We start from the raw sequence: 47,710 nt of genomic DNA, 5'->3' as shown, positions 1-47,710 counted from the left end.
TGTTCGAGCCAGCCGAATGCAGAAACTTCTTCAAGGCTGCCGGATATGAGGCCAATTAATAGCGACACGCTTTAGGCTGATACTGCTCCGGCCGACAGCCGACAGATTCGGCTGCAGCATGTCTGCAACGTTCGCAGGCCTGCTGGGTGCGAACGCGCACCGCCATGCGCCGGCAGCCTTAGCCACAGACAAACTTTGTAAGGGGAGAGAAATGGTCGGAGTGGAGAGATTCGAACTCCCGACCCTCTGGTCCCAAACCAGATGCGCTACCAGGCTGCGCTACACTCCGAGGCCCTGCGGCGTATAAGGTTCCGGGCCCTGCCGCGCAACCCCTAAAACGTCAAACCGGACTCGGCGGTTTGCGCTCCCGCGCAATTCTGGCAGCGATCGCCTTGGCCTGGATGCGGGCGTTGGCGAAGCAGCCGCGGATGCTCGGCCGCATGCCGGTGAACCACAGGCCCGGCAGTTTCGGGTCGCTGTCGGCGCCGTTGAACAGCGGCACGTCCTTTTCGTCGAGTACGCCGAGCTTGCCCAACATGGCCTCGAGCCCGGTGCGGTAGCCGGTCGCCGCGATAACGATATCGGGCCGGATCGTCACGCCATTGTCGAAAATGACCGTGTCGCGGGTGAATTCCCGCACCGTCGGCACGACGATGATCCTGCCGTCCTTGATGGCGTCGACGGCGCCGTCATCCGCGGCGATGGCGGTATAATCCGACGCCAGCCGGCTTGCCCCGCCCGAGGGCGTCGGCGGCAGGCCGAAGGCGGCGAGGTCACCGAACACCAACCGCTGCGTTGCTGCCATCACCGCATCGGCAAGCTTGAACGGCAGCCGCGCCAGAATCGGCGAAAAGCGGTGGACGGCGATCTGGCCGATGCGCTTGGGCAACAGCGCCGGACCATGGCGCGCTGACAGCCAGATCTGCCCCGTATTCACCCGCGCCAGATGGTTGAGCGAGTCGAAGCCGGAATTGCCGGCGCCGACGACCAATATCTTTCGGCCGGCATAGTCATTGGCCTCGCCGAACTCTGCCGAATGGATGATGCGCCCGGCAAAGGCCTTCATGCCTTTCCAGGCCGGAATGAAGGGCTGCCGGTCGCGCCCTGTGGCGATGATGACATAGCGCGCCAGTCGCGGACCGGCGCCGGTCCGCACAAGCCAGTGGTCACCGTTGAAGACAATCTCGTCGACTGAGACGCCAAATTCGACCGGCAGCCGGTGTACGGCGCGGAATTCGTTGAGATGGCGGATGACGGCGCTTCGGTGCGGAAAGGCAGGGGTGCCGGCGGGAAAGGAGACGCCCGGAAGGGCCGAGAGATCGCGATGCGTGTTGAGATGAAGCTGTGGGTGGCGTCGGTGCCATGGCTCGGCCAGCCGGGCTTCCTTTTCCAACACCATCACTTGTATGCCGGCCTTGAGCAGCGCATGGGCTGCGGTCAGCCCGGCCCCGCCAGCGCCGATGACGATCGCGCCGTTGAAAATCGCTGGCTGGCCGGTCTCGGCGTGCAAAATCCCTGCGTCCATGCCTCTATATGTTGCTATCATGACCATGACTTTTGATGCCACGCCAGTGTATCGGGCCTATGCCGCTTCCGAAGCGGCGCGGTTGCAAGCCGCTTCGGCCTTGCCGTCGGCAGTGTTGCACAGTATTGACTGAAATAAGGCGGCGCTTCCGCCAACGCAGCCACGAGGTGCCCATGTCCGCGCGTATTTTCAGCCCAGCCAAAACCGCGATGCAGTCCGGCAAGGCCAAGACCGGCCATTGGGTGCTGGAATTCGATCCCGCCCAGCGTAAGAAGATCGACCCGCTGATGGGCTACACCACATCGGGCGACATGCTGAGCCAGATCCGGCTCACCTTCGACACCAGGGAAGAGGCGGTGGCTTATGCCGAAAAGCAGGGACTGGCCTTCCGCGTCGAGGAGCCGAAGGAGACCAAGCGCCGGCAGATTTCCTATGCGGAAAATTTCCGCTATGACCGCAGGATACCCTGGACGCATTGACCGGCATCGCCGGGCAGCGTCCGGCACATAGATATCAGCCGGCCAGGATATCAGATGGCTTGTCCGGCCAGCGGTCCCGTAGCTCAGCTGGATAGAGCACCGGCCTTCTAAGCCGATGGTCACAGGTTCGAATCCTGTCGGGATCGCCAATAATTCAACGGTTTAGTTCAGGCGCCGCTCCAAAGTTCCAACATCTCACCCTGTTTCCGCGGGGTGCGAAGTGGACGTCAGCGCCGTCCCTGCGTGCTGCCTGAAAGCAGGTCGCCGGCAGATATCGTTATGGTCTTGTAGAAAGAACGCAGCACTGATAGTCTTTGGTCTGACATTGGCTAGGACTTTGGTCTGATATTCTGATTGGTGTCTTGGCTTATTGAACTTGGCGCTGGTTTTCGCCGCATAGGTCGCCTCGATTGAGTGGGCGAGATGCGACGAAATCATCGCAACGGTATATCCAAAGGTCGCGTTTGGCACGGCGCCGGATGAGCGCGAAAGTGAAAGATCTGGAATCGATGATTTCGAGAACACTTGCCGCCAATGCAGAAACTGTCGCCGCCTTTCTCAACTTGATGGGAAATGAGAAGCGGCTTTTGATCATGAACCACCTGGTCGGCGGCGAACTTTCGGTCGGTGTTCTTGCCGAGAAAGTTCTGCTCAGCCAGTCGGCCCTGTCGCAGCATCTTGCCAAGCTCCGCGCCTTCGGCGTTGTCGACACCCGTCGCCACGGCCAGATGGTCTACTATTTCTGCTCGTCCGGCGCGGCGCGCGAACTGCTTTCCATGCTGGATGGCTTCCTGGCGACCGAAAGACCGCTCACGGGGCCGGGGCCGCGTTACGTCGCCGAAAGGCTGCGCCGGGCGCGAGCAGCCTGAGGGCAGGCATCGGTCTGGATTGGTTGACCCTTAGGCCAGGCTTAATTGTCGCTAACGCGCGAAGTCGATGGCGGCGCCATCCCGGCGCTGATCGCTAGTATTTTCGAAGATATTGCGCCCTCCAGCGTTGGGTCGTCCATGCTGGCCCGAGCGCACGTCGTTGGGCGTCAACATGGGCGCAGCGCCGGTCTGTGCCAAACTTGCGCGATTTCTAATATAAGAGCACAGTTCGAAGCGTTGGGAGGAGAACGGCTCACAAACAAAAAATCGGGAGGAAACCATGAACAGCATGAGCCTCACCACGCTTGAACGTGGCAAGACGACCGTCGACGCTGCGGTCCTTGAAGCGCTTTCGGCACACTTGCGCGGCACACTGCTTCAGGCGGGCGACGCCGCCTACGACGAAGCGCGCACCGTCTGGAATGCCACGGTCGACCGGCGCCCCGGTGTCATTGTGTGTTGCGTCGGCGCCTCCGACGTGATCAGTGCCGTGAATTTCGCCCGGGAAAACAGGCTTCTCGTCTCCGTGCGTGGCGGCGGCCACAACATTGCTGGCAGTGCCGTCTGCGATGGCGGCCTGATGATCGATCTATCGGCGATGAAGTCGGTGCGGGTCGATGTCGCGGCGCGGCGGGCATGGGTCGGGCCCGGTGCCACGCTCGTCGATATCGACCGGGAAACACAGGCCTTTGGCCTGGTGGTGCCGACGGGTATCAACTCGACCACCGGCATATCAGGCTTGACGCTGGGCGGCGGCTTCGGCTGGATTACCCGCAAATTCGGCCTGACCATCGACAATCTTGTTTCAGCCGATGTGGTCACCGCCGATGGCAAGTTGCTGCGCGTCAGCCAGAAGGACAATCCGGACCTGTTCTGGGCGGTGCGTGGCGGCGGCGGCAATTTCGGCGTCGTCACGGCGTTCGAGTTCCAACTCCACCAGATGGGTCCGCAGGTTCTGTCGGGGCTCGTCGTCCATCCCTTCGCCGATGCCGAAAAGGTGCTGCGGGACTATCGCAAGGCGCTCGAAACCGCGCCCGACGAACTGACCTGCTGGGTGGTCATGCGGCAGGCACCGCCGCTACCGTTCCTGCCGACCGAATGGCATGGCAAGGAGGTGCTGATTTTGGCCATGTGCTATTGCGGCGACATCCAGGCGGGCGAAAAGGCGACGCAGAAGCTTCGCGCCATCGGCACACCGATTGCCGATGTCGTCGGCCCCAGCCCGTTCACCGGGTGGCAGCAGGCCTTCGACCCGCTGCTGGCGGCCGGCGCCCGCAACTATTGGAAAAGCCATGACCTGACCGGGCTTTCGGACGGCGCGATTGGTGCCGCCACTGCGGCGATTGCCAGGCTTCCAGGCCCAGAATGTGAAATTTTCTTCGCTCATGTCGGCGGCGTGGCGGGCCGTGTGGCGGCAGATGAAACGGCGTTTCCGCAGCGCAACTCGCATTTCGTCATGAATGTCCACGCCCGCTGGCGCGAACCGGCAATGGACAAGGCCTGCATCGATTGGGCTCGTGGTATCTACGAGGCGACCAAGCCCTATGCCGCCGGCACGGCTTACGTGAACTTCATGCCGGAGGACGAGTCCGACCGGGTCGAAGCGGCCTATGGCGGCAACTATCGCCGGCTTCTGGAAATCAAGCAGCGCTACGACCCGCTGAACCTGTTCCGCATGAACCAGAATCTGCGGCCGAAAGAAAGCCAGCGCGCTGCTTGAGGCGGCAGCGCGTGATCCGGAACCGGAGATCCGTGCGTGCGAATATCGGAATCGATTTTGCTGCATCGACCTTCGGTGCGGAGCGGGTTGAGGCCTGGTTGTCGCCTATGGCGCCGGCCTGGCCGGCCTGCCTCAAGGCCCGGGTCTCAATACCCCTGAAGCGCAAAGTCGACCTCAGTGTCATCGACGCCGCACGCTGCCTAAAGCGCTGCGATAAATTGTCGACCTGTTCAGCCACAGGCCAACGGTACCGCAGCAGACTAGAGCACCGGCCTTCCGAGCCGATGGTCACAGGTTCGAGTCCTGTCGGGATCACCTATTTTCCTGCTGCCCTTTTGTCAGGAGCTTCAGCTGACCGCTGGAACGCGGCTCGCGCTTAGCTGTTTATGGGAGATGACACCGAAAAATCCGACCATCGCCCGTATCTGGCGCGGCAGGACTTTGCCGGACAAGGCAGACGCCTACGAGCGCTACAACTACGAGGTGGGTATCAAGCCGCTGATCGAGAAAGCGCTCGGCGTGCAGACCTTTCGCGAGGACACGCCGACCCATTCGGAATTCGTCACCATCTCCTATTGGGGAAGCGTCGAGGCGATGGCGGCCTTTACCGGCGGCGATCCGAATTCCATCCACCATCTCGACCGCGACAAGGAGTTCCTGATCGAATTGCCGAAGGGCGTCCAGGTGCTCCGCATCCGCTCCAGTCACGGCATGGTCGGCGGCGACTGATGTTTTCGGGCTTTGGGGCCAGAACCGTTCAAGTGGAGGAGACAGCGATCTTCGTCAGGGTCGCTGGCTTGGGGCCGCCTTTGCTGCTTCTGCACGGCTTTCCCGAAACGCATGTGATGTGGCGCGACATTGCCGTGGCTTTGGCGCGGCACTTCAGCGTGGTCGTCGCCGATCTCAGGGGCTATAGCCAAAGCGGTTGTCCGGGTTCCGATGCTGATCACACTTCCTACTCCAAGCGCGCGATGGCGCACGACATGGTGCAGGTCATGAACGCGTTCGGCTTCGACCGCTTCATGGTTGCCGGCCATGACCGCGGCGGCCGCGTTGCTTACCGGATGGCGCTCGACCATCCCGGGGCCGTGTCGAAACTCGCGGTCCTCGACATCATCCCGACGGCCGTCGCGTGGGATCGCGCCGATGCCAGGCTGGCGCTCGGTTTCTGGCCATGGAGCCTGCTTGCCCAGCCCGAGCCGCTGCCGGAGCGTCTGCTGGCCGCAGCCCCGGATGCTGTCGTCGACAATGCGATCGCCGGCTGGGGCTCGGCTCCCGATGCTTTCTCCGCCGAAGTGAGAGAGGCTTACATCGAGGCGTTGCGCGATCCCGCCCATGTGCACGCCATTTGCGAGGAATACCGCGCCGCCGCCGGCATAGACCGCGAGCACGACGCGCAGGACCAGGCTGACGGCCGTCGCATCAAATGCCCGCTGCTTGCGTTGTGGAGCGGCGAGGGCGGTTTGGAAAACTGGTATGCGGACGAGGGCGGCCCGCTGGCGATCTGGCGGCAATGGGCCGACAGCGTCGAGGGCGGCCCGGTCAAGGGCGGGCATTTCTTCCCGGAGGAGCATCCTGGCGAGACGGCGGCCGCGCTCTCGAAATTCTTTGCGGCGTGAACTCTGGCTGACAATCAGGCGCCCGATTGAACCGTCAGCTCCCGCGCGCCTTCACCACCACGCTCCTCGCCGCCAGCATCAGCACAGTGATGATGATCAGGATCACCGAGAGGGCTGCGATCGCCGGGTCGATGTTGTCGCGCAAGCCCATCCACATCAGCCTGGGCAGCGTGATGGCGTTGACCGAGGTGATGAACAAAGTGACGCCGATTTCTTCCCAGGACAGCACGAAGGAGAGCAGGGCAGCGGTGACGATGCCGAACTTGATGTTGGGCATGATGATGCGCGTCGCGCGCTCCCACACGCTGGCGCCGAGGCCGCGTGCGGCGAGGTCGATGCGGCGGTCGAGCTGGCTGAGCGAGACCAGAATCAGCACCGTGGCGAAGGGCACTGTCATCACCGAATGCGCCATGGCGACGCCGAGCCATGTGTCGTAACCGAAGAAGGAGCTCATGCCCGAGATCGAGGTGAGCAGGAAGTAGAGCGTGATCGCCGACACCACCGGCGGCACCACCATCGGTAACAGGACAAAGCCAACGAGCGCTGCGGTAAAGCGCGGCTGGAACATCCAGACGCCAAGGCTGAAGCAGAGCGCCAGCACGGTGGAAATGACGCTGCTGACGATGCCGATGCGGATCGACAGCAGGATGGCGTCGAGCCAGCGCGGATCCTCGATCAGCGAGCGGTAGTGGCGCAGCGACAGTTCGCCTGTCGGCATCGCCAGCATGCGGCTCGGCGTCAGCGACACCGGAATGACCGCCAGCAGCGGCAGCAGCAGGAACAGCGCCACCAGCACGGCGAGGATCAGCGAGACGGGGCCGGGGCGATAGGTCGGCATCAGATCAGCTGCTTCGGTCTGACATAGCGGAACAACACCGCCATCAGCGCGCCGACAAACAGCACCAGCACCACGCTGATCGCCGCGCCCAGCCCCCAATCGGGGCTCTGGAAGATCCTGAGATAGATCAACTCGGCGATCATCACGCTGCGGCCGCCGCCGAGGACCGCCGGCGTGACGAAGAAGCCGAGCGAGAAGACGAAGACGATCATCGCCGAGCCGATGATGCCTGAGCGCGTCATCGGCACGAACACGGTCCAGAAGGTGCGCATGCGGCTGGAGCCGAGCCCGCGCGCCGCCAGCAGCACGCGCTCGTCGAGGCTGCGCATGGCCGACGCCAACGGAAACACCGCGAAGGGAATGAGGAAATGCGTCATGCCGACGATGACGCCGAACTCGTTGCGTACCAGCGCCAGCGGCTCGGAGATGAAGCCGATCGATTGCAGCCAGGTGTTGATCAGGCCGCGGTTGGAGAGCAGCGCTACCCAGCCGAAGGCGCGCGTCAGCACCGAGATCCAGAACGGGACGAGAATGCAGAATTCAGCGACTATGCGCTGCGCCGGGCTGCCGCGCACCCACACCATGGTGATTGCATAGGCCGCCGCGACAGACACGACGGTGACGATCAGCGCAATGCGCAGTGTGCGGATGAACACCGACTGCACCAGCGCGTCGGTGGCGAGCGCGCCATACTGGCCGAGGCCAGGCGTCGGCAGCGTGACGCTCCATTTGACGACGCCGAGGAACGGCCAGGCGTACGCCAGCAAAAGGAACAGGAGCAGCGGCGCCATCAACAGCGCCGCGCCCATCCTGTCGGAGAGGGTGCCTCTCATCTCGGCCCGATCGTCCCGGCCTGATCAGGCCGAGATGATCTTGGTATATTCGTCGAGCGCTGCCCCGTAATTCTTGGCGTACCAATCCATGTCGAGCGCGATCTGCTTCTTCATGTTTTCGGGGTCGACCGGGTTGATGCGCTTCTTGTCGGCCGGGATCAACGCGTCGGTGGCCGGATTGGCCGGACCTTGTCCCAGCTTGTCGAACATCACCAGCTGCTTTTGCGGATCTTGGGTGCTGGCGATGAACTTCATCGCCGCGTCCTTGCCGCCAGGATTGCCCTTGAGCACGGCGAGTGCGCCGGGCGAGATCAGGCCCTGGTCCCAGATGAACTTGATCTTGCCGCCCGAGTCCTGCTCGATCAGCGAGGCGCGGGTCGACCAGACGATGGCCATCGAAGCCTCGCCGTTGAGCAGCACGCTCTGGCTCTCGGCGCCGCCGCCCCAATAGGCCACGACGTTTTCCTTGAAGGCGGCGATCTTGTCATGCGCGCGCTTCAAATCGAGCGGATAGAGCGAGACCGGCGCGATGCCGTCGGCGAGCAGAGCGGCTTCCCAGCTCGACACGCCCCATTTGTAGAGCGAGCGCTTGCCCGGGAATTTCTTCACGTCGAAGAAATCGGCCATGCCGGTCGGCGCGTCCTTGCCGTATTTCTCCGAGTCATAGGCGATGACATAGGAGAAGAAATAGGTCGAGGCGGCGTATTCCCAGCCGAAGCCCTCACGCATCTTCTTCTTGTCGACGATGGTGTAGTCGATCGGCTCGAGTGCGCCCTGAGCGCCGAGCGTGATGGCCGAGAACGGGTCGACGTCGACCAGATCCCAGGTCGGCGCACCGCTCTTGAACTGTGCGGCAATCGCGCCTTCGGTCGGGCCCGAGCCGTCCATCTTGACGGTGATGCCGGTGTCCTTGGTGAAGGCCTGGCCGTAGGCGGCGTCATAAGCGGTGAGCGCATCGCCACCCCAGTTGACCAGCACCAGTTCCTTGGCCTGCGCGAAGGCGCCGGTCGAGCGCAACAGCATCGGCGTGCCGGCCAACACAAGAGCGGCAAGCTGCGTGAATTGCCGGCGCGAAATCTCGCCGCGCGCTGCCCTGGCGGACAGGCCGTCGATCGCTTGTTTTTTGGTTTCGTTTGTCATGTCAGTTCCCCTTTTTTCGTTGGCAGTCCGGTGGTTATGGCGCGCTCCAGATTCTTTGCTGGAAGACTTCGCCGGTTTGGTCGTCATCCTCCGTCCGGAAGGAGGAAACCTTTTTCCGCCGGCCAAGTCAGCCAGACGGAATTGCCTTTGCTCAGCGCCGCGGCCGCGACCTCGTTCGGCACCGACACGGTCACCTTGGCGCCCTGGCGCGTTGTCAGGTCGAGCTTGGTCGCCGCACCGAGATAGGTCGAGCCGACGGCGGTGGCGGCAATGCCGTTCTCGCCGGCGGCTGCTTCGCGCGCGATCGACATGTGCTCGGGGCGGATCGCCAGAATGGCGTTGCCGTTCACCGCGTCGGCATTGCCGCGCAGCGTGATCGCGCGGTCCTCGCAGAGTGCGGTCGCGCCATCGTCGGCGCGCTTCACGCCCTTCAGCGGCAGCATGTTGATCTCGCCCAAAAACTCGGCGACAAAGCGGTTGGCGGGACGGTCATAGACCTCGTCCGGCGCGCCGACCTGCAACAATTTGCCGTGGTTGAAGATGGCGACGCGCGACGACAACGCCAGTGCTTCGCTCTGATCGTGGGTGACGAAGACGAAAGTGGTGCCGGTCTCCTGGTGCAGCCGCTTCATCTCGGCCTGCATCTGGCCGCGCAGGCTCTTGTCCAGCGCCGAGAACGGCTCGTCGAGGAGCAACACACCCGGTTCGAACACCAAAGCGCGCGCCAGCGCCACACGCTGCTGCTGGCCGCCGGAAAGCTGCGCCGGCAGTTTCGTCTCATGGCCCTTCAGCCCGACGCGCTCGATCATTTCGGCGACGCGGCGCTTGATCTCGGCTGCGGATTTCTTGCGCACCTTGAGCGGGAAGGCAATGTTGGCCTCGACCGACATGTGCGGAAACAGCGCATAGCCCTGGAACACCATGCCGGCGGCCCGTTGCTCCGCCGGCCGTTCGGTGATGTCGACGCCGTCGCTGAAAAGCTTGCCCTCGGTCGGCTGCACGAAGCCGGCCAGGATCATCAGGAAGGTGGTCTTGCCCGAGCCGGAGGGGCCGAGCAGAGTCAGGAACTCACCGGGGCCGATGTTGAGCGACAGATTGTCCAGTGCACGGAACGAGCCGAAGCTCTTGCCGATCCCGATTGCCTTGATCTCTGCGGCCCGGCCGGGTTGCTGCATCCTGCCTCTTCCTTAGTCGTGGCTTGAGCGTAGGGCAGGGCGGCGGCTCACCGCAACCGAATAGTTTTCGCCTGATCGGCAAATTTGATTCACGGATGGCGCCAAATCTCCCCCTTGAGGGGGAGATGGCTGCGAAGCAGCCAGAGGGGGGTCGGTTCGACTGGGCTCTACATCCTGCCGCAGATGGAGGTTGGCGCTTCATGCGCGGCGACCCCCTCTGTCGCCTTCGGCGACATCTCCCCCTCAAGGGGGGAGATCAGCTAATCTCCGACAGCTTCGACCTCAACCACCCACTGAACGCCTCCAGCACCGGGTGGCTCGCCTTGGCGTGCTCTGACACCAGAAAATACGAGCGCGGCGAGGGGATCGCGATGTCGAACGGCTTCACCAGCCGGCCTTCGCTGAGCGCCCGGCGGCTGGTCAGCTCGTCGCCCATGGCGATGCCCTGGCCGGCGATCGCCGCGGAAAAAACGAGGTTCATATCCGAAAAGAAAATACCGCCTTCGGTGTCGGGGTTTTCCACCTTGGACAGCGCCAGCCAACGCGCCCAATCCTCGGTGTCGCCGAGATGCAGGAGGTTGGCACGCAGCACGTCGGCCGGTTTGGAAAAGCCGCCGACCTTGTTGAGCAAGGTCGGGCTGCAGAGTGGCGTGAACGAGATTTCGCAGAGCAGCTCCACCGCCCGGTTCGGCCAGTTGCCGACGCCGAAGGCGATGAAGGCGTCGGCGTCGGGATTGCTGACATCGTCCAGCCGCCTTGGTGTCAGGATCGATAGCGCCACATCCGGATACATCTGCCGGAACTCGCCGATATGGGTGCATAAAAACAGCGAGGCGAAGCCCGGCGTGCAGGAGACGGCGAACGAGCCGCCGACGCCGGTGCCGGCCTGGCGTGTCACCGCGTCGCCAAGCACGGTCAGCGCCTTGCGCACGTCAGCGGCATAGCGCTGGCCGCGCGGGGTCAGCGCGACACCCTTGCCGATGCGCTCGAGCAGGTCGAAGCCGAGGTCGCGTTCGAGCAGCCGCAACTGATGGCTGACCGCGCTGCGGGTGAGATGCAGTTCGTCGGCGGCGCGCCAGACGCTGCCGTGGCGGGCAAAGCTGTCAAGGGCGCGCAGCGCCTGTGTGGAGGGTATTCGCAAGAAGCCTCAGGTGAACCGAATTTGCACGAACCGGGAAAACATATCACTTTTTGGAAAGCCACTTCACTGCTTTCTTGGGCCGCATGGAGAAACCGGTGACGACCTCGGCGCAAGCCACTGCGCTTGCCTGTCTCGATGGCATCCAGCCATCGCTGTCGGCGTGGACGCGCACCATTTTCGATTTCGGCGAGACGGCCTGGCGAGAATACCAGTCGGCCGCCTGGTATGTCGCGCGTCTGAGGCATGAGGGCTTTTCGGTCGAGGAAGGCTCGGCCGGCATGCCGACCGCCTTTTGCGCTCATTGGACGAATGGCCCGGGGCCGACCATCGGCATGTACGCTGAATACGACGCCGTGCCCGGCAATTGCCAGGACGCGGCGACGGTGAAGCGGCCGCGCCCGGGCCTCGGCAGCGAGGCCGGCGGCCATACCGATCCGCATTCCGGGCTTGGCATTGCCAGCCTCGGCGGGCTTCTCGCCACCAAGGCGGCAATGCAGCGCCACGGCATCGAAGGCACGCTGCGCTTTACCGGTGAGCCGGCCGAAAAGGTGAGGGGCTCGAAGCCGATCCATGCGGCCAAAGGTTATTATGATGGCCTTGCCGGGATGATCTCGTTCCACCCTTTCTACATGCTGCCGCTCTGCAACACGGCGCGCTGGGACACGCATTGCGGCGCTGCCTATGCGATGATCTACCGCTTCGTCTGCGACGAACCCGAAAACTGGGTCCGCGCGGGTGATGGCGCGCCGATCCCGCAGGCGCATTCGGCGGTGCGGGCGCCCGGCGCCAACGACGCGCTGATGACCATGTACATGGCCTCCAAGGCGCTGCGCGATTCCATGCTGCCGCATCAGGGCGGCTGGTCGATCAGCGAGGCGATCCTCACCGCAGGACAAGCTACGGCCGACAATCTGCCGGCGGGGCTCTCAGAGATCCAGTACATGATCCGCGTGCCGACCATTGCCATGGCCGAACAGGTTACCGCCGTGCTCGACCGCAACGCGCAAGCCGCCGCTGCGATCAGCGGCTGCCGCTACGAGCGCCATTGGGTGTCGAAGTCGCGGCCGGGGCTCGCCAATCACGCGATGGCTGAGATCGCCTATGGAGCGCTGTCCACGGTCGGTGCGCCACACTGGGATGAGGCGGCGAAGGCGATTGCCCGCGAGGTGCAGGTCAATGCTGGCGGCACCGCGACCGAAAACCCGTTCATCGACGAGATGGAGCGGCTGATCACGCCGCAAGACGCCGAGGCCATCCTGCGCCGCGATTTGCCGCCCTCGCAGATCAACTCGACCTCCGACGATTACACTGACATGTCGTGGCACGCCCCGACGGCCCGCTTCTATGTCGCCCGCCCGGCGTTGCGCTCGGCGGATGGCCATGCTTATCCGTCCTGGGCGATGAATGCGCTGGGCGGCATTGCCGCCACCATCGATCCGATGGTCATTTGTGCCGCCAAGACGGTTGCGCTTGCCGCCCTTCGCCTGCTCGAAGACAAGACCGCGCGCGATGCGGCGATGGATGAATTTACCACCCGCACCGGCGGCGGCATCGGCGGCCCGAACTGGATCGCGCCGCTTTGCGACTATGACCCGCCGATCAATTTCCGCTGGCCGGAATATGTCACCACCGCGCGCGGGCGCGACTGGTGGATTCCGTCTGCCGGCACCGCATGACCATCAACACGAGGAGAACCCCATGACCGTCCATGACCGCATCGTCGCCGAACCGTTCTCGCTGCAGCGCCGTAACCCGGCCGGGGGCACCAAGCCGCTCACCGCCTGGGGCTTCGCCAACGAAACAGATATCTTGACCGATGTGCTGCTCGGCTCGCCCAATTTCCTGCGCCATCTCTCGACCAGCTCGCTGTCGCGCAAACATCTGCGCGAGGCGCCGTGCAACGTCCAGATCGCGCAGGCGCAGCACAAGGACCTTGTCGCCGCCTACGAGCATTTCGGCGTCAACATCCACTGGCACGAACCGACGCCGGAACTGCCGATGCAGGTCTATTCCCGTGATTCCAGCGTCATGACGCCCTATGGTGCTTTCATCACCGCCATGGCCAATTGGTGGCGTCGCGGCGAGAACTATGCTGCCATCCGCACCTACGAAAAACTCGGCATCCCGATCTACGACATGGTCACCGCCGGTACCTTCGAGGGCGGTGACTTCAACGTCATCGAGGAGGGCGTGGTGCTGATCGGCTGCGGCGGCGCCCGCACGCAGGAAGAGGGCGCCCGCCAGGTGCAGGCCTGGTTCGACAAGGAGGGCTGGGAGACACGGCTAGCCTTCATCGACGAGTACTACGTCCATATCGACCTGATGGTGGTGCCGATCGCCGAAAAGCTCACCGCCGTCTGTCTCGCCTGCACAGAGCCGGGCATCGTCGACTGGCTGAAGGGCAAGGGCCACGAGATCATCGACGTGCCGTTCCAGGACACGATGGCGCTCGGCTGCAACTTCATGTCGCTCGGCAAGGACAGGGTCATCGCGCCGACCTCGAGCCAGTCGCTGATCGGCCAGCTCAAGGCGCGAGGATTCGAGGTCGCGGCGATAGACATGAGCGAGATCTCCAAGACCGGCGGCGGCATCCACTGCATGGCGCAGGCGCTCAAGCGTGAGCCGGCGTGAAGGGCACGCGTTGCTGCCGAGGCCTGCGATGTCCTGCTGTCGCATTTGACAAGACGGGCCCGGCAAGGGAAACATATGCCGTCATCCGAGGAGAGAATCTGTGAAAAAAGCCTATGAAAAGCCGAGCCTGGCCAAAGCAGGCAAGCTCGGATCGGTCGCTGCAATCTCGTCGAAGCCCGCCGTCTGAGCGCCCGCGGCCGCCGCAGGCCGACATTCGGTTGTCGTGGCTAGCGACAATCGGATCGAACTGCATGATTGATGCCAGCCCGCCGGCTTTGAACGGCGGGCTTTTTGCTATGCGCCAGTGCGCTGTCGCGTAAAGCCACTCGCCGCGCGTCAGCCGGGCTAGTCCGATCTGCCTGAGCCTGAATTGAACTTGCGCCGGGCGTTTTCCAGATGCGCACGCATCGCCTGGCCGGCTGCTTCCGGCTCGTGGCGCTCGATCGCCTCGAACACCGCCTGGTGGCCGGCGAAACTCCTGCGGTTTTCGATCTCCGTATTAGCCATGTGGATGCGCTGATTGATCAGCCATTCGACCAGCGCTTCATGCGCGGCGAGGAAGATCGGATTGCCGGGGATGACGGTCAGGGCACGGTGAAACGCGACGTCGGTGACAGCGAAGGCGCGCGCCCGGGCGATGGCACGCTCGTTTTCGGCCAGAGCGGCGGCCAGCGCGTCGATCTGTTCGCGTGTCGCCATCTCGGCGGCGTGGCGCGCGATCGAGACCTCGAGAAACAGCCGCAATTGCTCGAAATGGCCGATGCCGTCGGGCTGGTCCATCAACAGATGCGCCGTGCCGGTCAGTTGCTCCAGCATGTTCTTCGGCGTCGGCCGGGTCACCTTCGGCCGCTCGCCGCTGTTGATGCGCACCAGTCCCATCTTCTCCAGCGCAAACAGCGCCTCGCGCACCGAGGGACGGCCGACATCGAACATCGACATCAGGTCGCGCTCGGACGGCAGCGAGGCGCCGACCGGATAGACCTCGTCGCGGATCATCGCCTCCAGGCGAAGGCGAACTTCATCCGACAGTTTTTTTCGTACTGGCATATTGTGCATGGTCTACCTTTTAAGCTATTAGACCAGTCGCCGCAAGCGAGGATCTTGCGCAACCGAAGGGATGGAGGTCGCCGTTTGCCGATGGGCGTCGGTCGCGCGACAGGCGAGGACCTGGCGCGAAATCGACCTGAAGCAGGGGCATGGCCTCGATTTCGGCAGGCGAAAGCAACGGGAGGAAAATTCCATGAGAAGACTGTTGATGAGCTTTCTGTCGGCGCTGGCGCTGACCTTTGCGGCCGGCGCCGCGAAGGCCGCGGATGGCGGTACGTTGCGCTCGGCGATGCGCACCGGTTGCATCGAGATGGGCACGCTGCACACCACCTGCGGCCACCGGCTCGATGAGACTGTGCTGCAAGGCCTTGTTCACATCAAATGGACGGGCGACGGCGTGCAACCGATGCTGGCCGAGAGCTGGAAGACGCCCGACGGCGGCAAGACCTACATCTTCAGCTTGCGCCACGGCGTCAAATGGCATGACGGCACGCCGTTCACCGCCAAGGACGTGGTATTCAGCCTCAACCTCTACGCCAACCCCAAGGTCGGCTCGCCCTGGGCGCAGAAGCTTGGCGCGGTCGCCGGATACAAGGCTTTCCAGGATGGCTCGGCCTCCTCGCTTGCCGGAGTGAAAGCACTCGATGAGATGACTGTCCAGATCGAGCTCGACAGCGCCAAGCCGCTCTGGGTCGAACTGCAGCTTATCGCCATCAGCATCTTTCCCGAACACATTCTGGGCAAGGTCGCACCCGGCGACGTCAAGGGCAACGCCTTCTGGGTCAACCGCGTCGGCACCGGCCCGTTCATCTGGAAGAAATACGAGAGCGACCAGTATGTCGAGGTCGACCGCAATCCCGACTATTTCCTCGGCGCGCCCAAGCTCGATCGCATCATCTACCAGATCTACAAGGACGTGCCGCCGATCATCGCAGCACTCGAGACGCAGGAGGTCGACGCCATGTCCTATGAGGGCGGCGGCGTGCCGGTCTCCGAACTCGCCCGTCTGCAGAAGCTCGACTATCTAACCGTACTGCCGAAATTCTCCGCCGGCCTGCCGACCTACCTGCAGTTCAACCTGGAGAACAAGCGCTTCGCCGATGTGCGCGTGCGCCAGGCGATTCTCTATGCCATCGACCGCAAGGCCATCATCGAGACGGTCAAGCAAGGCGCCGGCGAGCTCTTGAACACGCTGTTCCCGCAGGATTGGGCGCGCGCAAAGGACCTCGAGCCCTACGACTACAATCCCGACAAGGCCAAGCAGCTGCTGACCGATGCCGGTTGGGATGCCAGCCAGCCGGTCGACTTCATCTACTACTATTCCGACCAGATGAACGTCGACACCGTCACCGCAATCCAGAGTTATCTGGCCGCCGTCGGCGTCAACATCCAGCCGCGCCTGCTCGACCCGGCGGCGATCAACCAGGTCTATGCCGACGGCAGCTTCCAGATGGGCTTCTTCGCGCAAGGCATGGGGCTCGATCCCTCGCTCGGCTCGCCGCTGATCGTCTGTGGCGCCAAGCCTCTCGCCATGGGCTATTGCAACCTCAAGGTCGACGAACTCTTCAACAAGGGGTTGGAATCCAACGACCGCGCGGTACGGGCCGTGAGCTATCAGGAGGCCTCGCGCATCCTCAATCAGGAGCTGCCAAAAGCCTGGCTGTGGAACGAGGTGCGGCCGCTCGCCTTCAACAACCGCATCGTCGGCCTTGCTCAGCACTTCAAGCAGCAGCCGCTCGTGATCTTCAACCACCCTGTCTACAACGAAGTCGAGAAGTGGGAAGTGGCGAAATAGCCACCGCGTAAACCCTTGCAGATCGTGGGACTCCGCCGGAACCTCACGATCCGATGTCTCAGAACCGCCTTCAACAACCATAGGAGAGGCCGGTGCTAAGCTATCTCCTGCGAAAACTGCTGTTCAGCATTCCAGTGCTGTTCGGCGTCACCGTGATTGTCTTCGCCATCGCGCATGCCATGCCGGGTGACGCCGTGCTGGCGATGATCACGGCGGAGGCACCGTCGAGCGAAGAGCTGATCGCCATGCGGCGCGGCGAGCTCGGCCTCGACCAGCCGCTCTACGTCCAGTACCTCAACTGGATCGGCCAGATCCTGCACGGCAATCTCGGCCGCTCCTTCGTCAATGGCCGCGGCGTCGGCGACATCATCGGCGAGCGGCTGCCGATGACGCTGGAACTGATGGGCGTGGCGTTGCTCGTCGCCTTTGTCATCGGCACCACGCTCGGCGTGATCTCGGCACTGCGGCAATACAAACTCACCGACTATTCGCTGACGCTCTCCGGTTTTGTCGGCGTCTCCATCCCGGATTTCTTCATGGGATTGCTGCTCGTCTATGTCTTTGCGCTCGAGCTGCGCTGGCTGCCGTCGTCCGGCATCTCGACCGCTGGCGACAGTTTTTCGCTCATCGACAATCTCAGGCATCTGATCCTGCCGGCGGCAGCACTCGCTCTGTTCCGCGCCGCCATCTTCATGCGCTATGCCCGCGCCGGCATGCTCGAAGTGCTGAACCAGAGCTATATGCGAACCGCCAAGGCCAAGGGCCTGCGTCCCAGCACCATCACGCTGCGCCATGGCCTGCGCAATGCGCTGATCCCGCTGGTCACCGTCTTCGGCCTCGCTCTGCCAACCTTGTTCGGCGGCTCGGTGGTGATCGAGACCATTTTCCAGTGGCCGGGCATCGGCCTGATGTTCATCGATTCCGTGGTCAACCGGGATAGCCCCGTCATCATGGGCTACGTGCTGATCACCGCCATCATCGTCATGCTGGCCAACCTCGCCACCGACCTGGCCTACAGCGTGCTCGACCCCAGGGTGAGCTATGACTGACGCCACCGCCGCCGACATCTCGGTCACTGCCGCCGGCGCCTCGCGCGGCCTGTGGGGTGAGGCGGCGCGCCGCTTCCTGCAGCACCGGCTGGCGACGCTCGGCCTGATCATGCTCGCCATCATCGTGCTCGCCTGCGTGCTGGCGCCGCTGATCGCGCATTACGGGCCAAACGACATCGACCTCAGGGGCCGCAACCAGCCGCCCGGCGGCATGCATTGGCTGGGAACGGACGGCACCGGCCGCGACATCTTTGCCCGCATCCTCTATGGCGGCCGCATCTCGCTGACGGTCGGCTTCGTCGCCGTGGCGATCTCGGCGGCGATCGGCATCTTCATCGGCTGCGTCGCCGGCTATTTCGGCGGCAAGGTCGACCTCTTGCTGATGGGCCTGATCGACATGGTGCTGACCTTTCCGCGCCTGGTCATCATCATCGCTTTCGTCGCCGTCGTTGGCCCCAGCATCTTCAACACCATGGTGGTCATCGGGCTGCTCAGCTGGCCGTCCATCGCGCGGCTGACGCGCGGCGAGATTCTTGCCTTGCGCAACCAGGAATTCATCCTCGCCGCGCGCTCGCTCGGCACATCGCCATCGGTCATCATTCTCGAACACATATTGCCCAATGTGCTGAGCCCGATCCTGGTGGCGATCACGCTCGACGTGGCGACCGTCATCCTGCTCGAGGCGTCTCTGTCTTTCCTCGGCCTCGGTGCGCAGGCGCCGGCGGCGAGCTGGGGCAACATGCTGCGCGATGCGCGCACGCTGTCGATCCTGGAGAGCCAGCCGTGGATGTGGATCCCGCCCGGCGCCATGATCGCCATGGCCGTCCTCAGCATCAACTTCGTCGGCGACGGCCTGCGCGACGTGCTCGACCCGCAGCACATCATGGGCGGGGGCGGCAAATGATGGGCGCCGACGAACTTGCCGTTGAAAGGGCCACCAAGGGGATCGGACAGCAGTCGGTGCTTTCCGTGCAAGGGTTGAGCGTCGAGTTCGGTCCGCAAGGCAGCGCCGTCTACGCCGTCAACGACGTCTCCTTCGAACTTGCCGAAGGCGAGTCGCTGGCCATTGTCGGTGAGAGCGGTTCGGGAAAATCCGTCACCGTGCAGACGCTGATGGGCCTGATCCGCAAGCCGCCGGGACGTGTCACCGCGGGATGCGCGCTGTTTCGTGGCCGCGATCTGCTGGCCATGCCCGACAGTGAGTTACGCCAGATCCGCGGCCGCGACATCGCCATGATCTTCCAGGACCCGATGTCGTCGCTGAACCCGGTGCTGACCATCGGCCTGCAGCTCACCGAGGCGTTGCGCGAGCATCAGGGATTGAGCGAGGCCGAGGCCGAACGCCAGGCGCTCGACATGCTGGATCTCGTCGGCATCGCCAACGGGCCGCAGCGCATGCGCGCCTTTCCGCACCAGTTCTCCGGCGGCCAGCTGCAGCGCATCGGCATCGCCATGGCGCTGGTCTGCAAGCCGTCGATCCTGATCGCCGACGAGCCGACGACTGCGCTCGACGTCACTATCCAGGCGCAGATCGTTGAACTGGTCGCCCGCCTGCAAAAACAGCTCGGCATGGCGATCATCTGGATCAGCCATGATCTCAGCCTCGTCGCCGGCTTCGTCGATCGTGTTGCCGTGATGTATGCCGGCTCGATCGTCGAATGCGCGCCGGTCGACGCGTTGTTTTCGGCAACGACGCACCCCTACACGATCGGCCTGTTGAACTCGATCCCGTCGCTGACGGCTGACAACGCCAGGCTGGTGCCGATCAAGGGCGCGCCGCCTAACGTCACGCTGCCGCCGACCTTCTGCGCCTTCGCGCCGCGCTGCGACTATGCCGAGCCGCGCTGCCGCGATCGAAAGCCGCCGCTGGAAACGGTCGAAGCCGGCCACACCACTGCCTGCTGGCGCTGGCGCGAGGTCGATCATTTGCCACGCTCGCCCGCCGCCGCATCAGCTTTGAGGCCGGTTGGTGCGGCCGGGCAGGAGGCGCTGCTCACCGTCACCGATCTCAAAGTGCATTTTCCGATCCGGCGCGGCGTGCTCAGGCGGCAGGTCGGCGCGGTGCATGCCGTCGACGGCGTCAGCTTCGAAGTGCTGCGCGGCGAAACACTGGCGCTGGTCGGCGAGAGCGGTTGCGGCAAGTCGACGACCGGCCGCGCCGTTCTTGGCCTCGAGCGGCCAAGCGCCGGCCGCATCGTCTTCGAGGGCAGGGACTATGCCGGCGCAACCGGCGACGAGCTGAAACAGCGCCGCCGCGACATGCAGATGGTGTTCCAGAACCCGTTCGGTTCGCTCAACCCGCGCATGACCGTTGGCCGCATCATCGGTGAAGGCCTGCGTGCCCAGAAGATCGGCACCCGCGCCTCGCGCGATATCAGGGTCAGCGAGTTGCTGTCGCTGGTCGGCTTGAGGGAAGCGCTGCGCAACCGCTATCCCTTCGAACTCTCCGGCGGCCAGCGCCAGCGCGTGGGCATTGCCCGCGCGATTGCCACCAATCCGAAATTCATCATCGCCGACGAGCCGATCTCGGCGCTCGATGTCTCCATCCAGGCGCAGATCGTCAACCTGCTCGACGACCTCAAGGCGCGCCTCGGCCTGACCTATCTGTTCGTCGGCCACGATCTGTCGATGATCCGCTATCTCAGCGACCGCGTCGCGGTGATGTATCTCGGCCGCATCGTCGAGATCGGCACGACTGCGGCGGTGTTCGGCAGCCCGCTGCACCCCTACACGCGCGCGCTGCTGTCGGCGATCCCGGTGCCCGATCCGAAGGCCGGCGGCACGCGCCGGCGCATCGTGCTTGGCGGAGGCGTGCCCGATCCGTCGAAGCCACCGTCCGGCTGTCATTTCCATCCGCGCTGTCCGAAAGCGACCGACATTTGCAGCAAGGTGGATCCGCAACCGCGCGACTTCGGATCGCCCGCGTCAGGCCGGCACCTCGTTGCCTGCCACCACGCCGGAGAGGCCTGACTGATGCAGCGAAACCCAAGCCGGCTGTCGAAAAAGATCACGCCGAAACAACGCCATAGCGCCGAAGCCGGAATCAGTGGTTCAGGCGCCGATTTCCCAGCGACAATCCTGACAGCACCGAGGACTTAGCAATGACCAGAGAATTGGCCGGCATGTACGCCGCCTTGATGACCGGCCTCAGCGACACCGGCGAGTTCGACCCCGAGCGCCAGCGCAGCATCAACGACTATGTGCTGCGCCAGGGACTGGCCGGCCTCTATGTCGGCGGTTCAAGCGGCGAGTCCGGACTGCTGACGGTGGATGAATTGTTGGCCCAGCAGGAGGTGGTGTTCGCCGGTGCCGCGGGGGCGGACATAAATCTGATCGCCCATGTCGGCATGCCGAATTTGCGCGATTCCATCCGCCTGGCGCGGCACGCGAAAAAGCTCGGCTATCATGCGCTGTCGGCGCTGCCGCCGCATTCCTATCCCTTCTCCGACGAGGAGGTGTACGGCTACTACCAGGCGCTGGCAGCGGCGACGGACCTGCCGCTGATCGTCTACGAGATCCCGTTGCGCACCGGCCGTCCCTTGCCGCTGGCGCTGCTGGTCAGGCTGCTCGATCTCGGCAATGTCGTCGGCATCAAATACACCTCCACCGACCTGTTCAAATATTCGCAACTGCGCAAGCGGCAGCCGCAAAAGCTGTTCTTCTACGGCTTCGATGAGATCTACGCCGCCGCCGGCATGCTCGGCACCGAAGGCGGCATCGGCACCACCTACAATCTGCTCGGACGGCTCTACGTGGCGATCGACCAGGCCGTGCGTGTGGATGACCTGGCGCGGGCGAAAGCGCTGCAGATGGTGTCGCAGGACTTCGTCGAAGTGCTGCTCGAAACCGGGGTGCTGCCGGGTATGAAGGCGGCCTTCCGTGTCATCGGCGTCGACTGCGGCCCGACCCGCGCGCCGATGGCGCCAGCCGTCCCGGACGCCGAGGATCGTATGCGCGCCGTTCTCGCCCGCCCGGCGATCAAGGCGTGGCTGGCGTGATCGGCAGCTTCACTCGGTCCTTTGCCGGAACTTCGAATGACAGTTTGAGCAATCCTGCAGGATGAGGTGCAGGATATGTTCCGCCGGCAGTTTGGCCGGGTCGGCTTCCGCCGGGATCGCGCGCTTGCCGAGCAGGCTGCCGCCGCCCATTGCCAGACCGGCCCCCATGCGCATGTCGTCGGAAATGCGGTCAGGCGCGTTCTCGGCCTTGGCGGCCAGCGCGTCGGCCAGCGTCCCGATGTGATTTGCCAGCGCCTCGAATTCCGCCGGCGACTGATCGATCTCAAGTCTGGCCTGCGAAGGTGGCCCCAGCGAGGCGCTCGGAAATTCGGCAATCAGGGCAGGGCCGGTGCGCGCGCGAAGGGATTGCGCCGCTGCCTTGAAGGTCGCGGCGTCATAGGCTTGTCTGCCGTCGAACATGCCGGCGATGGTTTTCGCGGCCACCGCCATCTTCTTCATCGATGCCTGCCGTGCCGTCACGATCGGTCCGTCGCCGGCAGAGGCGGCCACCGCAAAGGCACAGACCAGTAATAGCAGCGCCGCTTTCCCAGTCCATCTCACGGCGCCATGTCCTCGTCGCTCCATCCATCCGTCATCAGCCATCCGCAGCAGGGGTTCGACTTGAGGTCGGATTCTTCGGTCGTGATATCGATGCTCATCGGTAAATATCCGTCGTCGGAGGTCATTGTCTCTAAGGCGGATAGACCTTCCAGCCACTGGAAGGTCAACTGATTGAAGCGGCCGATCAGCGGGCAATCAGCCCAGGCTTGCAGCAAGCTGACGCTGCGTTTCCTTGACTTGGCAGCCAAAAACGGGCAGCAAGGCGGGTGAGGGAGAGCATTTCTACCGTGGCGCAGACCATGGAGGGCTCTTTTTTCGTATCGACCGCCGCACAATGTGCGACCGGTGGAGGGATTGGTTAACCAACTTTGTCCATCTTTTGATTCAATCGGCAACAGACGCGAAAGGTGCAGGGGGCACCAGCGAACTGTGGATGTCACGGATGCGAGGGTCGCAAGCCTGCATGCCGATTGAGAGTGGTTGTATGGCGTTTTTGCGTTTGAAAGACCGGGGCGACAATCCTGAACGGGGTTTGACTTCGAAGAGATCCGGCCAGCGCTGGGTGGTGGTGCCGGTTATCGGCGCGGCCCTTGCGCTGTGGTCGGTGGCGACCATGGCCGGCCTCTATTCGCTGGGAACCTCGCTCACCGCCGCTTCCAACACCTTGCCGCAAAGCCTGCTTCTGCCAAACGCCACGCTGGCCGATTCGCGTCGCAGCCTTGCCAATTCGTGGGCGCCGCGGCTTTCGGCACAAAAATTACAGGCAACGCTGCTCAGCCAATGCGACGCCGGCTGCAGGCGCGCCGCCGCGAGCTTCGGGCATGACGGCAAGATGGCTCGGTTGAAGCCGGCCGCGCATGTCTCGAATGGCGATGTCGCGCAAAACATCGGTACGGCGCAAAACACCAGCATCGCACGTGTCACCCCGCGCGATGCGCGCTTCGACGGCGTGGTGGCCAAGGCAAAGCTGTCGTCGCAAAAGCTGGCTGCCGCCTTCGCCAAGGCCTCGAATGCGCCCTTTATGCTTGCCAGCCTTCCGGCCGCTGCCCGTTTCGCCGAAGTCCGCATGCCCGACCAACATGGCCCGGCCTCGGAGCGCTTTGGGCCGGAAGTGGCTGAGATCGAACGCTCTTCCCGCTTGGCGCTGGCGCTGGCCAACACATTGCCGGATCAGGGCGCTGACATGCTGGCGCCGCCGCTGGCCGTGGCCGCAATCGTCGGAGCGCAACATCCTGAGCGGGCCGAGGTTCAGGTCGCTTCGCTGCCGCCGCAGGACGATCTGCCGGGCAGCATTGCACTGCCGGGTCGGCGTCCGCGCGCCGAAACCCCTCAGCCTGCCGAGGCGCCCAGCAAGCCCAAGGCGCAACCAGCCAAGCCACAGACCGCCAGGTCGGCCGAGACCGTGGCACCCCAGTCGCCGGGCATTGTGTCGCCGCGCTCGCCGCGCAATTCCCAGGACGTCGCCGCATTGCCGGGCGTGCCAGGCAGCGAGACCATCCGCACCAAGCCGGGCAAGCGGGTGAAGGCGCAGTCCGGCGAGATGCTGGCCTATGCCAAACCGGATGTCCCGGCTGGCGGTGTCGGCCGGGCCTTCAAGGATCTGTTCGCCACGCCCGGAATGGGTGGCGGCGTTGCCATCTACGACATCTCGGCCAAGACCGTCTACATGCCGGACGGCTCCCGGCTCGAGGCGCATTCGGGAATTGGCTCGATGGCCGACCAGCCGCGCTACGCCAACCGCAAGAATGTCGGCCCGACACCGCCCGGCACCTATGACTTGAAGCTGCGCGAATCGCGCTTCTACGGTGTCGAGGCGATACGTCTCACCCCAACCAGCGGCAACAACAAATATGACCGCGACGGCCTGCTCGCCCACTCCTACCTGCTGCGCGGCGGCCGTGCGGAATCCCATGGCTGCGTGGCCTTCAAGGACTATGCGCGCTTCCTCGCCGCCTACAAGAAGGGCAAGATCAAGCGCCTCGTCGTGGTGCCGCGCATGTCGAAAACGCTGAAGCAAGTCGCCTCGGATGGCAGCCGCGCCTGAATCGTTTTAGCAGGATGAGCCTCTATCATCCTGTTTAAAATGGTATTTTCCGCACGGCTACTCCGAGATCGATGATCTCGACGTTCCCCGCAATTGTCAGCAGCCGGCATTGAAAGCGTTTTCAATTCCGGCTGGGGATACTATGAGTGGACCGCGGCGGCTCCAGCTTCAAACAATCACGAGGACATCATGACAATACGCGCTGTCGTTTGGGGCGAGAATATCCACGAGCGGACCAGTGAAGTGGTCGCCGCCCTCTATCCCGAGGGTATGCACACGACCATCGCCAAGGCGCTGAACACCGACAAGGCGATCTCCGCCTCGACCGCCACACTGGAACAGCCCGAACATGGCCTGCCGGCCGATCGTCTGGCCGAAACCGACGTGCTGGTCTGGTGGGGCCACAAGGACCATGGCGCGGTTGCCGACGACGTCGTCGAGCGCGTCGCTCGCCGCGTCTGGGAAGGCATGGGGCTGATTGTTCTCCACTCCGGCCATTTCTCGAAAATCTTCAAGCGGCTGATGGGCACCCCGTGCACGCTGAAATGGCGCGAGGCGGGCGAGCGCGAGCGGCTCTGGGTGACCAACCCCAGCCATCCGATCGCCGAAGGCGTCGGCGAATATTTCGAGCTCGAGAACGAAGAAATGTATGGCGAACAGTTTGCCGTGCCGGAGCCGCTGGAGACGGTCTTCATCTCCTGGTTCCAGGGCGGCGAGGTGTTCCGCTCAGGGCTGACCTACCGGCGCGGTGGCGGCAACGTCTTCTACTTCCGCCCGGGCCATGAGACCTATCCGACCTATCACGACGCCACTGTGCAGAAGGTGCTGCGCAACGCGGTGAAGTGGGCGCACAACCCGCAAGGCACCAAATCGGCGATTCTGGATGCACCGAATGTGCCGGTCGACAAGGCGCTGGAGCCGATCGTCGAGCGCGGCGGCAAGCTGCACGCCTCGGGCGAAGCGGGTTTCCGCTAAAAACAAAATCCAAGAAAAAGGCGTGGGCGGCTTCCGTACCGAGTCGCCTAGACCGCATTCGTCCCATATGATTGAATCGAACCAATTTCGCTCGGAGTGCAAATGATGCGGCTTTTGATATTGGGTACCGGCTGGATGGCGCAGGAGCATGCCCGCCGCTTTAGCGCCATCGACGGCGTCGAGATCGTTGGCGCTGTCGATGTCGATGAAAAGCGCGTCGGCGAATTCGCCGACGGCTTCAAGATCCCGAAGCGCTTTACGTCACTGGAGGCCGCGCTCGATTGGGGCGGCTTCGATGCCGTGGCCAATGTAACACCCGACCGTATTCACCACCCGACGACCATGGCGCTGATTGCGGCCGGCAAGCCGGTGCTCTGCGAAAAACCGCTGGCGGAAAATTTCGGCAAGGCGAGCGAGATGGCTGACGCGGCGCAAGCCGCTGGCATCGTCAACATGGTCAACCTCACCTATCGCAACGTCGCTCCCTTGCAAAAGGCGCGGCAGATGGTGCTGGCCGGCGACATCGGCACCGTCCGCCACGTCGAGGCCTCCTATCTGCAGAGCTGGCTCGTGTCGAAATTCTGGGGCGACTGGCGCACCGATCCTAAATGGCTGTGGCGGCTGTCGCGCGGCCATGGTTCCAATGGTGTGCTCGGCGATGTCGGCATCCATATCCTCGATTTCGCCAGCTATGGCGCGGCGCTCGACATCGACCATGTCTTCTGCCGGCTGCGCGCCTTCGGCAAGGCGCCGGGCAACCGCATCGGCGAATACGACCTCGACGCCAATGACAGTTTTGCCATGACGCTGGATTTTTCCAACGGCGCCTTTGGCGTGGTGCATGCCAGCCGCTGGGCGACCGGCCACATGAACGAACTGCGCTTGCGCATCTATGGCGATAAGGGCGGCATCGAGGTCGTGCACAATCTCGAGGGCTCGGAGTTGAAAGCGTGCATCGGCGACGACATCGAAACCGCCAAATGGCAGGTGATCGACGCCGGCACGGTGCCGACCAACTACCAGCGCTTCGTCGATGCGGTCGCAAGCGGCGTGCAGGCCGAACCGTCTTTCCACCACGCTGCCGAACTGCAAAAGGTGCTGGATCTGGCTGTCGTGTCGGACGAGAAGCGTACGGAGTTGAGGGCTAGCGCCGACACGCAGTAACCTTGTCTCGAAGGGGAGGAGCCCGTTATGGTCACGCGCCGCGCGCAATGTCTCTGCGGCCAACTGTCAGCCGTCTGTACGGGCGAGCCGGTGCGTATCTCGGTCTGCCATTGCCTGGACTGCAAGCGCCGCACCGGCAGCGCCTTCAGCTACAACGTCCGGTTCGCGGAAGGCGACGTGTCGATCGCTGGACGGGCGAAGCAGTTCACCCGCATCGGCGACGAGGGCGGCCGCGTCATTTATAACTTCTGCCCAGAATGCGGCACCAGTGTCCACTACCGCATCGACACGCAGCCCGGTGTCATCGCCATTCCCGTCGGCGCCTTCGCCGACCTGGCCTTGCCGCCGCCGTTCGAGTCCTTCTACCACGACACCCGGCGCTGCGAGTGGGTCGAGATCAAAGCCAAGCCGCTGGCGACGTTCGACTGAAAGCCGCTTTCGACATGAAGCGGAACCGTCCGCACGCTCCGCGCATTTCGGAGCATGGACAAGACGAGTTCCAACACCGATCAGGGCGGGTCAGGCTGGACGATCAAGCGCGGAGACGGTCCTGTCATCGGTACAGCCATCCACAGCGGCACCGAAGTCGGCAGCGCTTGTCGGTCGCTCATGTGTCTTCCTGATCCAGACCGGCTTCGAGAAGAGGACCCGTTCACCGAGCGCTTCATCGCCGATTTTCCGACCCGGATCATCGTGCATCGGTCGCGCTTCCAGGTCGATCTGAACCGCGCGCGCGACGCTGCCGTCTACCTGTCGCCGGACCAGTCCTGGGGAGTGAAAGTCTGGCGGGAGCCGCCGGCCGAGGACGTCATAGGGGAGTCTTTGTCCTTTCATGATGCCTTCTACAGCGAGCTGAAGCGCGTCCTCGCCGATATCGAGAAGCGCTACGGCCGGTTCGTTCTCGTCGACGTTCACAGCTACAATCACCGCCGCGATGGACCGCAGGCCCAGCCGACGTCTCGCGACCTCGCGCCCGACATCAACATCGGGACGTCTTCCATGGACCGCGATCGCTGGGCGCCTATCGTCGACGCGTTCGTCGAGGCGCTTCGCGGTCACCATCTCAACGGCGAACCGATCGATGTGCGCGAAAACGTGTCCTTCCAGGGCAAGGGCGAACAGACGCGTTTCGTCCACACCAATTTCCCAGAGACCGGCTGTGCCATCGCGGTGGAGTTCAAGAAGATTTTCATGGACGAATGGAGCGGCGAACCCGACTGGGCAGCAATCGAGCAGCTGCGCGCCATGCTGGCGTCGACTGTGCCCGTCCTGGTTAAGGCGCTGCGAGCCATGCGATGAAGCCGAAGCTTGTCGAGCCGATCTCCCCATTGGCGCAGATCGAAGCGGATCTGGACGCGCTTTTCCGCGACGGCAAGCCGATCCGCCGCGAGTTCGGCAACGGCAACCGTTTGCACATCGATCGGCCGCTGCCCTTTCTGTGTGTCCATGTCGGGTCGCATCAGGATGCGGCCTTCCATGCCGTCTCCGCCAACGCCTCCTATCTGATCGCCGCCGACATCGATCTTGCCGGCGAAGTCGCGCGGCTGGTGGCGGGCCGGCTACACGATCACTGCGGCGCCTTCCTCCTTCTGGACATCGGGGAGTTGGCCGAAGACCGGTTCCTGACCGACGATGTTCCGTTCCTGCCGCCTTTCGAGATTGCGCTGGCTAGCGGCAACACGGCGGCGGAGAAGGCGGCACGCAAGCGCTTCGCTGATGCTGCATCCGCGCGCGAAGCCAAATACCGCACGCCCCGCGTCGACGAACTCAGTCCCACCACACGTGCCGAAGCGCGGCTCTGGGACGATTCCGGTGATGTGGCGTGCCTGACGGTGCGCTTCGCCCCAATCTACAGGGTACCGGGCACCAAGCGCGTCTACCCCGAACTCCACGACCTCGTCGTCGCCAACATGGTCGATTCCGCGCTTCAGGCCGTCAGCGCCTTCCTGAAGGCATCGAGCCTGGAACAACCGGCGACCCATCGTTCCCTCGGCCGCCGCGCCTATATCGACGCTGTCGCGCGCGCCGACCATGCGATCGACAATGTCGCTTCGACCTTCGATTTTCTGCTGGCCGTCACGCCGATCAATGCTGAACCCGCCTGGCGGGAATTCCAGGCAGGCGATTTCGAGCGTGTGCCCGCACTGCTTTACCGGCCGCTCGAGCTCGAGGTCGCCGACCAGAAGCGGAAGCTCTATTCGATCTCGCTCGATCATCTGGAAGATACGCTTCTGACTAGGCTGCTTTCCGAAAAGCAGCAGGAGCTCGATCTCCAGCTGTCGATGCTCGCGGCACGCGAGACGCCGCGCTTCGTCGAACTCGGACGAGCCCTTTATGGCAGTGTCGAACCGAGCCTGGCGGCGAGGGCGCGCGCCATTCTCGAAAGGTTCCCGCGCGTTGCCTCGGCCGCCCGGCAGAAGGGCCTCGATGCCGACGCCGTTGCCGCCGCCGCGCGCGAACTGATCGCCGGATACCGCGCCGCCTATCCCGATTTCGACGCTTCCGTGGAGATCCGTGGCGACCTGCCGGCCGGCCTGCTGGTGTCGCGAAACCGATTGCTGGTGTCGCGCGATACCAATGTTCCACCGGAACGTCTGACGGCGCTGCTGAGCCACGAGATAGGTGTTCATCTGCTGACCTATTTCAATGGTGCCGCGCAGGGGCTCGCCATCTTCTGTAGCGGGCTCGCCGGCTATGAAGGCATGCAGGAGGGACTGGCCGTACTGGCGGAGTATCTGGTCGGCGGCATGACCGCAGCGCGTTTGCGGCTGATCGCGGCCCGAGTCATCGCCTGTCAGGCGATGCTCGACGGCGCAACGTTCGAGGAAGCCTTCGGCAGTCTTCGCAAGGATCTCGACGATCGCGAGGCCTTCAACGTCGTTCTGCGCGTCTATCGAGGCGGTGGCCTTGCCAAGGACGCCATCTATCTGCGTGGCCTGTTGCAGATCCTTGATCACTTGAGGAATGGCGGCAGCCTCACGCCGTTCTGGATCGGCAAGATCGCCGCCACGCATTTCGGCGCGATCCAGGAACTCAACGCACGCGGCCTGCTGCGGGCGCCGCGCCTTGAACCTGCGTTCCTCTCTTCCGACGCGGCGCGTCCGCGCCTCAGGAAAGCGATGGCGGGAATTGATCCGATCGATATGGTTGAAACCTGAGGGGGTTCTACAATGCGCATTGCGTTCTTCGTCAATTCCATTGGAACCGAGACGCCCGGCTATACGACGACGGCGTTGGCGCTGGCTGCCGTCCAGCGCGGCCATTCCGTCGTCTATGTCGAGCCGGGTGACTTCATCCTGCGTCCCGACGAGAGTCTGGCTGTCAGCGTCGCGGTTCTGCCCGATGCTGCCTACAAGACATCTGGCAAGCTTCATGCAGCCCTGCAGGACGCCGCGAGGCAGAAGAAGACTGTCTCCACGAGCGACATCGACATTTTGTTTCTGCGCAACGACCCGTCGCTGGATGGCACCGGCCGGCCATGGGCGGCCAATGCGGGCATCATGTTCGGTCGGCTCGCAGCCGAACGCGGCACGATCGTCGTCAACGATCCGGACGGCCTGGCGCAGGCACAGAGCAAGCTCTATTTGCAGTCCTTTCCCGAAGCGGTCAGGCCGGCGAGCCTGATATCGCGCAGCATCGCCGAGATCCGCGCCTTCATCGACAAACACCCGAAGGGCTGCATCGTCAAACCGCTGCAAGGCTCGGGCGGCAAGAACGTCTTCCATATTGCCAAGCCCACCGATTCCAACCTCAACCAGATTTTCGAGGCGGCCAGCGGTGACGGCTATCTCATCGCGCAGGTCTACCTTCCGGAAGCCAAGGCCGGTGACGTGCGTCTGTTCCTGATGAACGGACTGCCGCTGGTGCGCGACGGCAAGTACGCAGCCTTTCGCCGCGTTCCGGCCAAGGGCGACGTCCGCTCCAACATCCATGCCGCCGGAACCGCTCGCAAGGTCAAGGTAACGGCCACCATGCTGGGCATTGCCGAAATGGTGCGCCCCAAATTGATCGGCGACGGCATGTTCCTGGTCGGGCTCGACATCGTCGGCAACAAACTTCTGGAGATCAACGTCTTCACACCGGGCGGGCTGACCCGGCTGGCCGACATGTACGCGACGGACTTTGCCGCAAGCGTCATCGCTGCCTTGGAAGAGAAGCGGACGCTGCGGCAAGCCTATGGCAAGGCCATGACAAATTCGCGGCTCGCGACGCTGTGAGGAATGGAGGCATGGCGCGTCTGCCCCGAAGCAGACATCCGCAGGGGAAGTCGTGCGTAACTGCTTTGCGCCTTATGAAAGTCATGCCCACGGCCCCGTCCATTCACCAAAAGCGGACTTTGCTTTTGCAGAGGGCGCGGGCAGCTTTGCGCGATACGGGTTGCTACTGGCAGAACGCTCAATTTCTCCCCGTAGCGGCGATTTCGAGATCGGTTGATGGCTGGGCTGCTTTGTGACGGCGGTTCGACGGGTCGTATCGTCCGAACGAGACCGAGTGCGTCCAACGCTAGCCTGGCCGACCGAACCACCGCACGATTTCATAGGCAGGCATCGGGCGGCGAAAACCCTTCAGCGTCAGATCGCCAACAAGAACGGATTCGACCAGCGACTCGACAGCGCCGACGACCCGTTGGCTAACGAGAATCTGGCGGGACTGGGCGGCCTCGCACAATCGGGCGGCATGGTTCGACACGGTGCCAATGACGGCATAATCCGAGCGCCGATCAAAACCGATGCGCCCGATGGTTGCGTGGCCCCTGGCAATGCCGATCCCAAAGCCAAGCAGATAGTCCCGCTTGCGCCATCGCTCTGAGTGCCCGTCAATCGCGTCGCGCATCGCAGCAGCCATTGAGACAGCTCTCTCGCTGTGGTCGGCGCATGGCAGTGGATCATTGAAAACCACGACGATACCGTCGCCCACGAACCGCTCGAGTGTCCCCTCGTGGCGGACGATTTGTTCACCAAGACAGGAATGATACTCGGCAAGAACTGTCATGACTTCTTCGGGTTCGGCGGTCTCCGCGAAGGCTGTAAAGCCGCGCAAATCGCAAAAGACAACGGTCACCTCGCGACGGTGGCTCTGCAAGAGCGCCTCTCCATTGCCCGCCGCAACGATGAGGTCGGCGACCTGTTCGGGCAGGAATCGCCTAAGCCGCGCCATTCGCTCGAGCTCCGTCACCTGCTCAGCCACGGTTTGCTCGAGCGAGCGATTCCAGTCGGAAAGTTGCGCCGCTTGGTCCTCAAGGCGTTTGGCTTGGCTCGCGACAGTGTCGCGAAGCGCCTTCTGGCGTAGCATCGATCGCACGCGCGCCAGCAGCGCCTGGTGCTCGAAGGGCTTTGTCAGGTAGTCGTCGCCGCCGGCATCCAATCCCTCGACCACGTCGCGCGTGTCGGCTTTGGCTGTAACAAGAATAACGGGGATCGATCGCAGCGATTCGTCTTGCTTGAGCAGGCGCACTACCGCGATGCCGTCGAGCTTCGGCATCATGATGTCGAGCAGGATCAGATCCGGCGTGAGTTCGCGGGCTTTCGCAAGCCCCTCTTCACCATCGGCGGCGGTTGCCACTTCATAGCCATTCGCCTCGAGGCGCATTTGCAGGATCTCGAGGTTTTCCGGAGTATCGTCGACCGCGAGTATGCGGGGCGGATTGTGCAAGACATACCTCCCTCAAGAAAGGAACCCGCGAATCTCGGAAAGCAGTTGGCGCGGACTGAATGGCTTGGCAATGTAACCATCGCACCCAGCAGCAAGGGCTTTCGCCTCGTCGCCCGACAACGCGTAGGAGGTGACGGCGATAATCGGAATGTGCCGGAGCGCTGGGTCGGCCTTGATGCGGCGTGCCGCTTCATACCCGTCGATTACCGGGAGCTGAATGTCCATAAGGATCAGGTCTGGCCTGTGCGCTCGGGCTGCAGCGATGCCGGCGGCGCCGTCCGGCGCCTCGATCAGTTCGTATTCGGTGGTAGCGATGAGATCGCGGATGATCTGGCGGTTGTCCTCGGTATCCTCCACCATCAGGATTCGTTTGCTCATGCGGCCCTCACGTCCTCATTCACCCGGATTGGTACCTTCAGACGGAATGTCGACCCTGACCCGACCACGGACTCGACATCTATGGTTCCGCCATGCATTTCTGCGATGCGCTTCGAGATCGCCAGGCCAAGACCTGTGCCACCCTTTTGCCTGGTGCTGCTGTTATCGACCTGCTGGAATTCTTCGAAGATGAGAGCCTGGTCCTTGGACGCGATGCCAGGACCGGTGTCTCGGACGGTGATCTCGAAGTGCCCGTCGACCGCATCGGCAAGAATGTCGACCGCACCCGTTTCGGTGAACTTGACGGCGTTGCCTGCAAGATTGAGCAGGACCTGCGTCAAACGGCGTTCGTCCCCGTGGCCGATTGGAAGGTTCTCGGCAACAGTCGTTGAAAGCTCAAGGCCCTTCGCTCGTGCCAGCGGCTCGACAGCGGTAACGGTCGATCGAACAATCTGCGCGACGGAGTAGTCTTCGATCGCCAGCGTGAGCTGGCCGGCTTCGATCTTGGAAAGGTCGAGTACGTCGTTGATGAGCCCGAGGAGGTGACGGCCGTTTGCCTGCACGCGCGCGACGGTCGTCTTTGCCTTGTCCGGGAGTTCCCCGTAGATGCCGTCGACCAGCAGTTCTGTAAAGCCCAGAACCGAATTGAGCGGCGTCCTGAGCTCGTGGCTCATATTCGCGAGGAACTGCGACTTGTGGCGGCTAGCTGTCTCCAGCTCCCGGCCTTTCTCCTCGATCTCGCGGAACAGCTTGGCATTCTGGATCGCGAGCACCGATTGGGCCGCGAAGGTCTCCAGCAGGTGAACAACTTGCTCATGGAAGGCACCTGGCTTGTGGCGCCTGACGACCAGTGCACCGACGATCTTGTTGGGCCTCAGCAGCGGAACGATCAGGATACCGCGATATCCGGCTTCGACGATCGTCTTTCTTACAAGGAAGGATGAGGTCTCCTCGCTGAGGTCGGGAAACTGCACCGGCATGCAGCGCCCGGCTGAGTCGCCGATCCCCATGTCGGCCAGCCCGATCGTCTGGTGTGAGACTGCGGCGATAAGCTCATCGCTCATACCGAAGTTTGCGCGCGGACGGAATTGCTGCCGCGTGCTGCTGAACACGTAAATGGTGCCAGCATCCGTCTCCGACAACTGGACCGCTTTGGCGACGATCGTTTTCAGCACCGTGTCGAGATCCAGCGTCGAATTTACCGCCTTGCTGACGTCCCCGAGCGCCTCCAGTTCGCCGACCGAGCGTGCAAGCTCGGCCGTGCGCGCCTGCACCTCTTGATACAGTCGCCCCAGCCGCTCGGATGTCTGGTTGACGTTGTCCGCAAGCGCTCCCAGTTCGTCGCGGTTGGCGACGACAACCTGTTGGGCGAAGTCACCGGCCGCTATCTGGCTGAGACGCGTCTCGATCTTCTTCACGGGTTCGATCAACGACCAGGAAATGATGTAGCCAAGCCCTAGCGCCAGCAGGATGCTGCCCACTGCAAAGGAGACCACAATCAGTTGAGAGGTGCCGTACGCCCCCTCGGTCGTTTCGATCGCCGCCACCATGTCGGCTTCGGATATGTTGACCAGCTGGTTCGTCAGCCGCTCAAGGCGGTCGGCCGACGGAATGATCTCATCCAGCTGGATCTTGCGCGCCTCTTCCGTGCGACCGGCGCGGAAAAGCTCCACAACGTGCGTCACGCCGGCTGCGAGCCGATCGTACTCCTGCCGGACTTGGCCCAGCACCTCCGCTTCGGTTTCGGCGACGAACTCCATGCGATCGAGGTCGTAGCCAAACTGGTTGAGCTGGCGCAGCGCTGCATCCAGCATCCGCTCGTCCTGAAGCAGAAGTGCGGTCGAGATGCTGTAGAGCTGGTTCGTGGTGTCGTGCTGGACCTGGCGATAGGCTGCGATCCGGCGCTGCAGCTTGATCAGCTCGTTTGTTTGATCATTGACCCCACTCAGCACCTGCAACCCGACGCCCCCGAGTACGATCAACAGGCCGACAATCGACAGGAACGCGATCAAGAGCTTGGTCTGGACGCGCGCCGGCAGCCGGGCAACCCAGCCAACGAGCCGGTTCGTTATGCTATTTGGATTCGTCCAAGAGGCTGACAAGGTCATCCCGGAACTCCTCCAAGTCGAACCGCACGCCAAGATACTGTACTCGCAAGATGCCATTGCGGTCCACGAGCGACGTCAACAGGGTGTGGTCGACATCTCCGTTCGCCGCCTTATTCGCGATGACCCCGTATTTCCGTCCCACCTCATGGACGACCGCCGGATCACCGGTAAGAAACGACCAGCCCTTCAGGTCGGCGCCAAAATTCTGCGCATATTCCTTCAAGACATCGGGCGTATCGCGCTCCGGGTCGACGGTGATCGAAACGAAGTCGATCTTCGACCCGAACGCAAAACCCAGCTTCTCCTGCACGCTGGCCATATTGGCGGTCAGCATCGGGCAGACGTCGGTACAGTAAGTGTAGATGAATGCAATGGCGATCACCTTGCCGCGAAAGTCGGACAGCGAGACGCGCGCGCGGTCCTGCGATGTCAGCGTAAAGTCTGGAGCCGGTCCGATTGCCGGCAATCGCTGATCGTGCGGCGCGTCATGCGCCTGCGCTGGCCAAGGAGCTAGCAGCGCCAGTGCCAATGCGCTTGCCGGCCAGCAACTCACGTCTTCAACTCGCGCTTGACCTCGTTGAAGAACTGCCAATCAGTGCCCTTGGTGATGATGTCGTTCGGGTTCGACTTGACCATCCCGGCTTCATGCAGCCGCAACGAGAAGAACCTCATCGTATCCTCGGGGTCGAAGTCGCGCCAACTCGAGTACGGGAGTTCGCGGAACGCCTGCACGGCGTAGTCGTATTGTTTGGTGCGCCCGCTATCCACGAGGAGGCGTGCCACCCGTTCCGGTTCGGCCGCGCAGATATCGGCCGATTTGAGGATGGCACGGACGACGCGCTTGGTGGCAGCTGGATTCTTCTCCGCATAGCCAGTGTTGACCGCCAGCATGCAGCAGTAATACTGCGACCACGGGCGGTCCTTGGAACTGTCGAGGATGACGTGCCCGACATTGCGGGCGCGGAGATCCTGAGCCTCCGGCGGGAAAGCCAGGAACGCATCGACCTTGCCATCGGCGAAAAGCTCCGCCGGCTTTGTCTCGCCGACGATCCATTCGATGTCGCGTTGCGGATCGAGCCCGACGTAAGTCGCCATGGCGCTGACGAAGATGTGCGGATCCGATGTCAGGTTATAGCCGACGCCAACCTTGCGGCCTTTGAGATCCGTAATGCTTTTGATGTCCTCGCGCCCAAACAATTCGTAGCAGCCGACGTGCACGCCGGAGATCACCTTGATCGGGACGCCGGTGTCGATCGGAATGACGAGCGCGGTTGCAAAGTTGATGGCGAAGTCGATATCGCCGCGCGCTAGCATCTCGGTCTGTGCGATGCCGGGCTCCATTGCGACATAGCGAAAATCCGATAGGCCTTCCGCCCGGATCAACTCCTCGGCGACATATTGCGGAGCGATGCAGATACCTGGTCCCGCCGCCATGCGAGCGGTGATGGTTTCAGGGGGCGCCTCGGCTGCTGCCGCATTGCGGCCGTTGGCAAGGCCCGCTGCTGCCAGCGCAGACAGGCCTGTGAGGAAACGGCGACGGTTCTGGATAGTCTGCATGGGGGTTCTCCACTGGAAAGGCACAGCGTGCCCGCCGTCCGCTCACATCTTCAATTCGCGCTTCAGTTCGTTGAGGAATCGCCAGTCCGTGCCCTTGGCGATGATCTGTTGCGGGCTCGACTTGATCATGCCCGTCTCCTGCATCCGCAATGCGTAGAAGCGCATTGAGGCTTCGGCTTCGTAATCCCGCCAGACGTCGTACCGCGTGTCGCTCAGCGTTTGCAGCGCGTATTCGTAGCTGTGCACGAAACCTCGCTCGACCATCTGCCCGGCACTCCATGCGGGATCCGACGCGCAAAGGTCGGCGCCCTTAACGATAGCCCTGAGCACGCGCTTGGTCGCAACCGGGTACTTGTTCACATAATCCACAGCGACCGAGGTCATGCAGCAGAAGTGCTGCGACCAGGGGCGGTCGACGGCCGTATTGAGGATCGTGTGGCCGATTCTCTTGGCGCGCAGTTGCTGCGTCTCCGGCGGCGTGAAGAGATATGCATCGAACTGTCCATTGGCGAAGGCTTCTACCGGTTTACTTTCCTGGACCCATTCGAAGTCGTTGACGGGATCCAGTCCGATATAGGAGGCCATCAGGGCGACCAGCACGCGCGACGGCGCATAGATGTCGTGCATGCCCACCCGCTTGCCCTTGAGGTCCGAGATGCCTTCGACGCTGTCGTTGGCGATCAGCTCGAGGCACCCGGAGTGCAGACCGCCAAGCACCTTGATTGGTACGCCCGCGTCGATCGATGCGACATGGACTGGCGCGTAGTTCATGCTGAAATCCGTGTCGCCGCGTGCAATCCACACCGCCTGGTCGACTTTCTCGTCGCCCTGCACGTACTGGACGTCGGTGAAGCCCTCCGCTTTGAGCAGCTCTCCGGCCAGGTACATTCCCGCCCAGCAGTAGGCGCCATCAATCCATCGCGGCAAGCGAACGGACGTCGTTTCAGGAGGTCCTTCGGCCCAAGCGTCTGTCGTTGCGCCGATGAGACCTGCAGCGCCTGCTGCCGCAGCACCGGCCATGAAGTGGCGACGGTTCTGGATGATTTGCATGGGGTTCTCCCTCGCGTTGAAAATGGCACGGGGCTGGCTGCCTAGTCAGGTCTTCAGCTCGTGCTTCAGTTCGTTGAAGAAACGCCAGTCGGTGCCTTGGGCCAAGAGCTTCTGGGGGGTGCTCTCGAGCATCCCGACCTCGTGGAGGCGCAAGGCGTAGAAGCGCAGGGTGTCCTCAGCGCTATACTCACGCCAACCGTAGGGGATCGCCTTCAAGACCTGGAGGGCATGGTCATAGCGCTTAGTATAGCCCTGCTCCACCAAGAACTGGGCGGACTGCTCGGGCGCGCTGGTGCAGAAATCCGCCGCTTTCAAGATGGCGCGGAGGGCGCGTTTGGTGGCCACCGGATTCGTGCGGACGAACTCCCGGCTCCCAGCCAGCATGCAGCAGAAGTATTGCGACCAGGGCCGGTCCACGGTGCTGCTAATCACTACATGGCCGATCTGCTGCTCCCGCATCTCCTGCGGTTCGGGGGGAAAGCCCAGGTAGGCGTCGATCTTTCCCTCACTTAGGAGCCGGATGGACTCGGGGCCCGGATGCGTGACGAAGTGTATGTCCTTATGGAGGTCCAGGCCCACATACGCCGTCATACTGGCGAGAAAGACATATCGGCTGGAATCCAGCGACGGCACGGCCACGGTCTTCCCCTTGAGGTCGCGGATCGATTGGACGCGATCGGTCCCGAACAGCTCAAAGCAGCCGACGTGGAGTCCAGCCAGGATGACGATCGGATCCCCAGCCTCCAGGTGGAGAAGGAGTGGGGCGGCGAAATGCGCACTGAGGTCGGCTTCACCGGAGGCGAGAGCCGGCGCGATGTCTGCGGTCCCCCTCCTTTGGAGGTAGTGCACTTCGGTGAACCCTTCGCTGCGCAGCAGTTCTTCGGCTACATATTGGGGGGCCTGACAGATGCTGGGAATCCGGATGAGCCGGATCCGCGTCGTCTCAGGTGGTGGCTCTGAGGCGAGCGATTGGCGGACCCCAACTAGGCTCGTGGCGCCGGCTGCCGAAATGCCGGCCAGGAAGCGCCGGCGGCTTTGGATGATTTCCATGTCCACGTCTTCCCTTGAGACAAATGGGATCAGGTTTTCAGCTCACGCTTCAACTCGTCGAGGAAGCGCGGCAGACGAACCGTGGTCGTTTCCAGCGGCGGTTCCGCGTGGAGTGACTTCGGAAGACCGACGATACCGGCAGCGCTTGCCATTGCAGCGCCGGCCAGGAATCGGCGGCGGGTTTGCATGATCTGCATCCGAACGCTCCTCTTCCGAATCGCAAACGAGAATGCTGGCCGGAACCAAGCAAAAGAGGTTTCGGCAGAGGCAGATGGTCTCGTGGGCGCGACGAGTAGTTGTGGGTTCTAGCGCACCCAGTCTGCTGCGGGAGTCTTGCGCTCTCAGTCGTCGGCGCATTTATTAGCAACCGACGATATGCCACGATACGCGCAATTTGCGTAGGTAGCGAGCGCAAAACTTACTACGCAAAACGTCCCGCCAGCATCTCGCTGTCAGGGAGACTGTTCGCGCGGTTGCGAATGGCCACTTCGAGTTTACTGCGGCCGGGCCGAGCATCGACGCAAAGGTCTGCACAGGGTCAGCTTCCGAGCTTGGTCCACCGGCTGACTGTCCGCTATCGTTGTTCGGACGCCAAAAGCCGCCATTCCGCTATCGTGAAGAGTTTCGGGCGCCGGCAGTCGTGCGAAAGTCGCCGAGGAAGGAACCCGCGGGGCCACAGGCGACTGCTATGGAGATTTCGATCTGCGGCTGATGTCGGCGATGGCTGGGGCGTCGCCCGGGAGGGCGGGAATGGGTTCGGACAGGCCGCTTCGTTGGACCTCCGCGCGGTGTTGTCGGTCGGGTGAGGGGTGGGCGTGGCCCCATCGACATCGATGATCACCTGGGGCGCGCATAGGTCCGTTGCCGCAGGTTGAGCGCCTGCGGCTAAAGGCTGGATCATTCCATGCCGGGTCATGGAGAGTTCTCTCGGTTCGTCGCCGTTGCGTCCGGCGGTCCGCGTGGCTGCCTCCAATGGGGCTGACTAACGGATCTTGTAAGGACCCTCGCTTCTAATTCAAACGTCAGATCACGCGGTTTGCAATGAATTAACGGACGCAAAGTATGCCCTTTGCATGTAAACTTGCGGTGCTTGCATAGATCGGGACGATTGCAGCACTTCGCAGAGGGGCAATCGTCGTCATGTTCCTTGAGTTTGGAAAGCGCGAACCGGTCCAGCCGCACGATGCACATGTCTCAGTCGTGCTCAGGCGAAAGGTCCCGGTTGCCTCGAACGATACGTCCCTGTCTTGGCTGGGTGGGCTACCGCGAATGCCTGCGTCGGTGAAATGGCCCCGCGACAAGGACAAGTCCCCGCTTCATTTTATCGCGCAAATCCATTGCACCGATCTTCCGGCTGATCTGTGGGGTGGCAACGGTCCAAGAACCGGCTGGCTGCTGCTGTTCGTTCACGCAGAAAAGCTGGAGGACGAAGCGCGGGGTGGCACAGTTAAAGTGCTCCACGTCGATGAACTCGGCCCGGAGATGCTTCCGCCGAGAAATATCGACACCCTCCGCAACGAATTTCGCGAGCGGAGGACCGGCCGCAAGCACCAAGCCCACCCGCGCGAGACCAAGGCGTGGCGCAAATGGCCGGTGGAAGTGGTTGTCCAGCGATACGGCCGGAGCGCCATCGACTGGGAGCACGAGGGCCCGATCGCTACGGCGGCGGAGCTTTACGGCGCGCCGGACTGCGATCGCAGCCTCGCCAGTCCTGGAGCCATTGGGCTCGATCGTCCACTGACCTGGGGCGGCGCGCTCGATGTGATCGAAGCGTTGATTAGCGATCTCAATCCGGCGACATTTGCCGAGAGGTTCACCGGCAGTTGCGGTCTCGACGGACCTCCCGAACCCGATCAGGACCGGTTCAACGACGAATTGCGCCGCCGTTTGGACAAGCGACTGGAGTCGTTCGACTACTCGCCTGGCTACGGCTTCCGCCTCGGCGCCATACGCATGGAAGTAATCGAGCAGCTGAAATCCGAGCGCCGCACTGGATGGATCGAGCGGAGCTTCCGTGTGCTCGAAGCAAAGGAGCGGGAATGGGGCGCGAAACGCGCCAACAACCTGGCGGAACTGCAAGCCGCAAGGGCTGCGGGCGATGCGGAGACGGTCAGGCGATGTGAAGGTTGGATCGAGTACTACGACGTCACGGTACGGGAACTCGAAGAGCACCGCACCTATCTGACCGAACTGTTTGCCCCCTACCAAGGGCCAGATGGCGAGGCCGCTTTCACCGCGCAGATCGAGGCGAGCGCTGCAGCCCACCTTGCCTGGGGCGCGCGGCAAGGCGAAGCGCTCCTTCACTGGCACAAGTATCTCCTGGCCAAGGTTCCCGGTGAGCGATTGCCTGAATCGGGATGGAACGACCTTGCCGCTGCTCTGGGTGCAAGCCGCAGCGAGTATTGGGCGTGGTCTCCCCAAACCGACGTGCTGCGCAAACGAGCAGTGACGCTGGACTACAGGCGGCATCTCGACACGGTAACCCGCGGAGAAGTGCTCGACGTCTATGCGCGCGGCGAAATCGAGCAGTCAGGATTATCTCCGGAACAGATCGACGACCTGACGCGCAGACTACGCCACTTCATCGACGGGCGCGCGCACCGCATGGGCGGGCATCGCAATCCGGTCCAGACCGAGAACCTTTTCGATGACGACCTGCTGCTGTTCCAGATCACTTCCGACGATGCGCTGGATTGGGTCTGGGCAGATCTTGGGGCGCTTTACGTTACGATTGAAGAACGGGCCTTGCGTCGCAACGACTTCAGCAAGGTTCATGCCTGGCTTGAGGGCGGGTGAGAAGTTCTCGCTCTGAGCAATTTTCGCTCGTCATGGCATTGCTATCCCGCTCGCCCGATTAACGGCATGGCCAGATGTGGACTTGATACGCACATAAGCGCCGGTCGGATGATGACTAAAGAAAATTGGGCCAGCCGATCATCGTCCGCCAAGCGGGCGGAGCCGAATGACCGATTGCAGGGCTACCCAGCCGCGACGATAGCTCTTGTGGCGGAAGGTGACGCCGCTCTCGTGGTCGCGGTGTCCGGCGACCGGCCGAGGAACGTCGCCAGGCGTCCGATGTCGCGGAGATAGTTGCGCTGCGTCTCCCGTGAGAAACGCCGCATGTTCATGTCGTCGATCAGCCGCTGACGCAGCGGACTGATAGGTGCATCAAGAACAGGATAAGGCATGGTCAGGCTCCTTGTTGAAGAAGCCCGTGATGCTCTGCCGCTGTCGAACCACCTTCAATGCGAGCGCGACCTCCGGCTCGTGATCTCTACCTCACCCCACGCGTCATCTCCGCCGCCGGCAGCCAGCTGATTGACCTTTGACCCTAATGCCGCAGAATCTTGCTCAGAAAAGCGCGGCTGCGGTCAGTTTTCGGGGCGGAGAAGAACTCCTCCGGCGTGCCGCTTTCGACGATGGCGCCGGCGTCCATGAAGACGACGCGCTGAGCAACCTTGCGGGCGAAGCCCATTTCGTGCGTCACCACCATCATGGTCATGCCTTCCTCGGCGACGGCCACCATGACATCGAGCACTTCGGAAATCATCTCGGGGTCGAGTGCGGAGGTCGGCTCGTCGAACAACATGATCTTCGGCCGCATGCCGAGGCAGCGGGCGATCGCCACGCGCTGCTGCTGGCCGCCCGAGAGCTGTGAGGGATAGGCATTGACCTTGTCGGCGAGACCGACCTTGGCCAGCAAGTCGCGACCGGCCTGCTCGGCCTCGGCGCGCGGGATCTTGCGGACATGGATCGGCGCCAGCGTGACGTTCTCCAGCGCTGTCTTGTGCGGGTAGAGGTTGAACGACTGGAAGACGAAGCCGATCTCGGTGCGCAGCTGCGCCATGTTGGTGGCGGGGTCGCCGAGGCGCTGGCCGTCGACGATGAGGTCGCCGTCCTTGATCGTCTCCAGGCCGTTGATGCAGCGGATCAGCGTGCTCTTGCCCGAGCCGCTCGGGCCGCAGACGACGACGACTTCGCGCGGCTCGACGCTGAGTGTGATGTCTTTCAGCACATTCAGCGCGCCGAACCATTTGTTGACGCCGCGAAAGTCGATCATGCCGGTTTTGGTCGGGCTTGGGTTGGTCATGGCGGTCGGCCCTTTGGGTTCGATGTCACAGCTGCACCTCGCCGTGCGCCGCACCCATGCGGCGCTCCAGCCGGCGGGCCAGCATGATCAGCGGATAGCAGACGATGAAATAGCCGACGCCGACGAGGAAGAAGACCAACAGGCCGTTGGGCACACGCTGTACCACCAGCCAGCCGACCCGGGTGAGGTCGGTCAGCCCGATGGCCGAGACGACCGAAGAATCCTTGATCAAAAGCACATATTGCCCGACCAGCGGCGGCAGCACGATGCGCATCGCCTGCGGCAGCACCACCTGGCGCATGCGCTGCCAGCGCGACAGGCCGGATGCAAGGGCTGCCTCGACCTGGCCGGTCGGCACCGAACGGATGCCGGCCGCGACGATCTCGCAGATAAAGCACGCGGCGAGGTTGGTCAGCGCGATGATGCCGGCGGTGAAGGCGTCGAGCTCGATGCCGAACTCCGGCAGGATGAAGAAGATCAGGAAGATCTGCACCAGGAACGGCGTGCCGCGGATCAGGTCGACCCAGGCGCCGATCACACTCGAGATCAGCCGGTTGCCGCCGGTGCGCAAGATGCCGAGGCCGAAGCCGAGCGCCGTGCCGAGCACCAGGCTGATCAGCGACAGCATCACCGTCATTCCGAGGCCGCGCAAGGCGAGGGGATAGCTGCCGGCGAGGCTTTGCAGCTGCTGCCAGATCATGTGCTGCTCCTTGCCGGCTGCAGGCCGAGCCAGCGACTGGACAACCCCGCCAGTCCTTTGAGGCAATAGTAGAGCAGGAGGTAGAAGGCGGCGATGGTGATGAAACCTTCCGCCGGCATGAAGCGGTCGGACGCCAGCAACTGTCCGGCGCGCGTCAGTTCGGACACCGAGATCAACGACAACAGCGCCGAATCCTTGACCAGCACGATCGCCTGGCCGAGCAGCGGCGGGATCGTCACCTTGAAGGCTTGCGGCAGGATGACCAGGCGCATGCGCTGGACATAGGTCATCCCCGAAGCGACGCCGGCTTCGACCTGGCCGCGCGGGATCGACAGGATGCCGGCACGAATGATTTCAGCGATATAGGCGCCGCTGTTTAGTGACAGAGCGAGAATGCCGACGACGAGCTCGGGCAGCACAAAGCCGAGCCGCGGCAGGCCGAAATAGAGGAAATAGAGCTGCGCCAGCAACGGCGTGGCGCGCACGGCATCGATATAGGCCTTGGCCGGGATGCGAAACAGCTGGCTGCGCTGCAGGTTCATGGCGGCGAGCACGATGCCGACCGCCAGCGCGCCGGCAAAAGACAGCGCCGACAGCCACACGGTCGTGATCAGGCCCTGCCCGAACAGTGGCAGATATTCGATGATGGTGCGGAAGCTGAAGTTTTCGAGCATCGCAGGGCCGGTGAATAGTGAGTAGTGAATAGTGAATAGTCAGTAGTCAGTAGTCAGTAGGGAGTGGTGTCCGAAATGGCCATTCACCATTCACTATTCACCATTCACTTCTTCCTACTGACTACTCCCTACTCACTACCCCCCCCTAATTCCTCAGTGGTCCTTCTTCCAGGCGTCGGAATTGACCCAGTAGTCGAGGTTTTTCTGCAGGCGGCCGTCGATCGTGACCTGGTTGAGGAACAGGTTCATCCAGATCAACAGGTCCGGCTCGTCATAGCGGGTGGCGAAGGCAAGCGGCTCCTTCGACAACAGGTCCGGCATGATGGTGAAGGTGCCGGCGGGATAGGCGGTCGACTGACCCTTGACCGCGGAGACGTCGTTGACGCCGCAATCGGCCTGGCCGTTGTTGACCGCGTCGAGCAGCAACGGACCGCCGCCCTTGTAGCTCTTGATGTCGGCATCCGGGAAAGCGTTCTTGGCTTCCTTTTCGCCGGTGGCGCCCAACAGCACGGCGATCTTGGTGCCCTTGGCCTTGCAGTCCTCGGTGGTCTTGAACTTGCTGTCGGCCTTGGTGAAGACGGTGCTGCCTGTATACATGTAGGGCGTGGTGAAGGCGACCTTCATGCCGCGCGCCAGCGTCGGCGTCATGTCGGCGACCAGCAGGTCGGCCTTGCCCGACAGCAGCGCCGGGATCAGCCCGTCCCAGTCATAGTCGAGGAAGGTGACCTTGACGCCCATTTCCTTGGCCATCAGCTCGGCGAGTTCGACCGAACTGCCGGTGCGTTCGCCATTGGCGCCGACCAGCGAGAAGGGCGGTCCTTGCGTCTGCACCGCGACACGCAGTTCGCCGCGCTTGGTGATCTCGTCGAGCGTTCCGGCACTGGCCGCCGTGGCGAGGCCCGCAAGCGCAAGTCCGGCGATGAAAAGTCTGGCAATCTTCATGTGGCATTCCTCCCTGTTTGGTTGTCATTTTTGCCCGCGGATTCCCGTGGGCTTTTTTGAGCGGCAGCGCCGTTGCCAACGGCAGCCACCGTTCGAAAATCCTCAGTCCCAGGTTACCGTCTCGGTTACCCTGATGCCGCGCCCGGCCAGCTCCTCGAAAAACGGTCCGTCGGGCACATGCTGCAGCGGGTTCAAAAGCCCTGGTTTGGTAATCTCGCGCCCCGCCAGCATCTGCGCCACGATGCTGGCGGGATAGCCGACGCCGAGGCTCATGCCGAACAGGCCGGAGGCCAGGTCACGTTCGATGATCAGGTCCGATGTCACCGTCTTGCGGCGACCGCCTTCGAGACCGGAAAAGACGTTGCGCATCACGCAAAGATCCTTCTCGTCGGCGCCATACTGCAATTGCGGGCCAAGCAGCCGGCCGAGAAATTCGCGTGGGCTGGCGCCGGTGCCCGGCACCTTGTCTTCGGAAAGGAAGCCGAGTTCCTTCAGCGGCGCCCAGAATGCCGACCAGCCCGGCCAGCGCAGCGTGTAGCGGCCCGAGCGTTGCAGCCCCTTGGCGCCGTCGAGCATCTTGACATAGTGCAGCGCGTCGCCATTGGGAAAGGCTTCCAGCCGACCGAGGCCCGCGACCTCGATCTCGTGGATGAAGCGGTTGTCATGCTGCCGGCCCGCCGACACTTCGACGCGCTTGCCGTCCTCGATCATCACGCTGTCGCGGTTCTGGCTGACCAGAACCATGTCGAAATTCCAGCTTACCTTGTAGCAGAGGGGCTTCGCCATCGCCTTCGGTTCGGGGATGCCGCCACAATAGGAATCGATCGAGGAGATCGAAGAGAACTGCTTTGCGGCGCGGGCGTAGAGGACGAGATCGATGCCGGGGTCGAGCCCGCATTCGGTCATGACAGAAACGCCGGCCTGTTCAGCAGCGGGGCCTAGATCGGCAATCGCCTTGCTGTAGTTGGTGGTAACCAGCGGCGTGCGCGTTGCGATCGCGGCCTGCACCGCCTCGCGCATCAATGGCTGTGGCAACAGATCGATGACGGCGTCGACATCGGCTAGCACGGTCGCCAGTGCTGGACCGATGGCGCCCTCGGGCACGACGAAACGCACGCGGGAAATATCTGTCAGGCCGGCAAGCCGGGCAGGGCCGTTGGCGGCTGTATCGACACAGACGATTTCCTCGACACCGGCGCTGGCGACGAGATCGGCGATGGCCGCGCGGCCCTGCAGGCCGAGGCCGCCGAGAACAGCGATCTTCATGCCGGCTCCTTGCGCGCCGGTGTTTCTTCCGACCAGCAGCCTTCGGGAAGGCTGACCCATTTGTTGCACGACGCCATGACGACGAAGGTCTCGCTGCGCACCACTTCGCCCGGAATGCCGGCGCCCGGGATCAGTTCGCTGGTGATGCGGTAGAGGTCGGCGACATCGCCGGCGACGGTGACGTCCACAATGATGTCGAAGCGTCCGGTGACCACCGAGGCCGAGTTGACGAAGGGCAGTTCGGCAATGCGTTGCGCCAGTTCGCGAGCGCGGCCTCGTCCCTGCGCGTTGATGCCGACAATAGCCGAGATCAGCTCCGGGCGCTCGGTCAGATTGAGCAGCCCGACGATCTTCAAAAGGTTGCGGTCGAGCAGGTTTCGCAGCCTTGAGCGCACCGTCGGCACCGAGATCGCCATCGTCTCGGCGAGCCGGTTGATGCCCGGCTGGGCATCCTGCGACAACAGCTTGACCAGCCGTCGATCGGTTTGATCGAGATGCTCACGCAAAGGGCAAGGCTTTCATAAAGGAGAAAAATAAGAGAAAATTTCTTCCAGATATGAAAAACAGACTATGGGAAATTTTTAACAACAGCAAGAGCGGAGTTGTCGCTTGCGGTTGTGCCGGTTTCCGGGTGCAGCCAATTCCTCCGCACGGACCGGAGAGCGGCCATCAAGCGTGTTCGTCAGCTTTTTGTCCGGAAGATCGCCACCGCAGCCGCCACCAGCGCCGCGTTGCCGGTCGCCACCGTTCCGTCCGGCAATTCCTTGCCGTCTTCCAGCCCGACGCGGGTCGACAGCTTTCGCGCCGCCGCCCGTTCGACGAAGGGCCAGACGGTGGCGTTCTCGCCATGCAGCAGGACCGAGCGCCTGATGCCGGCGCGCTGCAGCACCTGCTCGATGCCGTCGGCGACGGCGAAGGCTTCATCCAGCGTCTGCTCGGAAATCTCGATCAGCACGCGCAGCACGCGACCACCATGGTCGAGACTGATCAGCCGCTCGGCGTCGGCGACCGAAGCAAGGCCCGCCTCGATGCCGATGCCACGCTGGCGCAGGCTCTCCATGACAATGGGTGCCGCCGTCTCGCTGAGATTGACCGACGCATAGTCGGGCAATTCGCGCCAGCCGGCGATGGCGACCAGCGTGCCGATATCGTCGTTCTCGATCCAGGCGCCGGTGGAGACGCCGATCAGCGTGCCGGGGCAGGCGCGGCGCAGCGCCGCGATCGTCGGATCCATCGCCGCCGGTGAAAGGCTCTCGCGCCGGTCGGCACCGCGCGCATGGACATGCAGTTCGGCCGCACCGGCGGCAATCGAAGCCGCGCCATCGCGCGCCATGGCTTCGGCGTCGAGTGGGAGGGCAGGGTGGAAATCGGCGGAGCGCGCGCCGTTGATGCAGGCCTGGACGATCATGGTTCTCGCGATCCTGTTGCGGATGGCGCCAGCCTAGCAAAGGGCGGAGAAAATCGGAATTCGGGGCAAAGGAGTCTCCTGACAGACGAGTAGATGCCTTGAAGCGCCGCGATCCTTAGCGCCCCCCTCTGTCCTGCCGGACATCTCCCCCACGAGGCAGGGCTGTCCGGGGAAAGTGAGGGGTGAATCGAAATGCCACATGCGCATGCCCCGTAAGACGGCGGTTTTCCGT

Annotated in this window: 44 protein-coding genes, 2 tRNA genes and 1 pseudogene; 21 read left to right on the top strand and 26 right to left on the bottom strand. The window is 63.1% G+C overall.

Going from position 1 to position 47,710, the window contains the following annotated elements; genetic code table 11:
* Positions 1-212: 212 nt before the first annotated feature.
* Both FJV77_RS29365 and FJV77_RS29360 read right to left on the bottom strand, forming a co-directional pair.
* A tRNA-Pro gene (locus FJV77_RS29365) sits at positions 213-289 on the bottom strand.
* Between the two features lie 51 nt (positions 290-340).
* The gene (locus FJV77_RS29360; protein ID WP_142869877.1) at positions 341-1,525 is read right to left on the bottom strand and encodes an NAD(P)/FAD-dependent oxidoreductase; all 1,185 of its coding nucleotides are present in this window, start codon (positions 1,523-1,525) and stop codon (positions 341-343) included.
* 173 nt (positions 1,526-1,698) lie between these two features.
* Here FJV77_RS29360 and FJV77_RS29355 point away from each other — a divergent pair, with 173 nt between their 5' ends.
* From FJV77_RS29355 to FJV77_RS29330, 6 genes are all read left to right on the top strand, one after another.
* A complete protein-coding gene (locus FJV77_RS29355) occupies positions 1,699-2,004 on the top strand; it encodes an ETC complex I subunit (protein ID WP_023670294.1) in 306 nt (101 codons plus the stop codon).
* Between the two features lie 72 nt (positions 2,005-2,076).
* Positions 2,077-2,153 (top strand) — tRNA-Arg (locus FJV77_RS29350).
* A gap of 360 nt (positions 2,154-2,513) precedes the next feature.
* Positions 2,514-2,873 (top strand): metalloregulator ArsR/SmtB family transcription factor, encoded by a 360-nt coding sequence (locus FJV77_RS29345; RefSeq protein ID WP_142869876.1) that lies wholly within the window; start codon positions 2,514-2,516, stop codon positions 2,871-2,873.
* A 280-nt stretch (positions 2,874-3,153) separates the two neighbouring features.
* Positions 3,154-4,593, top strand: coding sequence for an FAD-binding oxidoreductase (locus FJV77_RS29340; protein WP_142869870.1), 1,440 nt, complete (start codon positions 3,154-3,156; stop codon positions 4,591-4,593).
* A gap of 393 nt (positions 4,594-4,986) precedes the next feature.
* Positions 4,987-5,322, top strand: coding sequence for a hypothetical protein (locus FJV77_RS29335; RefSeq protein WP_142869869.1), 336 nt, complete (start codon positions 4,987-4,989; stop codon positions 5,320-5,322).
* On the top strand, positions 5,322-6,212 hold the full coding sequence (locus tag FJV77_RS29330) for an alpha/beta hydrolase (protein ID WP_142869868.1): 891 nt from the start codon (positions 5,322-5,324) through the stop codon (positions 6,210-6,212). The genes FJV77_RS29335 and FJV77_RS29330 overlap by 1 nt, the downstream gene beginning before the upstream one ends.
* Positions 6,213-6,246: 34 nt before the next feature.
* On the opposite strand, the gene FJV77_RS29325 is transcribed toward FJV77_RS29330, so the two are convergent.
* The 5 genes from FJV77_RS29325 to FJV77_RS29305 all read right to left on the bottom strand — a co-directional run bounded on the left by FJV77_RS29325 (position 6,247) and on the right by FJV77_RS29305 (position 11,339).
* The gene (locus FJV77_RS29325; RefSeq protein WP_142869867.1) at positions 6,247-7,050 is read right to left on the bottom strand and encodes an ABC transporter permease; all 804 of its coding nucleotides are present in this window, start codon (positions 7,048-7,050) and stop codon (positions 6,247-6,249) included.
* Positions 7,050-7,883, bottom strand: coding sequence for an ABC transporter permease (locus FJV77_RS29320; protein ID WP_142869866.1), 834 nt, complete (start codon positions 7,881-7,883; stop codon positions 7,050-7,052). The genes FJV77_RS29325 and FJV77_RS29320 overlap by 1 nt, the downstream gene beginning before the upstream one ends.
* Positions 7,884-7,907: 24 nt before the next feature.
* Positions 7,908-9,023 (bottom strand): ABC transporter substrate-binding protein, encoded by a 1,116-nt coding sequence (locus FJV77_RS29315; RefSeq protein WP_142869865.1) that lies wholly within the window; start codon positions 9,021-9,023, stop codon positions 7,908-7,910.
* An 83-nt stretch (positions 9,024-9,106) separates the two neighbouring features.
* Complete coding sequence (locus tag FJV77_RS29310) at positions 9,107-10,198, bottom strand: ABC transporter ATP-binding protein (protein WP_142869864.1); 1,092 nt, start codon at positions 10,196-10,198, stop codon at positions 9,107-9,109.
* A gap of 256 nt (positions 10,199-10,454) precedes the next feature.
* Entirely contained in the window at positions 10,455-11,339 is an 885-nt protein-coding gene (locus tag FJV77_RS29305; RefSeq protein ID WP_142869863.1) for a LysR substrate-binding domain-containing protein, read from the bottom strand.
* Between the two features lie 83 nt (positions 11,340-11,422).
* Here FJV77_RS29305 and FJV77_RS29300 point away from each other — a divergent pair, with 83 nt between their 5' ends.
* Entirely contained in the window at positions 11,423-13,015 is a 1,593-nt protein-coding gene (locus FJV77_RS29300; RefSeq protein ID WP_185970468.1) for an amidohydrolase, read from the top strand.
* Positions 13,016-13,037: 22 nt separating this feature from the next.
* Entirely contained in the window at positions 13,038-13,970 is a 933-nt protein-coding gene (locus tag FJV77_RS29295) for a dimethylarginine dimethylaminohydrolase family protein (RefSeq protein ID WP_142869861.1), read from the top strand.
* A gap of 345 nt (positions 13,971-14,315) precedes the next feature.
* Here FJV77_RS29295 and nanR read toward each other — a convergent pair whose 3' ends face one another.
* A complete protein-coding gene (gene nanR / locus FJV77_RS29290) occupies positions 14,316-15,026 on the bottom strand; it encodes a transcriptional regulator NanR (protein ID WP_185970467.1) in 711 nt (236 codons plus the stop codon).
* Between the two features lie 184 nt (positions 15,027-15,210).
* On the opposite strand from nanR, the gene FJV77_RS29285 reads away from it, so the two are divergent.
* The 5 genes from FJV77_RS29285 to FJV77_RS29265 all read left to right on the top strand — a co-directional run bounded on the left by FJV77_RS29285 (position 15,211) and on the right by FJV77_RS29265 (position 21,859).
* Positions 15,211-16,812: an ABC transporter substrate-binding protein gene (locus FJV77_RS29285; RefSeq protein ID WP_185970466.1), complete on the top strand. Its 1,602-nt coding sequence runs from the start codon at positions 15,211-15,213 to the stop codon at positions 16,810-16,812.
* 92 nt (positions 16,813-16,904) lie between these two features.
* Positions 16,905-17,861, top strand: a complete 957-nt coding sequence (locus tag FJV77_RS29280) for an ABC transporter permease (protein ID WP_142869859.1) — start codon at positions 16,905-16,907, stop codon at positions 17,859-17,861.
* Positions 17,854-18,765, top strand: coding sequence for an oligopeptide ABC transporter permease (gene opp4C, locus FJV77_RS29275; protein WP_142869858.1), 912 nt, complete (start codon positions 17,854-17,856; stop codon positions 18,763-18,765). Before FJV77_RS29280 ends, opp4C begins: the two co-directional genes overlap by 8 nt.
* Positions 18,762-20,831 (top strand): dipeptide ABC transporter ATP-binding protein, encoded by a 2,070-nt coding sequence (locus tag FJV77_RS33165; RefSeq protein WP_246691415.1) that lies wholly within the window; start codon positions 18,762-18,764, stop codon positions 20,829-20,831. The genes opp4C and FJV77_RS33165 overlap by 4 nt, the downstream gene beginning before the upstream one ends.
* 131 nt (positions 20,832-20,962) lie before the next feature.
* Complete coding sequence (locus tag FJV77_RS29265; RefSeq protein ID WP_185970465.1) at positions 20,963-21,859, top strand: dihydrodipicolinate synthase family protein; 897 nt, start codon at positions 20,963-20,965, stop codon at positions 21,857-21,859.
* Positions 21,860-21,868: 9 nt separating this feature from the next.
* Here FJV77_RS29265 and FJV77_RS29260 read toward each other — a convergent pair whose 3' ends face one another.
* Complete coding sequence (locus tag FJV77_RS29260) at positions 21,869-22,420, bottom strand: cytochrome c (RefSeq protein ID WP_246691414.1); 552 nt, start codon at positions 22,418-22,420, stop codon at positions 21,869-21,871.
* Positions 22,417-22,635, bottom strand: a complete 219-nt coding sequence (locus tag FJV77_RS29255) for a hypothetical protein (protein ID WP_142869856.1) — start codon at positions 22,633-22,635, stop codon at positions 22,417-22,419. Before FJV77_RS29255 ends, FJV77_RS29260 begins: the two co-directional genes overlap by 4 nt.
* Positions 22,636-22,952: 317 nt before the next feature.
* Here FJV77_RS29255 and FJV77_RS29250 point away from each other — a divergent pair, with 317 nt between their 5' ends.
* The 7 genes from FJV77_RS29250 to FJV77_RS29220 all read left to right on the top strand — a co-directional run bounded on the left by FJV77_RS29250 (position 22,953) and on the right by FJV77_RS29220 (position 30,820).
* On the top strand, positions 22,953-24,464 hold the full coding sequence (locus FJV77_RS29250; protein WP_246691413.1) for a DUF2778 domain-containing protein: 1,512 nt from the start codon (positions 22,953-22,955) through the stop codon (positions 24,462-24,464).
* Between the two features lie 189 nt (positions 24,465-24,653).
* Positions 24,654-25,439, top strand: coding sequence for a ThuA domain-containing protein (locus FJV77_RS29245; RefSeq protein ID WP_142869854.1), 786 nt, complete (start codon positions 24,654-24,656; stop codon positions 25,437-25,439).
* 105 nt (positions 25,440-25,544) lie between these two features.
* Complete coding sequence (locus FJV77_RS29240; protein ID WP_142869872.1) at positions 25,545-26,603, top strand: Gfo/Idh/MocA family oxidoreductase; 1,059 nt, start codon at positions 25,545-25,547, stop codon at positions 26,601-26,603.
* A gap of 27 nt (positions 26,604-26,630) precedes the next feature.
* On the top strand, positions 26,631-27,032 hold the full coding sequence (locus tag FJV77_RS29235) for a GFA family protein (RefSeq protein ID WP_142869853.1): 402 nt from the start codon (positions 26,631-26,633) through the stop codon (positions 27,030-27,032).
* Between the two features lie 54 nt (positions 27,033-27,086).
* The gene (locus tag FJV77_RS29230; protein ID WP_142869852.1) at positions 27,087-27,902 is read left to right on the top strand and encodes an N-formylglutamate amidohydrolase; all 816 of its coding nucleotides are present in this window, start codon (positions 27,087-27,089) and stop codon (positions 27,900-27,902) included.
* Positions 27,899-29,761, top strand: coding sequence for a flavohemoglobin expression-modulating QEGLA motif protein (locus FJV77_RS29225; RefSeq protein ID WP_142869851.1), 1,863 nt, complete (start codon positions 27,899-27,901; stop codon positions 29,759-29,761). Before FJV77_RS29230 ends, FJV77_RS29225 begins: the two co-directional genes overlap by 4 nt.
* A 12-nt stretch (positions 29,762-29,773) precedes the next feature.
* Positions 29,774-30,820 (top strand): glutathione synthetase, encoded by a 1,047-nt coding sequence (locus FJV77_RS29220; RefSeq protein WP_142869850.1) that lies wholly within the window; start codon positions 29,774-29,776, stop codon positions 30,818-30,820.
* A gap of 286 nt (positions 30,821-31,106) precedes the next feature.
* On the opposite strand, the gene FJV77_RS29215 is transcribed toward FJV77_RS29220, so the two are convergent.
* The 8 genes from FJV77_RS29215 to FJV77_RS29180 are packed head-to-tail and all read right to left on the bottom strand — an operon-like array spanning position 31,107 to position 38,595.
* Entirely contained in the window at positions 31,107-32,255 is a 1,149-nt protein-coding gene (locus FJV77_RS29215; protein ID WP_142869849.1) for a response regulator, read from the bottom strand.
* A gap of 12 nt (positions 32,256-32,267) precedes the next feature.
* On the bottom strand, positions 32,268-32,633 hold the full coding sequence (locus tag FJV77_RS29210) for a response regulator (RefSeq protein WP_142869848.1): 366 nt from the start codon (positions 32,631-32,633) through the stop codon (positions 32,268-32,270).
* A complete protein-coding gene (locus FJV77_RS29205) occupies positions 32,630-34,741 on the bottom strand; it encodes an ATP-binding protein (RefSeq protein WP_185970464.1) in 2,112 nt (703 codons plus the stop codon). The genes FJV77_RS29210 and FJV77_RS29205 overlap by 4 nt, the downstream gene beginning before the upstream one ends.
* Complete coding sequence (locus FJV77_RS29200; RefSeq protein ID WP_185970463.1) at positions 34,707-35,270, bottom strand: SCO family protein; 564 nt, start codon at positions 35,268-35,270, stop codon at positions 34,707-34,709. Before FJV77_RS29200 ends, FJV77_RS29205 begins: the two co-directional genes overlap by 35 nt.
* 20 nt (positions 35,271-35,290) lie before the next feature.
* Entirely contained in the window at positions 35,291-36,298 is a 1,008-nt protein-coding gene (locus FJV77_RS29195; protein WP_142869845.1) for an ABC transporter substrate-binding protein, read from the bottom strand.
* A 42-nt stretch (positions 36,299-36,340) separates the two neighbouring features.
* The gene (locus tag FJV77_RS29190) at positions 36,341-37,348 is read right to left on the bottom strand and encodes an ABC transporter substrate-binding protein (protein WP_142869844.1); all 1,008 of its coding nucleotides are present in this window, start codon (positions 37,346-37,348) and stop codon (positions 36,341-36,343) included.
* 45 nt (positions 37,349-37,393) lie between these two features.
* Entirely contained in the window at positions 37,394-38,398 is a 1,005-nt protein-coding gene (locus FJV77_RS29185) for an ABC transporter substrate-binding protein (RefSeq protein WP_142869843.1), read from the bottom strand.
* A gap of 29 nt (positions 38,399-38,427) precedes the next feature.
* Positions 38,428-38,595, bottom strand: a complete 168-nt coding sequence (locus FJV77_RS29180) for a twin-arginine translocation signal domain-containing protein (protein WP_142869842.1) — start codon at positions 38,593-38,595, stop codon at positions 38,428-38,430.
* 943 nt (positions 38,596-39,538) lie between these two features.
* Between FJV77_RS29180 and FJV77_RS29175 the strand changes: the two genes are divergently transcribed.
* The gene (locus FJV77_RS29175; protein WP_142869841.1) at positions 39,539-41,194 is read left to right on the top strand and encodes a DUF1963 domain-containing protein; all 1,656 of its coding nucleotides are present in this window, start codon (positions 39,539-39,541) and stop codon (positions 41,192-41,194) included.
* 233 nt (positions 41,195-41,427) lie between these two features.
* On the opposite strand, the pseudogene FJV77_RS29170 reads toward FJV77_RS29175, so the two are convergent.
* The 8 genes and pseudogenes from FJV77_RS29170 to FJV77_RS29135 form a co-directional block, all read right to left on the bottom strand.
* A pseudogene (locus FJV77_RS29170) lies at positions 41,428-41,586 on the bottom strand (integrase); the annotation flags it as partial.
* 143 nt (positions 41,587-41,729) lie between these two features.
* Positions 41,730-42,488 carry an amino acid ABC transporter ATP-binding protein gene (locus tag FJV77_RS29165; protein ID WP_281408607.1) on the bottom strand — a complete coding sequence of 253 codons (759 nt, stop codon included), beginning with the start codon at positions 42,486-42,488 and terminating at the stop codon, positions 41,730-41,732.
* Positions 42,489-42,513: 25 nt separating this feature from the next.
* On the bottom strand, positions 42,514-43,188 hold the full coding sequence (locus FJV77_RS29160) for an amino acid ABC transporter permease (RefSeq protein ID WP_142869840.1): 675 nt from the start codon (positions 43,186-43,188) through the stop codon (positions 42,514-42,516).
* On the bottom strand, positions 43,185-43,862 hold the full coding sequence (locus tag FJV77_RS29155; RefSeq protein ID WP_142869839.1) for an amino acid ABC transporter permease: 678 nt from the start codon (positions 43,860-43,862) through the stop codon (positions 43,185-43,187). Before FJV77_RS29155 ends, FJV77_RS29160 begins: the two co-directional genes overlap by 4 nt.
* 153 nt (positions 43,863-44,015) lie before the next feature.
* Complete coding sequence (locus FJV77_RS29150) at positions 44,016-44,804, bottom strand: ABC transporter substrate-binding protein (protein ID WP_142869838.1); 789 nt, start codon at positions 44,802-44,804, stop codon at positions 44,016-44,018.
* Positions 44,805-44,906: 102 nt separating this feature from the next.
* Positions 44,907-46,070, bottom strand: coding sequence for a saccharopine dehydrogenase family protein (locus FJV77_RS29145; RefSeq protein WP_142869837.1), 1,164 nt, complete (start codon positions 46,068-46,070; stop codon positions 44,907-44,909).
* On the bottom strand, positions 46,067-46,576 hold the full coding sequence (locus FJV77_RS29140) for an Lrp/AsnC family transcriptional regulator (RefSeq protein ID WP_023754678.1): 510 nt from the start codon (positions 46,574-46,576) through the stop codon (positions 46,067-46,069). The genes FJV77_RS29145 and FJV77_RS29140 overlap by 4 nt, the downstream gene beginning before the upstream one ends.
* A gap of 176 nt (positions 46,577-46,752) precedes the next feature.
* Positions 46,753-47,478: a 3-keto-5-aminohexanoate cleavage protein gene (locus FJV77_RS29135; protein WP_142869836.1), complete on the bottom strand. Its 726-nt coding sequence runs from the start codon at positions 47,476-47,478 to the stop codon at positions 46,753-46,755.
* Positions 47,479-47,710: the final 232 nt, after the last annotated feature.

The organism is Mesorhizobium sp. WSM4306 (assembly GCF_007003975.1).
Classification (GTDB): Bacteria; Pseudomonadota; Alphaproteobacteria; order Rhizobiales; family Rhizobiaceae; genus Mesorhizobium.
Note: the sequence above shows the minus strand (reverse complement) of the source record. Positions and strands in the feature narration are given on the sequence as shown.

Coding starts and splice junctions, on each gene's coding strand:
- FJV77_RS29360 (WP_142869877.1), bottom strand. CDS start 1,525: ATGGACGCAGGGATTTTGCACGCCGAGACCGGCCAGCCAGCGATTTTC.
- FJV77_RS29355 (WP_023670294.1), top strand. CDS start 1,699: ATGTCCGCGCGTATTTTCAGCCCAGCCAAAACCGCGATGCAGTCCGGC.
- FJV77_RS29345 (WP_142869876.1), top strand. CDS start 2,514: ATGATTTCGAGAACACTTGCCGCCAATGCAGAAACTGTCGCCGCCTTT.
- FJV77_RS29340 (WP_142869870.1), top strand. CDS start 3,154: ATGAACAGCATGAGCCTCACCACGCTTGAACGTGGCAAGACGACCGTC.
- FJV77_RS29335 (WP_142869869.1), top strand. CDS start 4,987: ATGACACCGAAAAATCCGACCATCGCCCGTATCTGGCGCGGCAGGACT.
- FJV77_RS29330 (WP_142869868.1), top strand. CDS start 5,322: ATGTTTTCGGGCTTTGGGGCCAGAACCGTTCAAGTGGAGGAGACAGCG.
- FJV77_RS29325 (WP_142869867.1), bottom strand. CDS start 7,050: ATGCCGACCTATCGCCCCGGCCCCGTCTCGCTGATCCTCGCCGTGCTG.
- FJV77_RS29320 (WP_142869866.1), bottom strand. CDS start 7,883: ATGAGAGGCACCCTCTCCGACAGGATGGGCGCGGCGCTGTTGATGGCG.
- FJV77_RS29315 (WP_142869865.1), bottom strand. CDS start 9,023: ATGACAAACGAAACCAAAAAACAAGCGATCGACGGCCTGTCCGCCAGG.
- FJV77_RS29310 (WP_142869864.1), bottom strand. CDS start 10,198: ATGCAGCAACCCGGCCGGGCCGCAGAGATCAAGGCAATCGGGATCGGC.
- FJV77_RS29300 (WP_185970468.1), top strand. CDS start 11,423: ATGGAGAAACCGGTGACGACCTCGGCGCAAGCCACTGCGCTTGCCTGT.
- FJV77_RS29295 (WP_142869861.1), top strand. CDS start 13,038: ATGACCGTCCATGACCGCATCGTCGCCGAACCGTTCTCGCTGCAGCGC.
- nanR (WP_185970467.1), bottom strand. CDS start 15,026: ATGCACAATATGCCAGTACGAAAAAAACTGTCGGATGAAGTTCGCCTT.
- FJV77_RS29285 (WP_185970466.1), top strand. CDS start 15,211: ATGAGAAGACTGTTGATGAGCTTTCTGTCGGCGCTGGCGCTGACCTTT.
- opp4C (WP_142869858.1), top strand. CDS start 17,854: ATGACTGACGCCACCGCCGCCGACATCTCGGTCACTGCCGCCGGCGCC.
- FJV77_RS33165 (WP_246691415.1), top strand. CDS start 18,762: ATGATGGGCGCCGACGAACTTGCCGTTGAAAGGGCCACCAAGGGGATC.
- FJV77_RS29265 (WP_185970465.1), top strand. CDS start 20,963: ATGACCAGAGAATTGGCCGGCATGTACGCCGCCTTGATGACCGGCCTC.
- FJV77_RS29245 (WP_142869854.1), top strand. CDS start 24,654: ATGACAATACGCGCTGTCGTTTGGGGCGAGAATATCCACGAGCGGACC.
- FJV77_RS29240 (WP_142869872.1), top strand. CDS start 25,545: ATGCGGCTTTTGATATTGGGTACCGGCTGGATGGCGCAGGAGCATGCC.
- FJV77_RS29235 (WP_142869853.1), top strand. CDS start 26,631: ATGGTCACGCGCCGCGCGCAATGTCTCTGCGGCCAACTGTCAGCCGTC.
- FJV77_RS29230 (WP_142869852.1), top strand. CDS start 27,087: ATGGACAAGACGAGTTCCAACACCGATCAGGGCGGGTCAGGCTGGACG.
- FJV77_RS29225 (WP_142869851.1), top strand. CDS start 27,899: ATGAAGCCGAAGCTTGTCGAGCCGATCTCCCCATTGGCGCAGATCGAA.
- FJV77_RS29220 (WP_142869850.1), top strand. CDS start 29,774: ATGCGCATTGCGTTCTTCGTCAATTCCATTGGAACCGAGACGCCCGGC.
- FJV77_RS29210 (WP_142869848.1), bottom strand. CDS start 32,633: ATGAGCAAACGAATCCTGATGGTGGAGGATACCGAGGACAACCGCCAG.
- FJV77_RS29205 (WP_185970464.1), bottom strand. CDS start 34,741: ATGACCTTGTCAGCCTCTTGGACGAATCCAAATAGCATAACGAACCGG.
- FJV77_RS29195 (WP_142869845.1), bottom strand. CDS start 36,298: ATGCAGACTATCCAGAACCGTCGCCGTTTCCTCACAGGCCTGTCTGCG.
- FJV77_RS29190 (WP_142869844.1), bottom strand. CDS start 37,348: ATGCAAATCATCCAGAACCGTCGCCACTTCATGGCCGGTGCTGCGGCA.
- FJV77_RS29185 (WP_142869843.1), bottom strand. CDS start 38,398: ATGGAAATCATCCAAAGCCGCCGGCGCTTCCTGGCCGGCATTTCGGCA.
- FJV77_RS29180 (WP_142869842.1), bottom strand. CDS start 38,595: ATGCAGATCATGCAAACCCGCCGCCGATTCCTGGCCGGCGCTGCAATG.
- FJV77_RS29175 (WP_142869841.1), top strand. CDS start 39,539: ATGTTCCTTGAGTTTGGAAAGCGCGAACCGGTCCAGCCGCACGATGCA.
- FJV77_RS29165 (WP_281408607.1), bottom strand. CDS start 42,488: ATGACCAACCCAAGCCCGACCAAAACCGGCATGATCGACTTTCGCGGC.
- FJV77_RS29160 (WP_142869840.1), bottom strand. CDS start 43,188: ATGATCTGGCAGCAGCTGCAAAGCCTCGCCGGCAGCTATCCCCTCGCC.
- FJV77_RS29155 (WP_142869839.1), bottom strand. CDS start 43,862: ATGCTCGAAAACTTCAGCTTCCGCACCATCATCGAATATCTGCCACTG.
- FJV77_RS29150 (WP_142869838.1), bottom strand. CDS start 44,804: ATGAAGATTGCCAGACTTTTCATCGCCGGACTTGCGCTTGCGGGCCTC.
- FJV77_RS29145 (WP_142869837.1), bottom strand. CDS start 46,070: ATGAAGATCGCTGTTCTCGGCGGCCTCGGCCTGCAGGGCCGCGCGGCC.
- FJV77_RS29135 (WP_142869836.1), bottom strand. CDS start 47,478: ATGATCGTCCAGGCCTGCATCAACGGCGCGCGCTCCGCCGATTTCCAC.